Source organism: Puia dinghuensis, from assembly GCF_014642875.1.
In the GTDB taxonomy this organism is placed as follows: domain Bacteria; phylum Bacteroidota; class Bacteroidia; order Chitinophagales; family Chitinophagaceae; genus Puia; species Puia dinghuensis.
This window is the reverse complement of record NZ_BMJC01000010.1, coordinates 1-50009: the sequence shown is the minus strand read 5'-3', so window position 1 is coordinate 50009 and position 50009 is coordinate 1. Positions and strand designations below refer to the sequence as shown.

Annotated in this window: 28 protein-coding genes; 16 read left to right on the top strand and 12 right to left on the bottom strand. The window is 53.1% G+C overall.

From position 1 onward, the window contains the following. Positions 1 to 457: 457 nt before the first annotated feature. The 7 genes from IEY39_RS29480 (at position 458) to IEY39_RS29450 (ending at position 10180) form a co-directional block, all read left to right on the top strand. Entirely contained in the window at positions 458 to 1165 is a 708-nt protein-coding gene (locus IEY39_RS29480; protein WP_188938360.1) for a hypothetical protein, read from the top strand. A 76-nt stretch (positions 1166 to 1241) separates the two neighbouring features. After that, positions 1242 to 2003: an HpcH/HpaI aldolase family protein gene (locus IEY39_RS29475; protein WP_188938358.1), complete on the top strand. Its 762-nt coding sequence runs from the start codon at positions 1242 to 1244 to the stop codon at positions 2001 to 2003. After that, on the top strand, positions 2000 to 3472 hold the full coding sequence (locus tag IEY39_RS29470) for a GntP family permease (protein WP_229689151.1): 1473 nt from the start codon (positions 2000 to 2002) through the stop codon (positions 3470 to 3472). The genes IEY39_RS29475 and IEY39_RS29470 overlap by 4 nt, the downstream gene beginning before the upstream one ends. 32 nt (positions 3473 to 3504) lie before the next feature. Further along, positions 3505 to 4377, top strand: a complete 873-nt coding sequence (locus IEY39_RS29465) for a 2-hydroxy-3-oxopropionate reductase (protein WP_188938356.1) — start codon at positions 3505 to 3507, stop codon at positions 4375 to 4377. A 13-nt stretch (positions 4378 to 4390) separates the two neighbouring features. Beyond that, a complete protein-coding gene (locus IEY39_RS29460; RefSeq protein ID WP_188938354.1) occupies positions 4391 to 5674 on the top strand; it encodes a glucarate dehydratase family protein in 1284 nt (427 codons plus the stop codon). A gap of 104 nt (positions 5675 to 5778) precedes the next feature. Next, the gene (locus IEY39_RS29455; protein WP_188938352.1) at positions 5779 to 6981 is read left to right on the top strand and encodes an efflux RND transporter periplasmic adaptor subunit; all 1203 of its coding nucleotides are present in this window, start codon (positions 5779 to 5781) and stop codon (positions 6979 to 6981) included. 46 nt (positions 6982 to 7027) lie between these two features. Beyond that, positions 7028 to 10180: an efflux RND transporter permease subunit gene (locus tag IEY39_RS29450; protein WP_188938351.1), complete on the top strand. Its 3153-nt coding sequence runs from the start codon at positions 7028 to 7030 to the stop codon at positions 10178 to 10180. Between the two features lie 18 nt (positions 10181 to 10198). Here IEY39_RS29450 and IEY39_RS29445 read toward each other — a convergent pair whose 3' ends face one another. After that, positions 10199 to 10648: a hypothetical protein gene (locus tag IEY39_RS29445; RefSeq protein ID WP_188938350.1), complete on the bottom strand. Its 450-nt coding sequence runs from the start codon at positions 10646 to 10648 to the stop codon at positions 10199 to 10201. Positions 10649 to 10652: 4 nt separating this feature from the next. Continuing rightward, positions 10653 to 13529: a hypothetical protein gene (locus IEY39_RS29440; protein ID WP_188938348.1), complete on the bottom strand. Its 2877-nt coding sequence runs from the start codon at positions 13527 to 13529 to the stop codon at positions 10653 to 10655. Positions 13530 to 13698: 169 nt separating this feature from the next. Here IEY39_RS29440 and IEY39_RS29435 point away from each other — a divergent pair, with 169 nt between their 5' ends. Then, a complete protein-coding gene (locus tag IEY39_RS29435) occupies positions 13699 to 13869 on the top strand; it encodes a hypothetical protein (protein ID WP_188938347.1) in 171 nt (56 codons plus the stop codon). After that, the gene (locus IEY39_RS29430) at positions 13870 to 14415 is read left to right on the top strand and encodes a hypothetical protein (protein ID WP_188938345.1); all 546 of its coding nucleotides are present in this window, start codon (positions 13870 to 13872) and stop codon (positions 14413 to 14415) included. Between the two features lie 228 nt (positions 14416 to 14643). On the opposite strand, the gene IEY39_RS29425 is transcribed toward IEY39_RS29430, so the two are convergent. Beyond that, on the bottom strand, positions 14644 to 14802 hold the full coding sequence (locus tag IEY39_RS29425; protein WP_188938344.1) for a hypothetical protein: 159 nt from the start codon (positions 14800 to 14802) through the stop codon (positions 14644 to 14646). A 534-nt stretch (positions 14803 to 15336) separates the two neighbouring features. On the opposite strand from IEY39_RS29425, the gene IEY39_RS29420 reads away from it, so the two are divergent. The 3 genes from IEY39_RS29420 (at position 15337) to IEY39_RS29410 (ending at position 18223) form a co-directional block, all read left to right on the top strand. Then, positions 15337 to 16146: a restriction endonuclease gene (locus tag IEY39_RS29420; protein WP_188938343.1), complete on the top strand. Its 810-nt coding sequence runs from the start codon at positions 15337 to 15339 to the stop codon at positions 16144 to 16146. A gap of 27 nt (positions 16147 to 16173) precedes the next feature. Further along, positions 16174 to 17643: an NACHT domain-containing protein gene (locus IEY39_RS29415; RefSeq protein ID WP_188938341.1), complete on the top strand. Its 1470-nt coding sequence runs from the start codon at positions 16174 to 16176 to the stop codon at positions 17641 to 17643. An 85-nt stretch (positions 17644 to 17728) separates the two neighbouring features. After that, positions 17729 to 18223, top strand: a complete 495-nt coding sequence (locus IEY39_RS29410) for an SHOCT domain-containing protein (RefSeq protein WP_188938340.1) — start codon at positions 17729 to 17731, stop codon at positions 18221 to 18223. Positions 18224 to 18251: 28 nt separating this feature from the next. Here the strand turns inward: IEY39_RS29410 and IEY39_RS29405 are convergent, their stop codons facing one another. Then, complete coding sequence (locus tag IEY39_RS29405) at positions 18252 to 18755, bottom strand: hypothetical protein (protein WP_188938338.1); 504 nt, start codon at positions 18753 to 18755, stop codon at positions 18252 to 18254. 208 nt (positions 18756 to 18963) lie between these two features. Here IEY39_RS29405 and IEY39_RS29400 point away from each other — a divergent pair, with 208 nt between their 5' ends. From IEY39_RS29400 to IEY39_RS29385, 4 genes are all read left to right on the top strand, one after another. After that, complete coding sequence (locus IEY39_RS29400) at positions 18964 to 19968, top strand: hypothetical protein (RefSeq protein ID WP_188938337.1); 1005 nt, start codon at positions 18964 to 18966, stop codon at positions 19966 to 19968. A 245-nt stretch (positions 19969 to 20213) separates the two neighbouring features. Continuing rightward, the gene (locus tag IEY39_RS29395; protein WP_188938336.1) at positions 20214 to 21227 is read left to right on the top strand and encodes an Abi family protein; all 1014 of its coding nucleotides are present in this window, start codon (positions 20214 to 20216) and stop codon (positions 21225 to 21227) included. Positions 21228 to 21522: 295 nt separating this feature from the next. Beyond that, entirely contained in the window at positions 21523 to 21987 is a 465-nt protein-coding gene (locus tag IEY39_RS29390; protein ID WP_188938334.1) for a MauE/DoxX family redox-associated membrane protein, read from the top strand. Further along, positions 21984 to 22316, top strand: coding sequence for a hypothetical protein (locus IEY39_RS29385; protein WP_188938332.1), 333 nt, complete (start codon positions 21984 to 21986; stop codon positions 22314 to 22316). The genes IEY39_RS29390 and IEY39_RS29385 overlap by 4 nt, the downstream gene beginning before the upstream one ends. A 6-nt stretch (positions 22317 to 22322) precedes the next feature. Here IEY39_RS29385 and IEY39_RS29380 read toward each other — a convergent pair whose 3' ends face one another. The 8 genes from IEY39_RS29380 to IEY39_RS29345 all read right to left on the bottom strand — a co-directional run bounded on the left by IEY39_RS29380 (position 22323) and on the right by IEY39_RS29345 (position 49997). After that, entirely contained in the window at positions 22323 to 23684 is a 1362-nt protein-coding gene (locus IEY39_RS29380) for a RagB/SusD family nutrient uptake outer membrane protein (protein ID WP_188938331.1), read from the bottom strand. An 11-nt stretch (positions 23685 to 23695) separates the two neighbouring features. Next, the gene (locus IEY39_RS29375; protein ID WP_188938329.1) at positions 23696 to 27040 is read right to left on the bottom strand and encodes a SusC/RagA family TonB-linked outer membrane protein; all 3345 of its coding nucleotides are present in this window, start codon (positions 27038 to 27040) and stop codon (positions 23696 to 23698) included. Between the two features lie 100 nt (positions 27041 to 27140). Beyond that, positions 27141 to 28373, bottom strand: coding sequence for a FecR family protein (locus IEY39_RS29370; RefSeq protein WP_188938327.1), 1233 nt, complete (start codon positions 28371 to 28373; stop codon positions 27141 to 27143). A 91-nt stretch (positions 28374 to 28464) separates the two neighbouring features. Then, positions 28465 to 29046: an RNA polymerase sigma factor gene (locus IEY39_RS29365; RefSeq protein WP_188938326.1), complete on the bottom strand. Its 582-nt coding sequence runs from the start codon at positions 29044 to 29046 to the stop codon at positions 28465 to 28467. 500 nt (positions 29047 to 29546) lie between these two features. Continuing rightward, complete coding sequence (locus IEY39_RS29360; protein ID WP_188938325.1) at positions 29547 to 30704, bottom strand: glycoside hydrolase family 172 protein; 1158 nt, start codon at positions 30702 to 30704, stop codon at positions 29547 to 29549. A 76-nt stretch (positions 30705 to 30780) separates the two neighbouring features. Then, positions 30781 to 31071, bottom strand: a complete 291-nt coding sequence (locus IEY39_RS29355; RefSeq protein ID WP_188938323.1) for a hypothetical protein — start codon at positions 31069 to 31071, stop codon at positions 30781 to 30783. A gap of 32 nt (positions 31072 to 31103) precedes the next feature. After that, on the bottom strand, positions 31104 to 37586 hold the full coding sequence (locus tag IEY39_RS30120) for a non-ribosomal peptide synthetase (protein ID WP_188938322.1): 6483 nt from the start codon (positions 37584 to 37586) through the stop codon (positions 31104 to 31106). A gap of 21 nt (positions 37587 to 37607) precedes the next feature. Continuing rightward, a complete protein-coding gene (locus IEY39_RS29345; protein WP_262892891.1) occupies positions 37608 to 49997 on the bottom strand; it encodes a non-ribosomal peptide synthetase in 12390 nt (4129 codons plus the stop codon). Positions 49998 to 50009 lie beyond the last annotated feature (12 nt).

Sequence of the window (50009 nt, the reverse complement as noted above, 5' to 3'; positions counted from 1 at the left end):
AGCGTTCATCCTGAGCCAGGATCAAACTCTCCATTGTAAATGTTGTTTGATACTGACTATCAACTTTCTCTCGAAATTTGACGTCATATTATCGATCTCTTTCGCTAATATAACCTTACCAAAAAAACTACGTTTTCTTGTGCTATTGTTTCCCTTCTTTCAAAGAACTTTTTGGCTTGTTTTGCCACCCTTTCGATCTTCCCACCGGCTTGAAACCGAGTGTTTTATTTCGATTGGGGATGCAAAGGTAGGGGGGAATACATCTCCTGCCAAATGTTTTTCAAAGTTTTTTGGAGGATTTTTGCCCGCGGAATGGAAGAATCCATCGAAAAAAGCGTATATTACTCTACTATTCAACGTTTTACAATTATTTCAACATCGGCCCGCAGGCGAAACCTTCTTCTCCCGAGGCTGGGCTAGCTCGAAAATCACGATATTTCCTATGAAATCTAGTAAAATGAGAATTGCACCTTTATTTATCCTGGTCTTTCTGGCCCAATATCCCCTTGCCCCGGCCGCTCAGAAACCGATGGAGCAATTTGCTATCATCGCGGATAAAGACGGCTACTCCAATATTCGAATTGACACCGGCCTGGGAAGCAAGATCAATGACACCTTACACAACAGCCATTTTATCTACTGCTTCGAACCGAAAGGCCGCTGGATAAGCATCAACTACTCGACAAAAAAGCGCGATCAGCTTTACGGCTATGTCTTTCACGACAGAATAAAGCTCATTTCGGATTATGAAAAGATCCCGCGGATATCCAAAGACAAATACCTGTTTGGAAAGGACTCCCTAAAAGTCGAGGTGACCGCTCAACCCTTTGTCAGAGCGCATTACCGGCTGACGCATTCCAAGGAGAACCCCGGAACCATTGACGCGATCAACGGTAAGCAGTATTGGGGGACTGACGGCGAACTGCCCAAAACCGCCTACAAATCCATCACTATCACCTGGGGCGAGCGAGAGATGGTCTTGCCTCAATCGGCAATAGAAGACCTTTTTGAACCCAGTCTGCACAACACCGCAGTGAATTATGATCGCAAAAACGACATTTTATACATTCATTCGGAGAATAGCGATGGGGCCGGCGCTTATGACGTGATCTGGAAGGTCGAGAAGGGGGTTTATACGGAGCGGTATATCGCTTATGGGTTTTGAAATGCCAATTAAGCACAGCAAAATGCAAATCGCAAAAGCGCCGGGGGTCTAAAAAAAATATACCATTGTACACCATATGAAAGATCTAAAAAAACGCCTCAAACAAGGCGCAACACTACATGGCTGCTGGCTCAGTCTTGGCAGTAGCCTGACTGCAGAGATCGTTGGAATGGCCGGATTCGATTGGGTACTGATCGATCTTGAACATGGGGCGGGATCGGAAAAGGATGTACTGCACCAGTTGCAGGCCCTGGAACATACTCCTGCGGCAGCCATCGTCCGGATCGAAAGCGCTCAGCGGCAACGCATCCATCGCATCCTCGATCTGGGAGCGGAAGGGATCATGGTTCCCCGGATCAGCAACGCGACAGAGGCAGCGGCTGTAGCCAGCGGGCTGCATTACCCGCCGGATGGCACGAGGGGGATCGCAAAAATGGTCCGGGCCTCCGGCTTTGGCCAGAACTTTCCCGACTATTACAAAAATGGAAAGGAGAACATCCTGGGCATCGTACAGATCGAAACGGCGGAAGTGCTCCATCACCTGGATGCCGTGGCCGCGACAGACGGCATCGATGTACTTTTCATCGGTCCATCGGATCTTTCCATGGAATTAGGCATCTTCGGTCAGCTGGATCATCCCCTGTTCAAGGATGCGCTGAAGGCTACGGTAAATGCGGCCCAAAAGGCCGGCAAGGCTGCGGGCATTCTTATACAAAACCCCAATGATTATCCCACTTACCATGAAATGGGGATACGGTTTATCGCCTGTGGCGCAGATGGAACATTCGTATCGGAAGGGGCCCGCAACATGGCAAACAAGTTAACGTCTTTCCGATGATTGCTGACCCTCTTGTCATATTACTGGTTGGCGTCGTCATCGTGGTAGGAGGGATCATTGGACTTAAGTTACACCCTTTCCTTGCGCTGCTGCTGGGGGCCCTGGTGGTTGCGATGATGACCCCCGGTTCTGCGATCGAACACAATGCACTGGCGAAAGGAGCAACACCGGCCGCGGCCCATCAGTTGGCGGTGCGAAGCATCGGGGAAAGGATAGCGCAGGAATTTGGCAATACCTGCGGCAAATTGGGTATCCTCATCGCCATGGCGGCTATTATTGGGAAGTGCATGCTGGAAAGCGGCGCCGCCGAACGGATCGTCCGTTCGTTGTTAAAGCTTACCGGCATCGCCAAAGCACCCATCGCATTTTTAGCCAGCAGTTTTTTTATCGGCATCCCGGTTTTTTTCGATACGGTGATCTTTCTGATGGTGCCCCTGGCCAAAGCAATGACGATGCGCATCGGCAAGAATTACCTGCTATTCATTCTCGCTATCATGGCTGGGGCATCGATGGCCAATTCTTTAGTTCCACCGGCCCCGGGGCCGTTGTTCCTCACCGGCGAAATGCAAATCCCCATCGGGATGATGATGATCGGCGGTTTTTTGCTGGGGCTTCTCACCATTTCGACGGGCTATCTTTTTGCGCTGTATGCCAACCGGAAATGGCCGGCACCACTAAGGGATTCACTGGATGCCCGGCTGGAAGACATCCGGCTGGCCTCGGCAAAGGAAGATGCCCAGCTTCCTTCCCTGGGGTTCTCATTGCTGCCGGTGCTGGTGCCGCTGATCTTGATCTGCACCAATACGGCGCTGACTTCCTTTTTGCCTTCCCCTGTTTCTGTCGCTTTATCTTCCCCTGCTTCCGTCCCCTCTTCGGCATTCGTCCGAGGCCTCATCGGGCTGTTTACGTTTTTAGGCGATAAGTATATTGCCCTGGCGGCGGGTGGGCTCATCGCCCTCCTCCTGCTGGCCCGGCAAAAGAGACCCGGCAGGGAAGGGATGACGGCTTTTGTACAGGCGGCATTGATGAGCGCAGGAGCCATTATCCTCATCACAGCGGCGGGCGGAACCTTCGGCGGCATGCTCCAGCAAAGCGGCATCAGCACCCGCATCGCCGAAATGACGAGGGGCTATCAAATGACCCTGATCCCGCTGGCATTCCTTGTGGCAGCCGTTGTTCGTACTGCGCAAGGCTCGGCTACGGTAGCAGTGATCACGGCATCGGGGATGTTATCGGGCATGGCTGTCCATGGACACTTAGCTTATCATCCCCTGTACCTGGGCCTGGCCATCGGTTGCGGATCGAAGTTAGTTCCCTGGATGAATGATGCCGGGTTCTGGATCGTCTGCAAGATCAGCAACCTGACGGAAGGCGAAGCCTTGAAGACGATCGCGCCCATGCAGACCATCATGGGCATTGCGGGACTCATCGGTGTCCTGCTCGCGGCAAGGCTATTGCCTTTGATCTGACAATACTCACCATCCATCTGAAAATATTCACTATGGAAAAAATAGGATTCATCGGGCTCGGCATCATGGGCAAGCCCATGGCCTTGCAGCTGAAAAAAGCTGGCTACGAAGTGTCGGTACTGGACAAAAATAAGGCGTCGAAAGAGCTGGTTGCCGCCGGCGCCCGGTCCTTCCCCACCCCAGCAGCCATCGCGCAAAACAGTGACGTCGTGATCACCATGCTGCCGGACTCACCGGAAGTTGTCGAGGTCGTTTCCGGCAAAAATGGCGTCCTGGCTGGCATCCGACAAGGGGCGCTTTTTATCGATATGTCTACCATCGCTCCGGCAACGGCGAGAAACGTGTATGCATGGATGCAGGAAAAAGGAGTGGAAGCCCTTGACGCGCCGGTGTCAGGAGGACAGACAGGGGCGGAGGCCGGCACGCTCTCCATCATGGCGGGTGGAGCAGACCCTGCTTTTCAACGCGCGCTTCCATTGCTCCAAACGATGGGAAAAAATATCGTTCACATCGGCGGACCTGGCGCAGGACAGATGACCAAGGCCTGCAATCAAATGATCGTAGGCATGACCATTCAAGCCGTGGCGGAGGCCTTCACCCTAGCCAGGAAAGCGGGTGTCGACCTGGAAAAAATGCGGGAGGCCTTATTGGGCGGATTTGCTCAAAGCCGGATCCTGGACCTGCATGGGCAACGAATCATCGACCGGAATTTTTCGCCGGGTTTCAAAATAAAGCTGCATAGAAAAGATATGAACATTGCGCTCGCCGCGGGCAAGGAATTCGCCGTTCCGTTATATGGCACTGCCCAGGTGGCGGCACATATGGATGCCTTGCTGGCGCAGGGAAAAGGGGAATCCGACCACAGTGCGATCGCCCTGCTGATGGAGCAGTTAGCCGGGCTTTAAAAAATAACGAACCATGACCATCAAAGAAATGATCATCACGCCTATCGCCATCGTCGATCCGCCCTTGCTGAATGCCGCCGGCCTGCACGCACCCTACGCACTGAGAACCATCGTCGAGCTTATCACCACTGACAATATCTCGGGCGTCAGTGAAATTCCGGGGAATATCGAGATCGATGCCGCGTTGGCATCAGCCAGGGAGCTGCTCATCGGGAAAGACCCATTTCAACTGAACGCCATCCGGCATACATTGGAAAACGTCGGCACCGAAACAGCGGCCCAGCGAGGGGATGCGCCCTGGGATCAGCGAAAGCTGGTGCATGTCTTCAGCGCTATCGAAGTAGCCTGTATGGACATCATCGGCAAAGTTCTGGGGCTTCCGGTTGTCGATCTCCTGGGCGGACGAATGCGGGACAGGGTACCTTTTTCCGCCTATCTTTTTTATAAATATGCCGGAGCGGGAGGAAAATTGGGGTTTGGCGTCGACCCTGCTGCCGGTGGATGGGCTGCTGCCCGCCAGGCCGAAGCATTGGACCCGGCGGGGATCGTAGATCAGGCAAGGGCCATGTATACCGAATTCGGATTCCAGTCTATCAAGTTGAAAGGCGGCGTTTTTGAACCAAGGGCAGAGGTGGATGCTATAATCGCCCTACGGGAGGCTTTCGGACCCGGCACCCCATTACGCATCGATCCCAATGCGGTATGGACCGTGGAGACGGCCATTCGATACGGCAAGGAAATGGAGGGACTGCTCGAATACCTGGAAGACCCTGTGAGAGGGCAGGAAAATATGGCAAAGGTGCGGAAAGCCGTGAACATCCCACTGGCTACCAATATGTGCACCACGGCTTTCGAAGACATCCCGGGGAGTATCTCCCTGGGTTCGGAAGATATCATTCTCAGCGATCATCATTTTTGGGGCGGGCTGCGGACATCTATGGAACTGTCCCGGATATGCGCCACTTTCGGCCGCGGGCTTTCCATGCATTCCAATAGTCATCTGGGGATATCGCTGGCGGCGATGGTCCATTTAGGCGCAGCCCTGCCCCGTTTGCCCTATGCCCTGGATACGCATTACCCCTGGCAGTCGGATGAGGTAATAACCCGAGGCCGGTTCAAATTTGAGGAAGGGGCGGTGATGGTACCGCGTGAACCGGGGCTGGGCGTCGAATTGGACCGGGAATCCTTAGCAAGGCTCCACCAGAATTATTTGGATTGCGGTCTTACCAGGCGTGATGATGCCGTGGAAATGCAAAAGGTCGTTCCCGGCTGGACCTTTGAGGCCGTGCGGTGGTAGCATCCTGCCCAGTCGTAAGCGGCCGCCGCGACGTTGAAAAATCATATTTTGCCCGGGCGTTTAACATCGTTAAATTTATAGGGAACATTCAAAACGCCATCCATATGAGACGCACCCCATTACTATCTCCGTCTTTGGGTCTGTTGCGGACTGCTGCCTGCTCACTCGCTACTATTACCCTTTTATACAGCTGTCAGAATGGAAGCGCGACAGCCGGCAGTGGGCAAATGCCTCCACCTGCACTACCCGTCATCACCGCCACGATGCTGCCTGCTACGACTTACCAGGATTTTCCGGCCTCAGTGCAGGGCACCCGCGATGTCGAGATAAAGCCCCAGGTCGATGGCTACATCACGGCTATCGAGGTGGATGAAGGCGCTCACGTCCAAAAAGGACAACCGATGTTCATCATCGATAGAAAGCCTTTTGAAGAACAATTGAACAATGCCCAGGCCGCTCTACAAGCCGCCCAGGCTTCGGAGGTAAATGCGCAGATCAACGTGGACAAGCTGAAGCCGCTGGTGGAGAACAAGGTCGTCTCGGATGTCCAGCTGCGGTCGGCCGAGGCACAGTACAATACCGCCAAGGCAGCGGTGACACAGGCCCAGGCGGCGGTAGAATCTGCCCGCATCAACCTCGGCTTCACCACCATTACCGCGCCCGGCGATGGGTATGTAGGGACCATCCCCTACAAAACGGGCAGCCTCGTCACCAAGCAGGCGAACGTCGCGCTAACCACCGTATCGGAGACCAAGGACATGCGGGTCTATTTTTCGATGAGTGAACCCGACTTCCTCCAGTTCAAAGAAAAATATCCCGGCAATACCGTCGCCGACAAGGTAAAACAGATGCCCCCCGTCCAGCTATTGCTGGCGGACAATAGTATCTATCCCCAGCCCGGTAAGGTGGAGATCGTGGAAGGTCAATTCGACAAGACAGTCGGCGCCATAAAATTTCGCGCCACCTTTCCCAACCCGCAAGGGTTCTTAAGAAGCGGCAGCACCGGCAAGGTGCGCATCCCCACCACCTACAAATCCGTGCTGGCCATCCCCCAGGATGCGACGTTCGAGCTGCAAGGGAAAGTCTTCGTGTATATGGTTGCCGATAGCAACAAGATCGTCACCCGGCCGCTGGACATCGCCGGCCGGACCACGCATTATTATTTCGTATCGGATGGGGTGAAGGCGGGCGATAAGATCGTGCTCGCTTCACAGGCCGCCCTGCTGTTCGGCGGGCTGCGGGATGGAATAGTCATCACTCCGCAGGTGATCCCGACCGATAGTTTGTTGAAGACGACGCCACTTTGATCAATCAGCAAAAGGCGCCTCCGGCGTCTCAGTAAAATTTGGGTATATGCTAAAGAGATTTATAACCCGGCCGGTCTTATCCACGGTCCTTTCCATTATTCTGCTTTTGTTGGGCGGCCTGTCCTTGCTCTCGCTGCCGATCACCTTGTTTCCCGATATCGCGCCGCCAAGCGTCCAGGTAACCGCCGTCTATCCCGGCGCCAATGCCGAAGTAGTTGCCCGAACGGTAGCCGTGCCGATCGAAGAGGCGGTCAACGGCGTGGAGAATATGAGCTATATGACCTCCAATTCCAGCAATGACGGCACCATGACCCTGACGGTTTTTTTCAAACAGGGCACCAACCCGGATATCGATGCTGTCAACGTGCAAAACCGCGTCTCGAAGGCCAGCAGCCAGTTGCCGCCGGAGGTCATCCAGGCCGGGGTTGCTACCCAGAAGGTCCAGGCCAGCTTCCTGATGTTTGTGGGGTTGTACAGCGATGACAGCACGAAGTACGACGAACTTTTCCTGGAGAACTATTTGCGGATCAATGTCATTCCCCAGTTGCAACGCATCCCGGGCATCGCGCAGGCGCAGGTGTTTAGTTCCAAGGATTATTCCATGCGCATCTGGCTGAAGCCCGACCGGCTCATCGCGAATAACCTTTCCCCGCAGGATGTGTTGAACGCCATCAAGGATCAGAACCTGGAAGCTGCGCCGGGGCGGCTGGGGCAGAGCAGTCCCGAATCCTTCGAGTATGTCATCAAGTACAAGGGCAAGCTCAATAAGAACGAGGACTATGAGAATATGATCGTAAAGGCCAACAGCGATGGGTCGTTGCTGCGCCTCAAGGATGTGGCGCGGGTCGAGTTCGGGGCCTATACCTATATCTCGAACAACAAGCTCAACGGCAAGCCCACCTCGGGTTTTGGGGTGTTGCAGACGCCGGGGTCCAATGCCAACGTGATCCTGACCGAGCTTGAGCGGCAGATAAAGGAATTCGACGACGCTTTGCCAGAAGGCATGCATTTCAAGATCATGTACAATGCCAAGGAGTTTCTCGATGCGTCGATCAACCAGGTGGAAGAGACCCTGATCATCGCGTTTGTCCTGGTGGCGTTTGTAGTCTTTATTTTTTTGCAGGATCTCCGATCCACGCTGATCCCCGTCATCGCCGTACCGGTGGCCATCATCGGTACCTTCTTCTTCCTGAACCTGTTCGGCTTCAGCATCAACCTGCTTACGCTGTTTGCGCTGGTGCTGGCCATCGGCATCGTGGTGGATGACGCCATCGTGGTGGTGGAGGCGGTGCACTCGAAGATGGAGCGGGAGCATCTGCCGCCGAGGAAGGCAACCATTCAGGCGATGAGCGAGATCTCGGGGGCGATCGTTTCCATTACCCTGGTGATGGCGGCGGTGTTTGTGCCGGTGAGCTTTGTGCAGGGGCCCGCGGGGGTGTTCTACAAGCAATTTGCGTTCACCCTGGCGACAGCCATCCTCATCTCCGCCGTCAATGCCTTGACCCTGAGCCCGGCCTTGTGTGCTTTATTCCTGCGGAGCCCGCATGAAGAGGGGCGCCGGAAAAAAGGATTGGCGGCGCAGTTCTTCGGGGCCTTCAATGCCGCCTTTTCGGCTATGACCGAGCGGTATATCCGAAGCGTGAAATTCCTCACCCGATATAGATGGATTGCCATCGCCGGGCTGCTGATCGTCGCCGCGGGCGCCTGGATGCTGGTACAACGAACACCCTCGGGTTTTATCCCCGACGAGGACCAAGGCTTCATCATTGCCGTCACCCAGACACCCGCCGGCAGCAGTCTGAGCAGGACTACAAAGGCGACCGATGCGATCAGCAAGATCACGCTGGGGGATGGGGCTTCCAGCGATGTGTGGAACGTGAATGGGTTGAACTTCGTCAGCTTTGCCTTCGCCTCCCCCAATGCGGTGGTCTTCTGCCGGTTGAAGCCGCGTGACGAACGCGGACCGGTAAAAGATCCTCAGCAGATCACCGGCCGGCTCATCGGGGAGACGGGTCAGGTAAGGGATGCCTTGACCTTCTTCGTCAACTTCCCCACGATCCAGGGTTTTGGCAATGTCAGCGGGGTGGAGATGATGCTGCAGGACAGGAGGAACGGGCCGCTGGACAGGCTGGCCGGGACGGCCTGGGGGTTCATTGGCGCCTTGTCGCAGCGGAAGGAGGTGGCTACGGCGTTTACCACCTTTAACACCGGCAACCCGCAATATACCATCGAGGTGGATGATGAGAAGGCAAAGCAATTGGGGGTTTCTATTTCCGACCTGATGAGCACGCTTCAGATCTATTATGGCAGTAGTTTCGTATCGGACTTTAACCGGTTTGGCAAATACTACCGCGTGATGGCGCAGGCCGATGTCCCCTACCGGCTGGATGTCAATTCGCTCGGCGGCATCTATGTCAAAAATAATACAGGCGAAATGGTCCCGGCTACCTCGGTAGCCAAGTTCACCCGGGTGTATGGGCCCGAGACAGTGACCCGCAACAACCTGTACAATGCCGTTACCATCAATGCAACGCCCAAGCCGGGCTATAGTACGGGTGATGTGATCAAGGCCGTTCAGGAGATCGCGAAGAAGACCTTGCCAAAAGGGTATGCGTATGAATTCACCGGGGTGACGAGGGAGGAGATCAGGGCGGGCAATCAGACGGTATTTGTGTTCTTATTGAGCGTGATCTTCGTATTCTTCCTGCTATCGGCTCAATACGAAAGCTATATCCTGCCCCTGGCGGTGATCCTTACTGTGCCGACCGGTATTCTGGGCGTATTTGCCTTTGTGGGCTTTGCAGGGTTACAGAACAATGTATATGTGCAGATCGGGTTGATCATGTTGATCGGTCTACTCGCAAAGAATGCCATTCTGATCGTCGAGTTCGCCGTGCAGCGTCGGCGCGCGGGCATGAGCCTGGTAGAGGCGGCGCTGATGGGCTCGCGTCTTCGGCTTCGACCGATCCTGATGACTTCCTTTGCCTTTATCGTGGGGATGACGCCGCTGATCTTCACACAGGGGGCATCGGCGCAGGGCAACCATTCTATCGGCTGGAGCGCGATCGGCGGAATGTTGACCGGCGTCATCCTGGGGATCTTTATCATTCCGGTGCTGTTCGTGATTTTCCAGTTCTTGCAGGAGAAAGTGGCGAGGAAAAGAGAGGAGGATGAGGATGAGGTGAGAGTGCCGGCGTGATCGCAGTCGACAGGCGGCTCAATGGTCATCGCCCACGCGAAAGTTGCCTTTCATTTTGTCCACCTTTCCCATGGCTACATTCTTCAGGTCGTACTTTTCGCCCTGACCGCTCTTTCCTGTGTCACCTATATGAATATCGCCTTCCATCTCCTGGATCTCAGTGCCAAAAAAGTTCTTGACAGTGGGATCCTTTTGCAACGATTGTAGCCAGGCCGCGAATGCATCCCTGAATTTTTCCTCCTGCAAGAGGTTAGTGAGCTCCCGGGTCAGCACCTCCGTTTTCTCTTCGTTGGTATTTTCCTTGTCGACCTGCGCCTCCAGGGAGGGATGGACCCTAAAGATGTGCTGTTTCACCCACTGCCAGGATTTTCCTATAGCGTCCTCCTTTGCGGCGTCAAGCGTCTTTGAATTGGCGATGAGATTGACGATGTATCTTGCGCCGGTAGCGGCCAATGCTAATATGTCCATACGATTAAAATATTGGTTTGAGTATTTTGAAGACCAGATATAACACGACAATGCAAATCAAAAGGAAGAGGATGGGGTTCTTCGCCAGGGTAAAGGATGTCTTGAGCCAACCTTGCTTATACGATTTTATTTTGGTGAATACGACATTTCTTTCTTCCGTAGTAAGGCCTTCGACGGAAACGAGCAATGGCGCAAACGCCTTCAGCAATTTTTTATTCTGCACGGGAACAGTTGTCGAAGCAAGCGTGACAAACAGAGCCGACTTGAAGGAGGACATTGCAGGATTATCACTGAGTTGAACGTTTCCGTTTCTAAACAGCTTGTAAATGAATACTACTTTCTTCACCATGCTACTGTCCTTATCGTCAAGATGAGTAATAAATTCATCGGCGCCTTCCTCCTTCAGGTTCTTAAAAACGGCCACCGAATACATGCTCCTTAACAAAGGAAGCTTATTTTGATCGACAAAAGGCGCGCACAGCTTGACAAAGGCTTCCGTCTCGATGCCGCCCTTTATTTCGCCTTCGTAAGCCGGTAATCCCTTTTTCTCGTATTCCAGCCGTTTCTTTTCTTTTTCCTTCTCCTCCTTTGTTTTCTCTTTTTCGAACCCATCTATCAGGCGTCGCTCCGTCGCTTCAATTTCCTGGAATTCAACAAACGACTCCAGGGCGATTTGCGTAAGGACAGTATTATTGCCCAGTTTCCATTCGGCCAGCATTTTTTCAACGGGCGTCCTGGGCCGGTTGTCGGGCTTGCTCCAGGTATCGAATTCATAATCGCCAAAGTGAGTGTAATACTCTCCTCCTTCCAGGTCCTGCCGCTGAGTCAGGTATTTTTCCCTGAATCCCCATACCATTTCCTCCCGTTCGCTTGCGTCGATGTTGGGAATAAGTTTGATGGTCAGTTGTTCGGTGGAATAGAACATCACCCCGATCAATTGAACGATAGCGTCAAGGACGAACTGTCTGATGTTGATATTGTGATTGTTTTTTCGCAGCTCTTCCAGGATGCCGAAAGCCTCGGCGATAGTTATCGTTTTATGCCCGGTTTCGTAGTCGAGGTACTTCAGGGTGTAGATGACAGCCGATAGGATGCTTTCCCGGTGATCGAAACGATCCCGCTCTTCGGGGCGATCTTTCATTTCCTTACAATGGGCAAGCCAGTCGTATAACACGGCTCTGACCTCGCTGGACAGGCCATTGTAATAGGCGGTGACGAGTCCTTTGCTTATCGGAGCTATATAGTAAGAGTATCGCAGGAACTCGTCTCTTAAAAGATGATTCATCGCCGTCGGGTGTCTGGCGGTGATGTTCTCGACAGCAAACTGCATTCTGTCCACGATGGCTGCCTCTTCGTTGTGTAGAAATTCCAGCAGCAGACCGGTGATCTTTGGCGACAAAGCATTCTCCTTTTCATAATAAGAAGTAAGGCAGAGCGTCAATGCGATCGTGCCGCGCACATTCGACAGGAGAGTCGCCGCTTCCTTATTCTCATCTTTTTTCCCGTTCCTTCCGTCAGTGCTTTCCAGGAGCCTTTTGGCCGTGTCTTCCTGCCATATCTTCAGCACTTCATATATCTTGTCTTCATCGAAGGGCTTCCATCGGGAAATGGCTTCGGCCGTGACCAGCTGCACCACCATGTCATCGTTGCTGGCAATGATCAGTAATGGCAGATTGATGTCTTCAAATGATTGCAGTCCGATATCGCTGAGGGTATCGCTGAGCACGCTCCTTAACCTCAACCGGTGGTTCATCGAACCGAAAAGATCCAGGTCATATTTCTGCGGGTTCATGGAATCGCGGATCATCTCCACCAACTCGGGTATGACCGAAAGGATATAGCGTTTATGGGTTCGCCAGGCCATCTGAATGACCTTTCTGCGCTGATCGTCATAAGCGCCATGAATCAGCTTTCCTTCGGCCTTAAAATAGGATCCCAGGGGAATAAGGTCTTCATAATCGATGGGGCGCAAATCTTTGTTTCGCTGTTTCCAGCAAGCGTCCAGTAACCGGTCGTAACCGGCGAAGACCTGTCCTTCGTAGGCGTTGTCAAAAAGACTGATGCCGATGACAATGAGTTTGTCAACGTTGCTCAGGGAATAGAACCAGGGTTCTATGCCGGAATGGTCGTCCTTCGCGCTTATTTCCAAAGCCGATTGAATGACCGATCTTTCCGCCTTCTTGTCCGACTTGGCCACGAGGTCTATGAACATGTCCACCTGTTCTGTTCCCGATAGTTGGGTGACGATCTCTTCCGTGGGGACCGGCAAGTCCAACCCCTTTTTTCGCAGGCCAATCCGGAGATAAGACTGTAATTCCTCTTTCGAATAGAGGGATCTCTCGGGGATCTGGAACCAGCTGGGATTATCGACCCCATCATTGAACATCCAGGAATCATACGTTGCTTCCGTGCTGCCGAGGAGAATATGGTCCTTCGTTCGGATGAGTGATTTCAGGTCGGCGAACCGGTAGCTGATGGCCTCTGCGGTGATGTTGTATAAGATGAAAACGCTTCGTTTGGACTCTTCCTGGATGGCAGTCGAAAGGCTATAGAAATCCTCGAATTCCGAGCATTCCTTTACTTCCAGTCCTTCGGTTTTAAGGTTAACCGCTACATATTTCAGCAGCTGACCCTTATTAAAGCCGCTGTTACCGCCGACAAGCAGCAACTGCTCGGTTCTTGCCCTTTTGAAGATCTCATCAAGGAAATGGGGCTTCGGATAGTCTGCAAAAATATCCAGGCCTGTCGTCACCGGCTCGAATTGTATCTTTCTTCTCCGGGAATTGTAGTTATTGACGGTATGGAAGATGTCGCCGACATGGTAATTGCCTTTGATCTTCTTGATAGTAGGTGCGGAGACATTCTTTATGGTTTCGGCCATGAAAGGAGGTTTAATGGTTGCGTATTCCTAAGATACGGAAAATCATTCAGAAACCGCCCGAAATAGGTATCGATGATTCCCTCTAACAATAGCAGCCTCAGCGAAATAGCGTTGGCTCCATTATACAAAGGGAATTGCATCTTTAAAAAAAAATCCTTAAATTTGAAAGATGAAAAAGACAGTTGCCAAGAAGAAGGTGAATGGAAAACATAGGGTCTTAGCGACCAAGAAGGCGTCATTGTCTACTCCTGAAAAGAACATGCCCCTGCAGTTCCGGCAAATAAGCGAAAGCGAATTGAATGCTTCGCGCAATAGTGCCTATTCTTACCTGGTTAAGTAAATGTTCAATTCCAGTTTGCCGTATGTCTTGCTTACGGTTAAATATGAAAGCGATCGCAGCTTTCATATAAAGACCTATGTGTATAGGGTGACTACACCTGCGGGGAATTATATTATCCATTTAGAAGAGTATACGAGGGATACTTATGTAATTAAATTCTTCCCGGCCCGGTTCAAACGGAATGAGAATAGGTTCCACATGATCTCCAATGATAACGTGATGCAGGTCGTGCTTGGCACAGCCCTGCAAATATTTGTCAGTTGTTTGAAAAACAACAATAGGGCATCCCTGGGGTTTGTCGCTACGGCTTCCTTCTTAGGTCAATTCCGGGAGGCCAGGGAAAATAATCAGCGATTTAGACTTTATAAGCAGATCATGCAGAACTTTTTCGGGCTTAAGACCTTTGCTCACTTTGTGGATGTCAGTAACAGCACTTACCTGATGGCAAACCGAAGCAACCAGATACCTGAATTTGTCGCCGAAATGCAGTACGCCTTTAGTTATCTATATCCCGATATGTTTGACCTTTCTTTTACGGAGATATAAGCGGAGGAATTCGGGGTTCAGGATATTTAAGTCTCCGTACCCTATTCATCTTCCCCACTGCCCCAGGCAACCTTCAGGCAACCACCCCTGTAAGATCGCCAATAAGCGTCCGGCGGGACATGGGATCGGTCAGCTTTTTTTTGGAGGGGGTGGGCCGGCAGTCGCACAACAATGGGGCTTTTGTTGTGTCACTCCCTTGTACCGCCGGCTCGCCATGCAGCTATGTTCTCAATTTTTCATCAGCAAAATCGTCATTGCGATCAAAAAAGTCAAAACACAGGCGATGATGACTATGGCTTTGCTGCCCGGGTTGTGGCAGGACAATTTTAGACCAAGGAAGCTAAAGGTAATAATTTCGTCACGCTGTTTATTTGATTTATCAGCCATAAACCTTGCGTTTAAGTTCAAGTAGTATTACAAAACAAACAACAGGAATCTTGATCTTGTAACTGGCAGAATGCAGAAAAGGTTAAAGGGAACTAGCAGGAATAACAGCAGGTTTAAAGACACCAAATCGTTAGTTGGACGCAGCAAGAAACAATCCCATTCTTTCAATAAACTTAGGCGTGTTCGAAAAGAATGATCGGCTGCAAGATGCAAAATATTTCAATTGACACTTGCGGCCTCAAACGTCCGCAAGTGTGATTTTTGAATATCAACCACCCCTTTTGCAGTGCGGAAACCCATACCACATTGACATAAACAATGAGCTAACGCCCCGACCAATCCAAACCCATTTTGCGCAGCAGGTCTCCCCACAACAACCTCGTACCTGGTTATCCTCCCGCAGGCGACCGGGACCAAACGGCATTGGCTGCAGGACAAAATCCCGGCTGCACCTGACCAGCACATACATTCTTTTCTGTTATTAAAATCCTTTACATTCAATGTCTTGCAAAATATATAAAACCAAGCTACTAAGTGAAAAATGCAGGCAAAAGCGGCCGGCGCCGGCGCACTTCCGATGGCACCGCCTTCGAAAAGGAAGTACTGCGTATTCTGAATATCCTGGGCTATAAGATGGAACGAAATGTGCTCATCAACAACTGCCAGATCGACCTCTATGGGGAGTTTTTGACGGGAGTGATACCCTTGCGCTTAATGGTTGAGTGCAAGGATTACGATAACAGCAGGATGGTTGGAATAGAAGAGATCCAAAAATTTTCGGGGGCGCTGGGGGTGGCCCGTAATCAAGGCGCCGTGGATAAAGGGCTGCTCGTTACAACGAATGGATTTACGGCTGAGGCAAAGGGTCTCGCGCGGGCCGCGGGGATCGAACTACGAACCTATACAGAACTATCTACACAGCTGGTGAACTTCGACGACTATATCGACACGATCATCGCGGAATTCGAAAGCTCCACCATCAGTAAATATTACATCGATCTAAGCGGTACGGAAACCGAAGACTATGAATTGGTCGAATATATTTCACTTTTTCGCCCGATCGACCATTATATCAGCCGGCGGCTATTCACAGAAGGAAAGGACAAATTAGCCTTACTTGGCAATTTCGGCACCGGCAAATCCACCTTTTGTAAGAAGTACGCATATGACCTGGCTCAACGGTACAAATGCGACAAGACATCACGAGTGCCGGTGATCATCAGTCTTAAGGATTATGATGCCCGGTTCGATATCCAAACGCTGATCCTGAACACACTGCTAACGCGGTATGGCGTCAATATTACGCCAGTTATTTGCCAGGCGCTACAGCGCATCGGCAAATAACTGTTTCTTTTTGACGGGTTCGACGAGATGGATGCCAAGGCCAGCCCGGATACTATCCGGGACAACCTGCACGAACTGAAAAAAGTGCTGTGTATCACCAATAATAAATTCCTCCTTACCTGCCGGACGCATTTCTTTCGTAACAAGGTTCAGGCGGAGGTATTGGCCGATTTCGATGTGGCGTATATCCCCGAGTGGGGAGAAATCGAACTGCAGGAATACCTGCAAAAGCGTTTTAGCGAAAAATGGCCTCAACTATTGGGGAAGATCAGCGGCACGCACAATCTACCTGAATTAGCCCGGACGCCTTTGTTCCTGGAAATGATCGCTGAAACACTGCCGAAGCTGGGCGACGAGGTGAAAAGGGTGGAGCTATACCGGGTGTATACCGACACCTGGATAAAGAACCAGTCCCGCCGCAAAGGCGCTCTGCTAAGCCCCGTCGAGCGGCGGGGATTTGTACGCGAATTGGCGATGAAGCTACATCTGGAAAACCGGCCGTCCTGTCACTATAAGGAGTTCAGGGAATTGCTGCGGCAATTTCTGGAGCAGTTCCAATCGAAGGACGATAGTCGCTTTGAAACGGATAATGTTGTCCAGATGGATTATTTGCGGAATGATGTACAGACCTGTACCTTTTTGACGCGCGATTCCAGCGGTAATTATGCTTTCCGGCATAAGTCGTTTATGGAATTTTTTGTTGCTGAGACGATTGCGGAAGACTTGCAGGGCGGCTCGGGCAAATTTCTGAATGGCGGACTGTTACCGGTCGAGATCAGGGGTTTTCTGGTGGATATCCTTAGAGAAGCTGCTCCACAAGAATTGTTATTGAACCTGCTTTCTTTATCGGAGGAAGGCGCCTTGTGTGACAATCTCCTTTCCCTGTTATCTCAATTACAAATACCCATTCCATATCCTGACCAATTAACAGTTGAAACAGACAGTAATACCCAGTTGTCAATGCGCTTCATGCGGGGTGAAAAAGAAGCGTTTAATGAAATGTTCGAAACCTTTTCCCGCGAACTTTGGTATTTTCTGGCAAAAAGGTTCAGGTCATTAGTAAGCGATGATGAGATTGAGGATGTGGTCGTCGACTCCCTGATAAATGCGTGGACACGACGGGAACAATTGGAAAGTGTTCGGAATCTTCGGCAATTTATTTATCAAAATGCTCAAAACCGCATCACCGATCTCCTGAAACAAAAAAACGTTGAAAGGGAAACCTGCAAAGACCTTTACGACCTGGATCAAAGTGCCGAGGACTTTTCCAAAACCGCGGAGCTCATTGCCCTTGAATTTGCGTTGTTAAGGAACTTATCCGTAGATGAGGCCATCAAAAAACTGCCTGCGGTGCAGCAAAAAGTTATAGAAAGATCGTTTTTCCTTAACCAGCCTGCGAGCAGCATCGCTAAGGAAATCGGCATAAGTCTCGCAGCAGTGTACAAGCATCGCCAGCGTGCACTTGCGGCATTAAGAAAGTTAATAAAAGTGCTGTAAGAACCCTGTTCGCATCAGTTGTCTTCTGGGAGCAAAAGTATGTTTCCTGAAGACCTTATCAACAAAAACCAATAACTAAAAAATCATGATTGCAGAATTCAAAGGCCAAAACGGAAAAATAATGGTATTCGATGATCACATTGCGATTTCCCGTGCAACATTTGGAGGCTTTATAAGTCAAGGCGGGTTTTCCGGTGATAGAAAGTTTTTTTACAAAGACATAAGCTCATTTGAATACAAAAAGCCTACTTTCTTTGCCAATGGATATTTCAAGATCATAATTCCCGGCACACATGACACAAGTGCGAAAGTAGGCCTATTGGGCTCATCCTCTGAAAGCATGAAAGACCCGAATACAGTGGTATTGAGAGCGTTTACTTCCAAAGTCGGAGAAGAAACGGATAGGATCTATCAACTGATCATGGACAAACTGCGTGAGGCCAAAAATGATAAACAAGTTACTGCACAGCCTGCCGTAAGCAAAATGGACGAGTTAAAAAAGCTTGCTGAGCTTAAAGCATCGGGTATTCTGACAGAGGAGGAATTCCAGAGAGAAAAAGAAAAATTACTAAATACCTAGTCGAATAGTTCCTATACATCCCAACGTCTTATTTCCATTGTACATCCGACCAAATGAAGCGGTTAGCTGCATGATTCGTCAATACCACCGTCATCCGGATCGTCTGCGCCCGACTGCTCCCCTCCGCACTCAGCAACTTGAATTCGATATCCTCCGCCTCCGTCGTCTGCAGCGGTGAAGCCACCCGCGGCGCCGTTTTTACCACCGATTCTGCGCCTTTACCGGCGGAGGTCTCCCGACCCGCCGGGTCAACCTCATCGGTTAGCGGTTTTGCGTCCGTTTTAGGACGGTGTCGGTGGGCTAACGTGCTGGTTGTCAGCCGATGGCTACTCCCAGGCTGACTTGCCGAATCTTCCGCCCCACCTTTGGCGGTGCCGATCGTAACGGTATGGCGCAGGGATGCACACTTTTCCCATATCGTCATTACCCCCGTCCCCACCGTCAGCAGAAACAGGATCACCTTCACCTGGTTATTGAATATCGTCGTGCTGTTATTGGAGCGCCGCGCCCGGTCGTCATCGTTATCGTACATGCAAGGAAATTGGTTTAATGGATAATACAATTTACCAAATTCCGGGCTTTCCTCAACAATCCCTGCACCATACCTGCAGTCGTAAATCGTAAGCCTAATCCCGTTCATCCTCCCTCACCCTCTATCCGTCAGTTGGTAAAGCCATCCCGGCCCGGAAAGTCAGAAGTCCTTACCCGATTGTCTACCTTCAAAGGCCAAACTAATTCTTATGACGGTTGACTTCTATGCCTTCGTTGACGATGCGGTGAGACACGTTCTTCCACCGGATTGCCTCAGGGCTGTACCAGACAACCTCCCGGGCAAGCACCACTGCAAGATCAGCCATGCTTTTCATGTCACTACATCCGTTAGCAGGTACCAACTCGCCTATGTTCTCGTCCTCCCTTATTCTCTTTTTTTAACTAAAGAAATTAAAGATCAAATTATTGCACTTCGGGACGCCGTCTTTGCTCAAAATGACCTGTTGGTTGTCATCAGTGAAGAAAAAGGCGCCTGGGAATTAGGGGACGTTGGAGAGTTCGTTTGGCGGCTTTTGCCTATCGACTCGCCAAATTCCCTTTGGATAGTCTGCAAACGTGATAGACAACGCAAAGCCACCATCGATAGGCGCGGGTTCTGCGATCTATATGACTTTATCCGTCTTCTTTACGAGGGCGCCATGGAATTTAGCGCGCCAACCGTTGGCATCAATAACGTCTGTATGGAAATCATGCTCGATATATGTCCCAAATGTCAACAACTTATGAAAACCTTTACCGGAATTGTATTCCCTGATCGCCAACTCGATCGTTGGGATAATGGCGACTGGCATTATTATAATACAATTATCACGCCTGCCTTCATGAAACCCGCAAATGCATGGGCCATCTGGAAATATATCCATCGCCTGAGGAAGCGTGACCGCTGTATCACTCCGGTTGGATATCGATATAGCAAAAATCTTGAACAGATTGTGTTTACAGCGATTTGTCCACACTGCAAAGCTCACAGAGTAGAGCATAAATGGTACAATATCCGGGAGTCGCATATGGGTACCCACAACAGTAGGATGCTCGGTCTTCTTGAATATCATTCCATCTCTTTAAATGTGAACTTGGAAATCATCAAGTTCTTAACTCACGGTTATGAGCCCGGCCCCCATACATGCCCGAGCGGTTGGCGAAGGCGGTTGGTTACATCGATAAACGGCTATTCCCCTTTTTTGAAGGGCTAATCCCAGAAGGCTGGCTGCTGGATATAGCTTCAAAGAACTGGAAGTTGAATCCCTATGGTACCGCAATAATGAAAGCAAATCACAACTACACTAGCTCTAAATTGATTAATCGAAAAATTACAATAAATGACTTTTTTTAGGAAATCCCTACCAAAACAGAAATTTTTTATTAATTTTGCATTAACAATACCTGCCACGCTTCCCAACGACCAGCGCACCACGGCGGGTTTTCTTTTTACAGCCATATGAGATTTGCCAAAACTTCAAAAACCTACGACGAACAGATCGCGCTTTTGCGGCATCGCGGTCTTCGTCTGGAAAGCGAATCCCGAACACGCCATCAACTCTGCAATGTCAGCTATTACCGACTAAGCGCATATTTCGTTCCCTTTCAGTATCCGAACGATCCGGATCACACTTTTAGGCCAAATTCCACATTTGACACGGCCTATCGGCTCTATCTTTTTGACAGAGAGCTTCGCTTGCTAGCCATGGATGCGATCGAACGAATCGAGGTTGCGATCAGATGTAAGATAATTTATGAATTTTCAACTCGTTACGGTAACAACTGGTATGAGGATAGAACTCTGTACTCAAAAGAATCTGCCTTTACTAAAACAGTCTCTAAAATTGAAGAAGAATTGGATAGGACTAGTGAAAACTTTATTCGGCATTACAAGGAAAAATACGGTGATCCTCCCAATCCTCCAGCGTGGATGGCGTTGGAGATCCTATCTTTCGGTCAGCTTTCCATCATGTATAAGAATCTAAAGGCGAATGAAGCTAAGAAGGCTGTAGCCGATTATTTCGGAATTAGCTATACGGTGTTGGAATCCTGGATGGAACATCTAGGTTATATAAGGAACCTCTGTGCCCACCATAGCCGCCTGTGGAACAGAAAACTCACCGTTAAGGCGACTCTTCCTAAAATCATCCGATACTCCTGGATAAATACCGCTATGATAAGACCGGACAAGGCTTACCTTAGTTTCTCGATCATGGGTTATATGATAAACAAGATCACCCCAGGCAGCTATTTCGTCGGTAAGCTCAAAGCCCTTTTTCACAGGTTTGCGGAAGTGGACGGGCGACGCGCAGGCTTTTATTATGGCTGGGAAGAAGATCCCTTCTGGAAAGGAATTACGATTCCATGGACATATAAAGCAAGAATAGTTTATTTCAGAACAACTCGTATTATCAAACACGTGAGAATGCGTGTATGGGGGAGAGCCATCTGGGGCAAGCGCAAGGTCGCATGATTTTGAAGCCTTCTCAAAAGGAAGATGTCGAACAGAAATTGTTCTAGACCTAAGGTACTGAAATAAACGAAAGCAGATCACAATGCCCGTCGGCGGCGACGCAAAGAACATGGTTCAGCGCTATTGCGGAAAGCTTGGATAGGGCCAGGCGCCACGGCGCCCCCCAATACCCCGTACCGACATATTTCCAGTACCAACCGCGACTGCGCCCTCAGCGCACTAAAACTGCACCATCCGTAAATACTTTTAAGTAGTATTTCCCGACCATAGCCATTAAACACTTATTCTATTTTTTATGACCTCAAACGTCAAAAGGCTTTTTTTTGCCCGTGCCGAACGGCTTGTCATTGCCCTGCTAGTGCTGCTCTTCATGTACACCGGCTTCAACAAGTTGTTCGGCCTCCACCAATTCAAGGCCACCCTTTATAATCAACCGATCCCGCATAACCTGGCTGCGGCTCTGGCCTGGATCTTCCCCTGCCTCGAGATAATAGCAGCATCCTGCCTCCTCTTCGGGCGCACACAGTATGCCGGTATATTGCTTTCCCTAATCCTCCTGGGCATCTTCACCGGCTACATCGGCGCCATCCTGCTGCACCTGTTTCCCAAAATCCCTTGCAGCTGCGGCGGCATCTTTCGCCATCTCAGTTGGCAGCAGCATTTTGTAGTCAATCTCGGGCTTGTGGGGCTCACGCTCTTCGTATTGTTCCGCCTTCGCCGCCCGCCCACTGAAAAGTCACCATTAAACCCATCTATATGACAAAGATCAAAATTCCCTTGCTGCTCGTTGCCCTATTCGGCATCGCAGCCGCTTTCGTAAACCGCCCGCAGGCTTCGCCTAAGACCATGCACACGTATAATTTCCTGCAATACAGCACGGACGGCACTCAGATCTATTATGGGATGGACCTTACCAGTGCCGGCTGGGTCGACGGCATCGACTACGACTGCTACCAGCCCGCTGCCGTTTGCACTTTCATTGCCGATCCGACGCGCTCGCACACCGACCTTACCGGCCACTGGTTCTATGTTTCGCAGATTCCCCAATCCGGCATCGACAATTCCGGCACCTGGACAAGCAACCACTGATACGCCTCAAGGATTCTGGGCAACACCACCCAACCTGACCTCTTCATCGGGGATCAGGTAGGTGTATCGCGGGCTATTGGGTGGCAGCAACCTTACGCTGCCACCCACTGTACGGATAAGGGTATCCGCAAATCTTGCGTCCTTGCTTAGCCGGCGCTGGTCGGCCCACCGCAGCTCCCTGAAGAGGGTCTCCTTCCGCGTTTCCCTGACGACCAGCCGCAGGGCCTCATCACCGGACTGGGCAGTCAGCGGCTGGAAAAAACCCTTCCGCCACCGCTGTGACAGCAAGGCATTAAGGTCTGCCAGCGCAGCCGCGATATCTCCGGCACGGGCGGCACATTCGGCACGCATCAGGTACACCTCGTCCGTGGCGATGCCACTGAAGATATAACGCACACCAGTATAGTATCCTTTAAAGTTGACGCCGCCGCCAGGCGCAGGAGAAAAGAAGAACACCCGTCTCAGGTCATTGGGATCATAGCTGCGATAGAGGTTGCTGTCTACCTTGCTGCTCGTACTGTACTGCAGCTTGTAAGCCAGGGTGGAACACTGGAAAAGCACTTCCGGGTTCTCGCGGGTGGGAAATGGATAGGCAGCGCTGCTATCCAGGGTATTGTAATCCAATAGCACCGGGTACAGGCGCAAGCTGCTATCCGCCCACTTCCTGGCCTGGGGATAGTTTTGCTGGGTCAGGCATGACCTGGCCAGCAGGGCAAGGGCAGCAGACTGACAAGGCCGGTTCGGGTTGTTCACCTGGAGCGCCGCCGGCAAGAGGGAAACCGCTTGCATCAGGTCGGCATCTATCTGCTTGAAAACGGCTTGCACGGTAGCCCTGGGCGCGGGTTGGGTAGGATCGCTGCTGGTTCGCAAAGGGATCCCCGCGTCGACTGCAGCCGTCGCGGGGCGAAAAGGCTGGCCAAAGGTCTCTTCCAGATAATAGAACAATAGGGATCGGATAAAAAGGGCGCCTCCCAGCACCGCATTGGCGGCGATGCGGGTGTCTTTGTCCGGCGCGGGCACCCGCTGGATGCCGGCGATGATGACATTACAGGTATAGATCGCCTGATACGCGGTGCTCCACGAGCTGCCGTTGGCCGGCTGGTAGATGGAAGGGTCCCAGCCGTAAGCACCTTTCGACATGGTCTCCGCTGACGCCCAGCTGGCGCTGTCGGTATACCAATCGGTTATCCCCAACGGTCCCAGTCCGGGCGTGACTTTTTCCGTTAATTGGTGATTATCCAACAAGGACTGATAGTCGTCCACTGTCGCCGGAACGGTGAGGCTGCCGTCAGCTATCGTATTCAGGTATTTCTTACACCCGGATAGAACTATAACCAGCAAAAAAAGAACCCATATCGTATTACGCATAAATCATCATTTTAAAAATTAGCCCGGACTCCCAGGGAATAACTGCGCATGACCGGCAGATCGCCGAGGTTAGCCGCGTCCGGATCGATACCATAATGATTCGCCCGCCAAAGGATACCCAAGTTGGCGGCATACGCATAGATCTCCAGCTGACGAAAAGCAAGCGTGCGGCTCGAACCAACCGTATAGCTTATCCGCAGGTCTTGCAGCCTCACCTGGTCGCCCCGGGTGATAAGGACAGCCGAATTTTGATAGAACGCATCCCTGTTAGCATCCACCACGATGGGAAACGAAGGCACCGATGTGTGTTTCTCATCACCGGGCGCCTGCCAATGCCACTCATAGTCTTTCACACCGGGCGAAAACCCTTCTATCACCTGGGAATAGTTGATCGAAGGGCGCCGAAAGCAATAGGCCGCTTTAAAAATAATGTTTGCGGAGAGGTTCCACTGCCGCCAACTAACCATATTAAGAAGACTGCCATAAACTTCCGGCAGGTAGCTCCCGCTATAATGGAAGGCGCCTTGCTGATCATTCATCAGGGCAGCATAGGAAGTGCTCACTTTATGCCCCAGGGATCCCTGCGGATCGCCCGTCTGACTATTCAGTCCGCCCCAGTCATAGCTATACAGGGCCGAGGGTGGTTTACCCGTCATGGGAAACCGGCCGGTAACATAGGATGCAGGGGATGAGGGCTGGAGGGGATAGCGGCTTATCCAGTCGACCGCCACGCTTAAGAGGAATCTTGACTCCCACCGCCATTTGCCGGGGATGTTCACGGAATTCATCACCAGGTCGAGTCCTCTGCCCCTGAGGATAGCATTATTCACCAGAAAAGCCGCCACGCCCGCAGAGGGCGGCAGCGTATCGTTGCCCAGCACGTTGACACTCCGCTTCCAGAAGAGATCGAGGCTCCCGCTGAACCGGCCCGCCTCATTCCGCTTGTTACGCAACAAGGCAAAATCCAGGCCCATGTTGAGCATATAGGTCTTCTCCCACTGCAGGCCCGGTTCGGGCGGGTTGGCGATGCCGCTTTGCAGGGCGCCATAATTGTTATTGCCCAACGATTGAATAGCCAGGTATCCTGTCCGGTCGGGTACATTCCCGTCGCATCCATACGTTATCCGCACCTTTAACAACGGCGGGAAGGCCGCCTTTTGACGCGTACTGCGTATCAATTCCCCGCTGAGACCGAGGGACCAGAAAGACGCCCAATCGCGGTTGCCGCTGACGCCAACGATGTTGGAGGCATCCCTGCGAAAAGCCCCGTATACGGAATACAGGTTGCGCCAGGTGAGAGCGGCATTGGAATACAGCGAAAGATAACTGTAGTAGTTTGCGAACGAGGACAGGTCGCCATTAGTATAACCATAGGTACGGCTGGTCTGTCCCGTGGTGCTTTGTTCCGTCCATTCCGCGCCGGCATATGCCTTTAGCTGATAGCCGCGACGTGAGGAGAGGGAATATAGCAGCTGTGCCCGGCCGTTCTGTTCGGTGGCCACCGAATCCGATCGATCGAGAATATCCTCCAGGGCTATCGGGGAATAAACCACCGGACCATTCACCTGGGCGTTGGTATTATACAGATCATGTACAAAAAAGCCATCCTTGCTATGGTCGTCGCGCAGGGAGGCATGGCTCTTCAAATAGCGATAAAGAAGAGTCAACGAGAGCCGGGAGCTTAGCTTATAGTCCAATGTCGATTGACCATAAAAGAGCAGGTGGCTCAACCGGTTATTGGCCAGGTGCAGTTCGGTCAGCGGGTAATAATGCCAGTCGGGGAGTGCACCATGTCCCACGGTATCGAGATAGCCGGGGTTGTACTTATACGCGACAGGCAACGCATCACCTGCGGCGTCGGCCAGCACCGCATACGGGTAGGCAACCGGGAGAGCACCAGGGTTGTTCAGCCGTTGGTTTATCGTGGTCAGCTGCACGATGGTGGAGAGTTCCAGCTTCTTTGGGATGAGCTGTTCGGTATAGGCCAGATGGGCTGTCAGACGCTGGTACCGGTTTCGAATGAGATCGGTAGGGTCCTGATCATAGCCAAGGGAGAACCAGTATTTTCGGGTAGCGCATCCGCCGGTGAGACTGAGGTGCAGCTGTTGAGCCACCCTGCTGCGGTAATAGTATTTCCGCAGCGTTGCCGCGGGGTCCACGGCAGCCAATTGTTGCAACCGGGTGTTGGCCTGGGCATCCGTCAGGGTGTGATGGCCCCACTCACTGAGTATCTGGACTACGGGGGTGATCGCAACATTGGCGGCGTTAAGAGTGGTGTTATAATAGCCCCGGTTGAACAGCAGGGTTTCCGCCGAGATGTAGCTGGTGGAGCTCATGCGGGGAATATAATGCAGGTCGGGGGCGCCGGTTACCGTAGTGTTCTCGATCAGCTGTACCTGGAACGGGGTATTGTATTCACCCCGGGGAGTAGTCAACACCAGCACACCCCCGGACGCAACATAGCCCCAGCCGCTGGCGGCTACTTCGTCCTTTAGCAGGGTGACCGAAGACAGGTCATAGGGGTTGAGATCTCCGCGCGAGGCAAAGTAAGGGAAGTTATCCAGCACCATCGTCGGGGCGACATGGGTGACGAGGCTGTTCAACCCCCGGATGATCATGTTGGAAGCATTACCCGTGCCCACTCCGCTGTACAATCCGCTCATGCCAACGGCGATGTGATCTTCCCAGTTGGTGGCCACTACCCGGGATAGGGAGATCGAGTCCATGAAGGAGTACGCGCCCGGGGAGGAAGCAGCCGTCACGCCGGTGTCGACAAATCCATTTGGATAGTGGCGGGTCACCGTTGCGGCATCCATGTTGCGGATACGCCGGTGAAGGACGATGGTTATTCGTCGCTTGCCGTCAATAGACACTAACTTCCCCTCCACGCTGACCCCGCTGATGTCGAGGGTGTCCGAGTCGACCACCGGTTTTAGCTCGAAGCCACCCAGGCTATCCGTTGTAGTCATCTCTTTAGTTCGGAGATTCCGGACAGTAATTTTTATTTGCGGCTCGCCTTGATCGTCATAGATGCGGCCGCTGAGCGGGAGGGTATCGATGTGGTGCAGAACCACGGTGTAGAAGCCCGCTTTATAGACAGGTGTGTCGCGGAAAGGCAGATCGGCCATCAGTTTCTTATACACCGACGGAAAATCTTCGCCATCGATATCCAGATCAGCGCGGACAAACTGGACATCCCGGTTGCAGTAGTAAAAATCGAAAGGGTATAGTTTCTGCAGGCTGTCCAGGACTTTTATCAATGGGGTGTTTCGAAAGTGAATGTTGGTGGGTTGGGCAACGGCCATCGGTGGGACCAGCAGGCAAAGGGCCACGGCTACCAATACAAAGCGACTCATAGCTAACAGTTGTTTTGGATGGGTGAAGAATAAAAAGGAAGTTCCGGCCTGGTGCCCGCTGGGACAGGCCGGAACAAGGTTTAACGGTAATGGCGGTTGATCAGCGGGATACGATGATGGAATCTTTACCGATGGAAAAATGAATTCGACCGGTCTTTTCAATATTCCGAAGGAGACTGTCTAAGGATATGGTCTTTGACGCCTGGAAAGTGAAGGATTCGGTCATTGCGTCGTGGGAAACAAAGCGGATATGGTAGTAGTGGGAAAGGTCTTGCAGGATGTGGTTCATCGGCTCATCGCGATAGAAAAAGACCGGTCCTGCCATTTCTACAGCCCTGCTGCTTTCTATCAGCGACAGGACCGTGTCTTTTCCATCTTTGTTCAGTAGATAGGCTTGGCCGGGCCGTCGCAGCCACCGGGGGGTATTCGCTCCTCGTTGAACCTCGATGGTGCCGGATAATAAGGTAGCCCTAACCTCACCGCTATCGCGGTCATCGGCCTCCACCTGGAAGCGGGTGCCGAAAGCTGTTATGGTTACCGAGTCAATATGAACAATGAAGGGTTTTTCATCGGCGCTGAAAAGCCAGTTCACGGGTTTCACTTCAAAAAAACCATCCCCAGCCAGCTTCAACTCCCGGGCATACCTTCCATAGGAAGTAGTAAAATGCAGTGTCGAGGCCGGTCCCATGTCGATCGTGCTTTCGTCTGGCAATACTATGGTATAGGTGCCGTTGGCAGGCGTGACGATCTTGTACTGCCGTTCGTCGCCCAGCTCGGGGTACGCCTGCGACGGGTGATAGCTACAAAGCAAGACCCCGTCTATAGGCTTATAAAAGTCCAACTGTTCGTCCCCAAAGAGCCAGCCCACGGGCTCCTTTCCAAGTGTCGCGTGAAAATCGGCATTGTTGGCGATCGTCGCCGACGCGTGCAAAGAATAAGTATCTTCCTCCAGGGGCGCCGCCGTTTTGGTACCCAGCCAGAGGATCCCGAATGCCACACCAAGCACCAGTATTAAGGCGACAACCCATTTCCCAATGCGGTGCACCTCGACCTTACTACTCTCTTCTGGCAGATATAGGTCCGGCAAGGGCGGAACGCCTGGCTGGTTCGCCGTTCGGGCGCGGATGAGTTCCCAGGTTGTCCGCGGGTCGATAGATCTATGCTTTTGCCATACGCGCGCAAACCACCGAACGCTATTAAATTGCTCCATTTTACGCCGGTTCGCCTCCGAAGCATTTATCCATGCATCCAGTTTCGCTTTTTGCGTCTTGGTCTCAGTGCCGAACAGCCGGCCGACGATGAGCCTCGAAAGAGGAGAGTATTCTGGTTGCATTATGAAAAAGCGACAGTTTCTATTAGCAATACGGCGGAAATGTCCTTTTTTATTAGTCGTTAACGATATTTATTTTTATTGACCAGGTTCTTTAAAATAAGGCCGTTATCCATGCCAGACAGCGCAAGCCTTTGCTTTTAAGATATGCTTTAAGATGATCCCGCAGGTCGTTAAGCATTCTTTTCTTGCGCGAGGCCAGGGTTTGCAGCTTGATGCTGAGTTCATCCGATACCTGTTCCAAAGTTTTTTCCTCAACAATGTGCTTCCAAAGAAATTGACGGTCTTCGGGTGGGTACCCGGATATCTTGAAAAGCATCTGATCCACGACATCCGCATCCAAATAGGTTTCTTCGAAGGGAACGGAAAGGGCTGTGTTGCCGGAAAACGCCAGCATGATCGTGGAATCAAGCGACAGCTTCTTTGGTTCTGTTCTGAGGAAGTCGATCGCCTGGTTGCGGACAGCTATATACAAATAAGGAAAGGTCACGCTTCGATATCCCCATTCCGCGCCATCGATTTTTTTCAAAAGTCTCTCAAATACGTTGGCAACGGCATCCTTCGCCAGATCCTCGTCTTCCAGGATATTATAGGCGATCGTTTCCAGTCTGGGTTGGAACTTTATGTATGCTTTAATAATTGCCTTCTCTCGTTTAAGGCCCAAATTTTCTTTCATTAGCAGTCGTAATTTAGTAGACACAAAATCCCTTTCCCATCACTGGTCGCCTTAAGATACACACGCTGCCCGATCAAAGGGAAGGTTTAAAACGTTGGGAAGGTTTAATGGTCGCCGGAATGCAGGAGAGCTTGACCGCTATATCCAGCCAGACAATGGTAATACGGGCATAACCCGTCTTTTTATTATGGAACTGTGAAATATTTTTAGCAGCACACTTTTGCAAACTGCGCTTACTCACCCAATCGGGGAAAAGGAAGGAAACAATAAGGGTGGAGGAAATAGATACAACGAAGCCCGGGTCCTCGTCGCCGGTGGTTTGAGGTAAACACACACCTTATGAATTCGGCGAATCAAGGACCCGGGCTTCGCTGCAATGGCAGTCAGGTCTGGGGGCGATGCCCAGTGAATAAAGATAGCAAGAAAATTAATTAGTCCGCAGCAAATAGTACAAATACTCCGCCGATGGGGACCTAAAAGCATTTAGCACGTCTTTAAGCCTAGTCCACTTCCAGCTGATCTTTCGCCGGCAGCTTTGGGAACAGCGCATGCGGCTCCGTCTGGTACCAGAACACGGTCGATGCCATATCGTCCTGTAGGGGCAGATAACGCCCATCCTGGCGCCAGCCGAGGTCCTGGATGGTCACTTTTAGTCCCTTCTCAAAGCGGATGGGGTCGGTGATATGCCAGCGGTAGAGGCCAAATCGCTGCGAGACGTTGTAATGCCCGTCGCCGCGGATCACCTGTGCCAGGCCGGAATAGGGTGAACAGAATTCGGTGTAGCGGGATTCGGTGGCGCCGTTGGGGCGGGTCTGGTGGGTGTCGAAGTCATAGCTGCCGCAGAAATAGTCTTCGGTTCCCGTTCCGCAGATGGTGGGAAAGTCGGTGTCGCCGTCCATATAGAACTTAATTTCGCCTTCGCCCCACCAGCCGTTGTTGTGGACGCCGATGGCCAGGTAGGTGCCGACATACTGGCCCTTGCCCTGGATGCTGTCTACGAGGACATAATTCTGTTTATATGGCAGGGGGTTGGTGCGCCGGAATTGCGCATGGAAGTAGGCTGCGTCTTTGGGGATCTCTGTCTCCAGGTAGTCCACCTGGTAGTAGAGGGTCATGTCGTGGCTGTCGATGTTGGTCATCGTGATGCGGCAATGCTTGCGGAAGGGCATGGGCCAGTAGCAGTTGAAGGCGCTGCCGGGGTTGACGCAGACAGCGAGGGATTGCAGCGGCGCATACTGCCCCCACCCCATGCCAAAGAAGTCACCCACCGGCGCTTCGACGGATGGTGTAGCCTCATCATCCCAATAGAACCGGAGAATAGAATATCGCCAATTGCCTGTCGGGGTCATCCAGATATGTTGGATGGAGCCCGGGCCTTCTATCTCGGCGATGGTGAAGGACTGGCCGGCCTTGATTACAACGCTCGGGCTCACCTTCCAGCCCTGGCCCAGGTCGCGTGCCGGCCCACCCCCCGTGCCGACGGTCGCCTTCCCGCCGCTGCCTTTGGCGCCATTGAAGTTCTCGGGGCTGATGCTCCGGCTTTTGGCGGGGGATAATCGGAATAAGTTAGAAAGGTTGGATTCGACGCCGTTGAAGGGGGATTGGGAGAGAAGTGGGCCGGCGAAGGCCAGGAGCAGTGGCAGGAGGAATCGTTGCATTGGGAAGAGATTTAGTTATCTAAGATAGCTAAATCTACTGGATGAAGCGATTCTGCGTGCAAACGCTTTTCTAAACTCAGTTGCTTGAATTCTTCTTCAGCTCTTCTTCGGAAAACGTCAGGCGATACGTCAAATTCGATAGCTTCTTCTCGGTATTTATTCTGTAGCTGAAATTCGGGAACTTCCCAAGCGATTCCGATAACTGGGGAATATTTCCCGGATCCTCCGACGAGGTTGAAAAAAAGAAGATGGCCGCACTGAGACGCGTAAGCAGATTTTCGTAAGGCAGCTCCCATTTTTCAATGATACCCTGATTGGTTAACAGGTCCAGGTTCTCCTTGACTTCGTTAATTTCTTTTACATACATAGCTGTAAATTTTAATTTATTTAAGTTGGTTATTAGGTTTCGTTTTTGACTTCGGCTTCCTGGATCATCTCAATATACTGTGTGAAGCCTCGTATCGTAGGATATTCAAATATCAGACGGGGCTGGATATCCCTATTCAATTCCGTGCTCAACCTCTGCGCCAGCTTCAGAAGTAATAGAGAGCTGCCGCCCTGGTAAAAGAAATCTTCCCCGATATCGATGTTTTTTGTTCCCAGCATCTCCTGCCATATAGCCAGTATCTTTGCCTCCATAGCATTGACCGCAACCGTCGACCCGCTTACAGCAGGTTCATCGATTCCCAGGCTTGCCAATGCTTTCTTATCCACTTTGCCATTTGTGGTTAACGGAATAGAGGGCAGGTTAACCCAAAGGGACGGGATCATATACTTCGGCAATCTTGACCTCAGGTAATCTATCAGCACCTTCTTATCCCACCTGCCGCGGGGCACAATATAGGCCGCTAACCGCTTGTTGCCGGGATCATCTTCGTTGACCGTCACTGCGCATGCACTGACCTCCGGACTCTGGCTCAGCACATTTTCGATCTCGCCCAATTCTATGCGGTAACCGCTGATCTTTACCTGCTCGTCCTGGCGCCCGAGGAACTCGATGTTCCCATCAGGCAGCCACCGGCCTAGATCCCCTGTCCGGTATAGTCGTTCCCCCGACCGACCGCTCATTACATCCGGGACGAACCGCTCTTCCGTCCATTCCGGATGCCCCAGGTAGCCGCGGCTCAGTTGCACGCCGCCGATAAAAATTTCTCCTATTGCACCGATCGGACAGAGCTGCTGCTGCGGCCCTGCAATGTATAGTTGGGTATTGGCCACCGGCCGGCCGATCGGGATCACCTCCGGTACCTCCGCCGGACAGTTCCAGCAGCTGACCTCTATCGAAGCCTCCGTCGGTCCATACAGGTTATACACCTCCACCTGCGGCAGCCGCTCCTGGCATAACCGCACCTGCCCGCTCTTTAACGCCTCTCCGCTACAAAGCACCCGCCGCAAACCCGCACACTCTCCCGCCTTCACTTCTCGTAAAAACACCTCCAGCATCCCCGGCACAAAATGGATCGTCGTGATCCCCTGCTCCTCGATCACAGCCTTCAAGTAGCCTGGGTCCTTATGCCCCTGCGGCTCGGCAAACACCAGCCGCGCCCCAGACAGCAAGGGCCATAGCAACTCCCACACCGACACATCGAAACAATACGTGGTCTTCTGCAAGACCGCATCCTGCGGCCCTAGCTTAAAATAATCCTGCCCCCACTGCAGCCGGTTGAACAGACCACGGTGCTCGATCATCACCCCCTTGGCCAGGCCCGTCGAGCCCGACGTATAGATCACGTACGCCAGATGCTCCGGTCCGAGCGACCGTTCCACCCGTTCTACCGGACAACGATCGATCTCCGCCCGCTCCTCATCCAGCAGCACCACCCGAACGGGTTCTCCCACCGGCAGCTTCGTCGCCACCTCCCGGCTGCTCACCACCACCTTCGCCTCCGTCTCTTCCAGCATGTATGCCAACCGCGAGGCCGGATACTCCGGGTCCAGCGGCACATACGCCCCCCCCGCTTTTAAAATGCCTAATATCCCCACGATCATTTCCACCGACCGTTCCAGGCACACCGGTACCAGTGCCTCTTCCCGCACCCCCAGCTCCCGCAGGTAATGCCCCAATTGATTGCTCCGCTCCTCCAACTCCCGATAGTTCACCCGTTCCAGCCCATACACCACCGCAATCGCCGCCGGACTCCTCTCCGCCTGCTCTTCGATCAAGTCCACCACCGTCCTATCCATCAGGTAATCCACCTCCATCGCATTGAACTCCTCCAGCAACTGCTGCTGTTCCGTCCGGCTCAGCATCTCCAACCTGCTGACCTTTTGGTCTGGCTGTTCCGCCACCGACCTCAACAACTGCACGTAGTGTGTACCGAACCTGCAGATAGTCTCTTTTTCAAATAGATCACTACAGTATTCTATCACTACGCCCAATCCCTCCTTATTTTCCATTATCGTGACGCTTAGATCGAATTTCGATGTGGTATGTTCCACCACTTCCCTCCTGAATACTACATCGCCTAGTCGAATTTTGCTTGCCTGCGGCATATTCTGCAAAACAAACATCACCGTAAACAAAGGACTTCGGCTCAGGTCACGCTCGGTCACCACCGCCTCCACCACCTTCTCGAACGGCACCTCCTGGTGTTCATAGGCTTCCAGGGTCGTCCGCTTCACCCGCTGCAGCAGCTCTACAAAACCTGGGTCGTCCCCCAGTTGGCTACGCAGCACCAGCGTATTGATAAAAAACCCGATCAGCCCCTCCACCTCCTGCCGTGTCCGGTTCGCTACCGGAACGCCGATGGAAATATCCCCCTGCCCGCTGTAGCGGTATAGTAAAGCCTTGAACACGGCTAACATCGTCATGAACAGGGTCGCTCCCTGATCTTGGGAAAGCTCCATCAATTTATCCGTCAGCTCCCGGTCGATCTGGAATCCATGGATATCCCCCCGATTACTCTGGATCGTCGGCCTCACATGGTTCGTCGGAAGATCCAGCACCTGCAACCCCAACAACTTCTGCTTCCAATACCCGAGCTTTTGTTCCAACGCCTCTTCCTTGAGGTACTCCCGCTGCCAAATGGCATAATCGGCGTACTGGATCGGCAGCGGCTTTAACCGTTGAACACGTTGTTCGATAAAAGAATTGTATAGTTCTGCGATCTCCCCGATCAGGATCGGGGTCGACCATCCGTCCGAAGCAATATGATGTAACACCACCGCCAGGATATATTCACCCCGGCAAAGCCTGACCAAGGCTGCCCTCAGTTTGTAGTCCCTCGATAGATCAAATGGTGTCTCGACCAGCTCCCTGATAAATAACGCCAGGGGCTCTCTGTCAGCTTCATTCGAAAAATTATCTACGACACGCCATCTCCACGTGTCCCCGGCTAAAACTCGCTGTACAGGCTCTCCCTCATGCATTTCGATAACGGTTCTTAACACTTCGTGGCGTTCTATCACCTGCGTGAACGCATATGACAACGCCGGCTCGTTAAGCGAGCCCGAGACTCTTAATACGATAGGGATATGATACTGAACGCTGCCTTCCAATTGATCGATGAACCACAGCCGCTTCTGGCTATAGGATAGCGGGATCCGTTCCGGTCGATCATGGCGTATGATCCCCGGCATCATTTTCTGCGCAGATAGCCCCTTGATCTTTTCCCCAAGCGATTCTGCCGTGGGATAATCGAATATATCGCCGATCGACACCTCTACACTTAATTCGCTGCGGATAGCCGATACGAATCGGATCGCCAGCAAAGAATGTCCGCCGAGCTCGAAAAAATTGTCCTGAATGCCTATGGGACCGGCGTCCAGCAATTGCTGCATTATTTTTACCAAGGTCTCCTCCATCCCATTCCTCGGAGCCGTATAGCGATCCCTTTGCAGATCGGCGCCGTCCAGCTCGGACAATCGCTTTCTGTCGACTTTCCCATTGCTGGTCAATGGGAGCCGCTCCGGAACTAATACGATGGAAGGGACCATATACGCCGGCAATCTGGTCTTTAATTTTTCCAGAATAGCTTCTGAATCACCTCCGTTAAGGACTACATACGCCACCAATCGGATGATCCCCTCCTTGCCTGCTTTTGCCACAACAGCACATTGCTTTACAAGCGGATGTTCGTCGATCACCTGTTCGATCTCCTCCGGCTCTATGCGGTAACCGTTTATTTTTACCTGATTGTCTATCCTTCCACAGTATTCGATATTTCCATCCGGCCGCCATCTTACGAGGTCTCCCGTCCTATATAAGCGAGTGTGATCGCCGGCGCCAAATGGGTCTATGACAAATTTTTCGGCAGTCAGACCTTCTTGTCTCCAGTATCCACGGGCCAACCCGCATCCTCCGATATAGAGCTCACCTGGAACACCTATCGGACATACCGTCTTGTCCGCCGAAAGAATGTAAACAGCCGAATTCGAGAATGGCTTGCCAATGGGAATAAGTCCCGGATATTGCTCTTCTCCATTCATCACATATAGCAATTTTCCGATCGTAGTCTCAGTAGGCCCATAATGATTAACGATCGTACAGCCTGCATTGGAAGATTTGATGAGCTCAATAATATCAGTGTGCAGCGGCTCCCCGCCGAATACCAGCATTTTTCCGGGCAACAGCAGCCGCCCGTCGGCACATAAAGACTTCCAATGGGAGGGAACTATTTTAAGGCAATCGATCCTGTGCTTTTGGAAATAATCGTAAATCGCTGCCGGATCGCTGACTGTCGATTTGGAAAGTATGTGTAATTCTCCTCCAGAAAGCAATGAGCCGAATATCACCGTATTGCCCAGATCGGCGGAAATCGTCGACACCAGGGCGAAAGATTTATTATTACCAATCCTCACTTTCTGATCGAGGCCATATATATAATCGACGACATTTTTGTGTTCTATCATAACTCCTTTCGGTTTCCCGCTTGATCCCGAAGTATAGATCATATATAGTAAATGGTTGGGGCTTAGCCGTCGCTCGAACTCAACATAACCCTCCCCTATCCGGTTGAATGTTTCCATATTAAGGACAACCTTGGCTCCTACGTCGTCCAGCAGTTGACCGATCCTTGCAGCAGGGAGATCGGGGTCTATGGGCACATATGCGCCGCCCGCCAGCAATACCCCAATGATGCCGATGATCATTTCAATCGACCTGTCCATGCAGACCGGCACCAGCATATCTTCCGTTATACCTCTTTTTCTTAGATAAGATCCGACCTGACGTGCCCGTGTATAGAGTTGCGAATAGCTTATGGAATTATTTTCAAACACTAAGGCGGTTGCATCTGGCGTTCTGCTCACCTGCTCAAGGAATAGATCGACCACTGTCTTTTCGGCCGGATAATTGACTGTAGAAGTGCCGTACCGGCCCGTGATCAGCCGTAGCTCGGACTGCTCGAGCATCACCAGTTCATTGATGGGTCTATCGGCATCCAAAACAATTTCCGCCAACAGATTTTCATAATGCTGCATCATCCGCGCGACGGTGTCCGCCTTGTATAGGTCCTTCCGGTAAATGAGGCTCAATTGAAGTCCTTTTCCGGATTGCGAGGCATGCAACGTGAGATCGAACTTGCATAGCACGATACCGGTTTCTTTAGGCTGTAGCCTTATCCCGTTTAACGACGGAGCCTTCACGTCAGGCACATTCTCCAGCACAAACATCACCTGGGATATCGGGTGCTCATGGGCTTCCCGCTTCATCCCGGATAGTTCTATTGCTTTTTCGAATGGCACTTCCTGGTTTTCATATGCATCCAGGGTCGTTCTCCTTATTTGCCCGAATAATTCCCGTACACGCACGCTCCCATTTATCTCATCGCGAAGGATCAGCGTATTGGCAAAAAATCCGATCAGTCTCTCTATCTCCTGCTGCTGGCGGCCCGCGATGGAACTCAACACACAAATATCCTTCTCGTTGGAATAGCGGTAGAGTAAAACTTTAAGGGTGCTTAGCAATACCATGTACAACGTCATGTCATGTTCCCTGGACAATCGCATCAGTTTCTCTATGAGGTCTTTTGGGATGGACAGGCTTACTATGCCCCCGGCAGGGCTTTGCTCTGCGGAACGCGGACGATCGGTCGGAAGGTCAATGGGCGTCAGATCTGTCAGCTTTTGTCGCCAATAATCCAGTTTCTTGTCGAAAACGGCTCCATCAAAGTGGCGCCGCTGCCAGATGGCATAATCGGCGTATTGAATAGGCAATGGGCTTAACCTAGGAACCCGCCCTTCACAATAGGAGTTATAAAGTTCGACAACCTCTTCGACAAGGATGGCACTAGACCATGCGTCCGAAGCAATATGATGAAGCACCACCACCAAGACATACCTTTCTTCTCCCGATTTGTACAGGGTAGCCCTCATCATATGGTGCTTTGAAAGATCGAACGGGCTGGTAATCACTCTACCGATGTCCATTTCCGGGTGGGCCGCACACTCGATGATATCGAGTTTCCAGGCATCCCGATCCAGCACCCATTGGCAAGCTTCTCCTTGTCGCCACCCGTATACCGTTCTTAGTACCTCATGCCTGTTGACCACTTCATTCATCGCATATTGAATGGCCTGTTCATTCAATTTTCCTGTTAAGCTTAGAACCATAGGGAGATGGTAGGATAAGCTTCCCTCCATCCGGTCTACCAACCATAATCGTCCCTGCGCAAAGGATAATGGTATTTCAAAATCCGCTGTTCTTTCCGCCGGCTCTATCGGAGCCAGGGAAAAGGTGCCTCCCGGACTCTCAGAATAAGCTTTGAAATACTGCTTTAGTCCTTCCTTGTTTTTTCTTATCTCATCAAGGATAGCAGGGTCCACCTCTCGTTTATTCTGCACCCCAACGACCAGGTTTTCGCCGTTGCAGGAAATTTTAATACCATTATCCTTCGATCTCGCCAGCAGATCGATTATACTGCTCAAAGGGTAATCAGGCATAGGATAAAATTTAAAGGGAAATCATAATGAAATCACCGTATAATCCTCTGATATCCCCGTACAATCGCTTTCATTAACGCTTATATATTTACGGATCGACTCTATAGTTGGGAGCTGGAAGAGCACCTTTACGGGCATCTTTATTCCGACCCTTTTGTAGATCGCCGAGACTACCCGCGTGGCTAGTAGTGAATGTCCCCCCAGCTCAAAGAAATTATCGTGGATGCCTATCCGCTCTACCCCCAATAGCTCCTCCCAGATCGCCACCAGCGTCCGTTCCATCTCATCCCGAGGCGCTTCATACACCTCCCTTGATTGATCCAACTCCGGCTCCGGCAATCCCTTGCGGTCCAGCTTTCCACTACTGGTCAACTGCAATGCCTCCACCTCCACCCACACCTGCGGTACCATATACTCCGGCAGCCGCGCCCTCAGCTCCGCCAGTACCCCCTCCTTGTCCCATCCGACCTCCACTACCACATACCCCACCAACCGCTTGTTCCCTTCTTGATCTTCCCGGGCCACTACCACACCTTGCCGTATTCCCGAACATTGCCCCAGCACACTCTCAACTTCCCCCAGCTCGATCCGGTAACCCCGGATCTTTACCTGCTCATCCCGCCTGCCCAGGTATTCGATGTTCCCATCTGGCAACCACCGGCCCAGGTCTCCCGTCCGATACATCCGCTCTCCAGCATTGAACGGATCCTCCACAAATCGCTGCCGCGTCAGCTCCGGCAAGCGCCAATATCCCCGCGCCACCTGCACTCCCCCAATACAGATCTCTCCAGGGACTCCCACTGGCGACAGCTTACCATATCCATCAAGAATATATACCCGAACATTGGACAACGATCTGCCTATCGGCAGACCACTTTCCATCGATGATAATCTATTTCGCAGACAATCATATTTAATGGCCGTCACCGTTGTTTCCGTAGGTCCATATACATTAAAAAAATCAACCACCGCACTCCACCGCAATGGCAATTCCTTACTGCACGTCTCCCCTCCGGCTATCACCCGCCTCAATCCCTCATATCCATGCACAGGTACATGCTCCAGAAAGCTAGGTGTCGCATCCAAATGCGTGATCCGTTCTTCACTCAGGAATTGTTCAAATCGCCCAATATCCAATCGCATCTCACCGGACATCATCATCACGATCGACCCATTGAACAAGGCTAGGAAGATCTGTTCCACCGAAGCATCAAAACAATAATCAGAAAATTGAAGTATCCGCTCATCACCTCCAATCCCAAAGGCCTGCGTCTGGCTCAAAATAAGATTAACTACAGACCGGTGCTCGATCATCACTCCCTTGGGCCGGCCTGTCGACCCTGAAGTATAGATCACATACGCCAGATGCTCTGGCCTGAGCGACCGCTCCACCCGCTCTGGCGGACAACGATCGATCTCCGCCCACTCCTCATCCAGTAGTACCACCCGGACATCTCCACTTACCGGCAGCTTCGCCGCCACCGCCCGGCTGCTCACCACCACCTTCGCCTCCGTCTCTTCCAATATATACCCCAGCCGACCAGTCGGATACTCCGGGTCCAGCGGCACATACGCCCCTCCTGCTTTTAAAATGCCCAAGATCCCTATAATCATTTCCACCGATCGCTCCAAACACACCGGCACCAATACTTCCTCACGCACCCCCAGCCTCCGCAGGTAATGCGCCAGTTGATTACTCCGTTCCTCCAGCTCCCCATAGCTCACCCGCTCCTGCCCATACACCACCGCGATCGCCTCGGGACTCCGCTCCGCCTGCTCCTCGACCAGGTCCACCACCGTTCTGTCCAGCGGATAGTCCGCTTGCGTCGCATTGAACCCCTCTACCAGCTGCCGACGCTCCGACGCACTTATCATGCCCAATGCACTGATCCTTTGCTCCGGCTGCGCCACCACCGACCGCAACAGCTCCAGGTAATGACCGATCAGCCGTTCGATCGTCTCCGGCTCAGACAAATCCCGACAATACTCCACATCCCCCACCAGCCCTCCTTCCCCTTCCGCCAGCGTCAGCGTCAGATCGTATTTGGAGGTCGTTTGTGACATCGGTTCTCCCGTTACTTCCAGTCCCACCACAGTCAGCTCCTCCACCGTTCCCCGCTCCATGTTCTGCAGCACGAACAGCACGCCGAACAACGGGCTGCGGCTCAGGTCCCGCTCCCGTACCACCGCCTCCACCACACGCTCGAACGGTACCTCCTGGTGCTCATAGGCCTCCAGTGTCGTCTGCTTCACCCGCTGCAGCAGCTCTGTAAATCCCGGGTCGCCCCCCAGCTGGCTGCGCAGCACCAGCGTATTGACAAAAAATCCGATCAGTCTCTCTACCTCCTGCCGTGTTCGATTCGCCACCGGCACCCCCACCACGATATCCCCCTGACCGCTGTAGCGATACAGCAACACCTTGAATACCGCTAGCAACGTCATAAATAACGTCACCCCCTCTCTCCGGCTCAGCTCCTGCAACGCCTCGCTTAATGCCCGCTCTACGCGGAATCCTACCACGCCACCCCGAACACTCTGCACCGCCGGCCGCACATGATCCGTCGGCAGCTCCAGCACCTGCCACCCCGATAGCTGCTGCTTCCAATAGGCCAGCTGCCTTTCCAGCACCTCCCCTTCCAGATACCACCGCTGCCACAAGGCATAGTCTGCATACTGTACCGGCAGCTCCGCGAGCACCGGCTCACGGCCTACCACATATGCCGCGTACAGCTCCCGGAACTCCCGCACCAGGATCGCTGCCGACCACCCGTCGGAAGCAATATGATGCAGCGTCACCACCAGCACGTGCTCCTCCGCACCTAGCCCGATCAGCTCCGCCCGTAATTTATAGTCCGCTGATAGATCGAACGGCCGGCTCACCACTTCTCCAATATGTTCCTGCAACCCCACCGCCGGAGACGGCCATTCTATGCTCTCCAGGACCCAGCCCTCCGCTGGCATGATCCGCTGATAAGCCTTCCCTTCCTGCTCTTCGATCATCGTCCGTAACACCTCATGCCGCTCCACGATCCCCTGCAGCGACCGCTCCAGCGCCACCCGATCCAGCCTCCCCCGGATACGCAGCGCCACTGGAATATGATACTGCACGCTCCCCTCCAGCCGGTCGATGAACCACAACCGCTCCTGGGCGAACGATAGCGGTATCCGCTCCGGACGCTCCTGCCTTTCCAGCACCGGCAGCCCTTCACCCCTTCCCCCTCTCTCCAGCTGCCACGATAAGGTCCCGATCTCCGGGTACTCGAATAGCTCCCGGATCGACACCTCCATCCCCAGTCGGCGACGGATTGCAGACACCACCCGTGTGGCCAGCAGCGAATGGCCACCCAGTTCGAAGAAATTATCCCGGATGCCTACCCGCTCTACTCCCAAGAGCTCCTCCCAGATCGATGCCAGCACCCGCTCTACCTCAGTCTCCGGTTCCTCGTAGAAGATCCTGCTCTTTAGCTTCACCTGTTCCTGTTCCATCAGGAACTTCCGATCCACCTTCCCGTGGGGCGTTACCGGCAAATGCGAGACCGCTATAAACTCCGTCGGCACCATATATTCCGGCAGACTCCCCGACAGCTCCTTACGGAACTGCTTTTGCAATACCGGACAGTATTCCGTGAACATCGGCACGTTCGACACCGTCTCCTCTTCGCCCCTGCCTTTGACACCCTCTGCCCGCTCCACAAAACCCTCCGCAGGCAACCGTTCCAGTAACAAGTCCATTTTCAACGGATCATCACTCACCAAAAAACGCCAGCAATAGCCTGCATTCCCTGCCACTCTCAACAGCTCTCTGACTCGCTCCTCCTCCCCGTCGGCCTGCAGGATATATTCTGCCAATTCTCCCACCTCCTCTATTGTGGACTGCTTTATCCTCTCCTCCAATAACCGCTCCCGGCTCAACCTGGGATTGGGCAACTCCCGGATCGCCAGCGTACCACGCCCCGCCGACACCTGATCCAGCATCCCCTGTTGCGTTAAGGCTTCCCATAACTCCCACTCCACACGCCTCCTCTGCTTCTGCTTTCTCACATAGACCACCACGTTATACCGGTATCGGCTTAATTCATTGTCGTATTTCCCCTGTTTCCATTCTATCTCTACATGGGTGATCTGCGGATGCAACCGGGCCAGCCCATAAAAATACCCGGGCGATACGCACAGTTCCTCTTCTTTCAATACTTCCTGTTCCACCTGCCAGAAAAACTGCCGCTTACTCACCGAGCGGGCCAGCTTTTCCAGGTTTAACATCCGCTTAAAGGAGCGCAACAGCCTATGATCCCGAACATCTCCAATGACGATACAGCCGCCTTGTTGCAACAGCTCCACACAGTTCGACAACACTTCCGTCAGGTAATGCTCGCCGGGAAAATATTGGATCACCGAATTCAAAATGATCGTATCCACCTCGCCGCTCACGTCCACCACCTCGTGGGCCGCGCCCACCTTCAGCACTGTGGGCGGATACTTCCCCTGCCCCGCATCGATCTGCTCCCTTAAGCGTCCGATCGACGTCGCCGAAATATCCACCCCCATATAGGCCTTTACCTGGCCCGCGATCCGGTAATAGATCATCCCCGTCCCGCACCCGATCTCCAGCACCCGCGCCGGCTTCTCCCGCAGGATCACTGCCGTAATATCGTCCAGCCATTCACGCATCTGCTCCTTGGGGATCGCCTCCCCCGAAAAACTGTCGATCCATCCCACCGTATTGAACTCCTCCTCATATCCCTCCCCCTCCTGCTCACTCTTGTATTTACTATCATACAGCTCCCCCCAGCTATCCACTACCCGCTCATACAGATCCCCTTCCTTCGATCGGATATAACCTCGGTCCGCTACATAATAGCTGATCAGCTTATAGCTCCCCGACGACTCCCGGATCGGCACCACACAGCTGTAGCTCATCCCTTCCAGTTGGCTTTGGCTGTTCTCGATCTCTGCCGGCTCGATCCGGTGACCCCGGATCTTCATCTGGTCATCCCTCCTTCCCAGATATTCGATGTTCCCATCCGGCAGCCAACGGCCCAGGTCCCCCGTCCGGTACAGCCGATCCCCCGCCCGGCCACTGAAGTCATTCGAGGCAAATCGCTCATCCGTTAGGTCGGGATTGTTCAAATACCCACGCGCCATTCCCGCTCCACCGATACACAGCTCGCCACTCACCCCTACTGGCAACAGCCCGCCATTCGCCCCCACCACATAGATCGCCGTGTTGGCGATCGGCCTGCCGATGACCACCTTCTCTCCCTGCCGCAACAGCTTCATCGTCGAATAGATCGTTGTCTCCGTGGGAGCATACATGTTCCATACCTGGCCGATACCCGTCAAGTACTCCTTGATGTCATCCCTTACCGCTTCACCACCCATGAGCATTTTTACCTGCTCCGCGTTCTTCCAGCCGCTATCGATCAATAGCTGCCAGCCCGACGGAGTCGCTTGCATATGCGTCGCCCCGCAATTGGCAAGCAGCGATCTCAATAATAGCGCATCCAGCGCTGCCGTCCTGCTGGCTAGTACCATCCTACCACCAGCCACCAAAGGCAGGTATAGCTCCAGGTAAAAGATATCAAAACTGTAACCGGTGACTGATAAAAAAGTAGAATCAGCGGTGAAAGCGACATCCGTCAACATGCTCCACAGTAAATTAACGAGGTTCCGGTGCTCGATCATCACCCCCTTGGGCCGGCCCGTCGAACCCGACGTATAGATAACATGCACCAGATGCTCTGGCTTAAGCATCCGCTCTACCCGCCCTACCGGACGCCTGCCAATAAACGCCGCTTCCTCATCCAGCAGTACCACCCGCACATCTCCACTTACCGGCAGCTTCGCCGCCACCTCCCGGCTGCTCACCACCACCTTCGCCTTCATCTCTTCCAACATATACCCCAGCCGCCCGGCCGGATATTCCGGGTCCAGCGGCACATATGCTCCTCCTGCTTTTAAAATGCCCAATATCCCTACGATCATCTCCACCGATCGCTCCAGGCACACCGGCACCAGCACCTCTTCCTGTACGCCCAGCCCCCGCAGGTAATGCCCCAGTTGATTGCTTCGCTCTTCTAGCTCCCCATAGCTCACCCGCTGTTGCCCATACACCACCGCGATCGCCGCCGGATTTTGTATTACCTGCTCTTCGATCAGGTCTACCACCGTCCTGTCCCGCGGATACTCCACCTGCGTGGCATTGAACTCCGCCAACAGCTGCCGCCGCTCCACCACGCTCAACATCCCCAGCCCGCTGAGCTTTTGCTCCGGCTGTTCCACCACCGCACGCAACAACTGCACGTAGTGCCTGCCCAACCTGGATATCGTCTCCTTTTCGAATAAGTCACTGCAATATTCCATCGCTACCTCCAGACCGTCCCTGTTCTCTAATATCGTGACGGTTAGATCGAATTTCGTTGTGGTGTGTTCCACCACTTCGCTACTGAATACTACATCGTCTAGTCGAATCTTGCCTGCCTGTGGCATATTCTGCAGCGCAATCATCACCGTAAACAATGGACTTCGGCTCATGTCCCGCTCAGTCACCACCGCCTCCACCACCTGCTCGAACGGCACCTCCTGGTGCTCATAGGCTTCCAGCGTCGTATGCTTCACCCGATGCAGCAGCTCCACAAAACCCGGGTCGTCCCCCAGCTGGCTGCGCAGCACCAGCGTATTGACAAAAAATCCGATCAGCCCCTCTATCTCCTGCCGTGTTCGATTCGCCACCGGCACCCCCACCAGGATATCCTCTTGCCCGCTGTAGCGGTAGAGCAACACCTTGAATACCGCCAACAACGTCATAAATAACGTCACCCCTTCCCTCCGGCTCAGCTCCTGTAACGCCTCGCTTAACGCCTGGTCCACGCGGAATGCTACCACCCCTCCCCGCATACTCTGCACCGCCGGGCGTATATGATCCGTCGGCAGCTCCAGCACCTGCCAGCCCGATAGCTGCTGCTTCCAATATTCCATTTGCTTATCCAACACTTCTCCTTCCAAGTAATTTCGCTGCCACAGCGCATAGTCCGCATACTGCACCGGCAGTTCCGGCAACACCGGCGCCCGGCCTGTCAGGTAACTCTCGTATAGTTCCGTGAACTCCTCTACCAGTATCCTGCTCGACCACCCATCCGAGGCTATATGATGCACCGTCACCACCAGCACCTGCTCCTCCACCTCCAGCACGATCAGCTCCGCCCGTAACTTATAGTCCGCCGACAGATCGAACGACCGACTCACCACTTCTCCAATATGTTCCGGCAACCCCGCCGCCGATGACGGCCATTCTATGCTCTCCAAGGCCCAGCCCTCCGCCGGCATGATCCGCTGATAAGCCTGCCCCTCCATCTCTTCGATCATCGTCCGCAGCACCTCATGCCGCTCCACGATCGTCCGCAGCGACCGCTCCAGCGCTACCCTGTCCAGCCTCCCCCGGATGCGCAACACCACCGGAATATGATACTGCACGCTCCCCTCCAGCCGGTCGATGAACCATAACCGTTCCTGGGCGAACGATAGCGGTATCCGCTCCGGTCGCTCCTGCCTTTCCAGCACTGGCAATCCTTCGCTCCGATCTTCGCTCTCCAACCGCCGCGATAAGGTCCCGATCTCCGGGTACCCGAACAGTTCCCGGATCGACACCTCCATCCCCAGTCGGCGACGGATCGCAGACACCACCCGCGTGGCCAGCAGCGAATGACCTCCCAGCTCGAAGAAATTATCGCTGATGCCTACCCGCTCTACTCCCAAGAGCTCCTCCCAGATCGACGCCAATACCTGCTCTACCTCCGTCTCCGGCTCGTCGTAGAATATCCGGCTCTTCAGCTTCACCTGCTCCTGCTCCAGCAGGAACTTCCGGTCCACCTTCCCGTTCGGCGTCAAAGGAAAATGCGAGACCGCTATAAACTCTGCCGGCACCATATACTCCGGCAAACTCCCTTCGAGTATCTCGCGGAACTTTTTATGCAATACAGAACAATATTCCGAGAACAATGGGATATTCGCCGTACCCCCCCCATCACCCTCGCCTTTGCCGCCCACAGCACGCTGCACAAAACCATCCGCAGGCAACCGTTCCAGTAACAGGTCCATTTTCAATGGATCATCACTCACCAAAAAACACCAGCAATAGCCTGCATTCCCTGCCACCCTTAACAGCTCCCTGACCCGGTCCACCTCCAGATCAGCTTGTCGGATATGCTCAGCCAATTCTCCCACCTTCTCTATCGTGGACTGCTTTATCCCCTCCTCCAGTAACCGCTCCCGGCTTAACCTAGGATTGGGTACCTCCCGGATCGCCAGTGTCTCAATCCCCGCCGACAGCCGATCCAGCATCCCCTGTTGCGTTAAGGCTTCCCATAACTCCCACTCCAAACGCCTCCTCTCCTTCTGTTTCCCCACATAGACCACCACGTTATACCGGTACCGGCTTAATTCATTATCGTACTTCCCCTGTTTCCATTTCACCTCCACATGGCTGATCTGCGGATATAGATCAGCCAGCCCATAAAAATAACCCGGCGAGATACACAGTTCCTCTTCTTTCAATACCTCCTGCGCCACTCGCCAGCAAAACTGCCGCTTGCTCACCGGGTGCGCCAGCTTCTCGAGGTAGACCATCCCCTTAAATGAACCCAGCAGCCGGTTATCCCGCACATCCCCGATGACGATGCAGCCACCTTGTTTCACCAACCTTATGCAGTTGGACAGCACCTCGGTGAGATAGTGCTCGCCGGGAAAATATTGGATCACCGAATTCAAAATGATCGTATCCACCCCCCCGTTCACCTCCACCACCTCGTGGGCCGCGCTCACCTTCAGCACTGTGGGCGGATACTTCCCAGGCACTGCATCGATCTGCTCCCTTAAGTGCCCGATCGACGTCGGCGAAATATCCACCCCCGTATAGGCCTTTATCTGACCCGCAAGCCGATAATAGATCATTCCCGTCCCGCACCCGATCTCCAACACCCGCTCCGGCTCCTCCCTCAGGATCACCTGCGTAATATCGTCCAGCCATTCCCGCATCTGTTCCCGCGGGATCGGCTCACCCGAAAAACTGTCGATCCATCCCACCGTATTGAACTCCTGCTCATAACCATCTTCCTCCTGCACACTCTTATATTTACTATCATATAGCTCCCCCCAGCTCTCCACTACCCGCTCATACAGCTCCCTTTCCTTCGACCGGATATGTGCCCAATCGGGTACATAATAGCTGATGATCCTATAACTCCCCGAGGACTCCCGGTTCGGCACCACGCAGCCGTAACTCATCCCTTCCAACTGGCGTTGGCTGTTCTCGATCTCCGCCGGCTCGATCCGGTGACCTCGAATCTTCATCTGATCATCTGTTCTTCCCAGATATTCCATGTTACCATCCGGCAACCACCGGCACAGGTCCCCAGTCCGATATAGCCGCTCCCCCGTGCGTCCACTAAACTCATCTGGGATGAACCGCTCATCCGTTAGCTCAGGCTTGTTCAAATATCCCCGTGCCACTCCCGCTCCGCCGATACAGAGCTCTCCGGTCACCCCCAACGGCAATAGCTCCTCCTTTGTCCCCACCACATAGATCGCCGTGTTGGCGATCGGCCTGCCGATGACCACCTTCTCTCCGTGCCGCAACAGCTTCATCGTCGACCAAATGGTAGTCTCCGTCGGACCATACATATTCCATACCTGGCCGATACCCGTCAGGTACTCCTTGATGTTCTCCCTTACCGCTTCTCCCCCTATGAGCATTTTTATCTGTTCCTCGTTCTTCCAGCCGCTATCGATCAATAGCTGCCATCCCGAGGGCGTTGCTTGCATATGCGTCGCCTCACTGACCGCAAGCAGCTCTCTCAATAATAGCGCATCCCGCACAGCCGCCCTGCTGGCCAGTACCATCTTACCTCCAGCCACCAAAGGCAGGTATAACTCGAGGTAAAAGATATCGAAACTGTAACCGGTGACCGATAAAAAGGTGCAATCGGCTTTAAAGCCAACATCGGCCAGCATGCTCCAAAGAAAATTAACGAGAGTCCGGTGCTCGATCATCACCCCCTTGGGCCGGCCCGTCGAACCCGAGGTATAGATCACATATGCCAGGCTTCCCGGCCCAAGCGTCCGCTCCACCCGCTCTGGCGGACAACGATCGATCTCCGCTCGCTCCTCGTCCAGCAGCACCACCCGCACGTCTTCACTTGCAGGCAGCTTCGCCGCCGTCTCCTCAATACTCACCACCACCCAGCTCTGCGTGTCTTCTAATATATATGCCAACCGGGCGGCCGGATACGCCGGGTCCAGCGGCACATACGCCCCTCCTGCCTTTAAAATGCCCAATATCCCCACGATCATCTCCACCGACCGCTCCAGGCACACCGGCACCAGTACCTCTTCCCGTACCCCCAATCCCCGCAGGTAATGCGCCAGCTGGTTACTCCGCTCTTCCAGCTCCCCATAGCTCACCCGCTGCTGTCCATATACCACCGCGATCGCCTCCGGACTCCGTAGCGCCTGCTCTTCGATAAGCTCCACCACCGTCTTCTCCCGCGGATAATTCACGGCCGTAGCATTGAACTCCTCTACCAGCTGCCGACGCTCCGCCGCACTTAACATGCCCAATGCACTGATCCTTTGCTCCGGCTGCGCCACCACCGACTGCAACAGCTCCAGGTAATGACCGATCAGCCGCTCGATCGTCTCCGGCTCATACAGCTCCCGGCAATATTCTACGGCCCCCACCAGCCCCTCTTCACCTTCCGCCAATGTCAACGTCAGATCGTATTTGGAGGTCACGTGATCTGTCATAGCTTCTCCTACTACTTCCAGTCCCCCCACGGCCAGTTCCTCCACCCTGCCCTGCTCCATGTTCTGCAACACGAAATACACGTCGAACAACGGGCTGTGGCTCACGTCCCGCTCCTTCACTACCGCCTCCACCACCCATTCGAACGGCGCCTCCTGGTGGTCATAGGCTTCCAGCGTCGTCTGCTTCACCCGCTGCAGCAGCTCTGTAAATCCCGGGTCGCCACCCAGCTGACTGCGCAGCGCCACCATATTTACAAAAAAGCCGATCAGCCCCTCTACCTCCTGTCGCGTCCGGTTGGCCACCGGTACCCCCACCAAGACATCCCCCTGTCCACTGTAGCGGTACAATAATACCTTGAACACCGACAGCAGCGTCATAAATAAGGTCACCCCTTCCCGGCGGCTCAGCTCCTGCAATGCCTCGCTTAATGCTTCCGCCACCCGCAGCGATACCGCCCTTCCCCGCACACTCTTCACCGCCGGCCGCACATGATCCGTCGGCAGCTCCAGCACCTGCCACCCCGACAGCTGCTGCTTCCAATAGGCCAGCTGCCTTTCCAGCACCTCCCCCTCCAGATACCGCCGCTGCCACAACGCATAGTCTGCATACTGTACCGGCAGGTCCGGCAGGACTGGCTCACGGCCTTCCACATACGCCACATACAGCTCCCGGAACTCCCGCACCAGGATCACTTTCGACCATCCGTCGGAAGCAATATGATGCAGCGTCACCACTAGCACCTGCTCCTCCTCGCCCAGCCCGATCAGTTGTGCCCTTAATTTATAGTCCGCCGACAGATCGAACCGCCGGCTCACCACTTCTCCAATATGTTCCTGTAATCCCACCGCCGATGATGGCCACTCTATAATCTCCAAGACCCATCCATCCGCCGGCACGATCCGCTGCCACGCCCGCCCTTCCTGCTCTTCGATCATCGTGCGCAGCACCTCATGCCGCTCCACGATCGCCCGCAGTGACCGCTCCAGCGCTCTCCGATCCAGCCTCCCCCGGATGTGCAACACTACCGGAATATGATACTGTACGCTCCCCTCCAGCCGGTCGATAAACCATAACCGTTCCTGGGCGAACGATAGCGGTATCCGCTCCGGTCGCTCCTCGCGGACGATCCGCACTACCGATCCTCCTCTGGACAGCTCCCCGATCCTGGCCGCCAACGACTCGATCCTAGGATGATCAAAAATATCACCGATCGCTACCTCGACTCCCAATCCGTTGCGGATCGCAGACACCACCCGGATCGCTAACAACGAATGGCCCCCCAGCTCGAAAAAGTCATCGGTAATGCCTATCCGCTCCATTCCCAAGAGATACTCCCAGATCGAAACCAGCGATTGCTCCACCTCTGTCTGCGGCCCTCGATACCCTTCTCCACCCGACGCCACCACTTCCGGGTCCGGCAACCCCTTGCGATCCACCTTCCCGTTGGCCGTCAACGGCATCGCCTCCAGCTCCACCCACACCATCGGCACCATATACTCCGGCAACCGCTCCTTCAGCTGGGTCATCAACTGCTCCCTGTCCCATCCGGCCTCTCCCACTACATATCCCACCAGCCGTTTATTACCTTCTTTATCTTCCCGGGCGACGACCACGCCTTGCTGCAC

Coding starts and splice junctions, on each gene's coding strand:
- IEY39_RS29480 (WP_188938360.1), top strand. CDS start 458: ATGAGAATTGCACCTTTATTTATCCTGGTCTTTCTGGCCCAATATCCC.
- IEY39_RS29475 (WP_188938358.1), top strand. CDS start 1,242: ATGAAAGATCTAAAAAAACGCCTCAAACAAGGCGCAACACTACATGGC.
- IEY39_RS29470 (WP_229689151.1), top strand. CDS start 2,000: ATGATTGCTGACCCTCTTGTCATATTACTGGTTGGCGTCGTCATCGTG.
- IEY39_RS29465 (WP_188938356.1), top strand. CDS start 3,505: ATGGAAAAAATAGGATTCATCGGGCTCGGCATCATGGGCAAGCCCATG.
- IEY39_RS29460 (WP_188938354.1), top strand. CDS start 4,391: ATGACCATCAAAGAAATGATCATCACGCCTATCGCCATCGTCGATCCG.
- IEY39_RS29455 (WP_188938352.1), top strand. CDS start 5,779: ATGAGACGCACCCCATTACTATCTCCGTCTTTGGGTCTGTTGCGGACT.
- IEY39_RS29450 (WP_188938351.1), top strand. CDS start 7,028: ATGCTAAAGAGATTTATAACCCGGCCGGTCTTATCCACGGTCCTTTCC.
- IEY39_RS29445 (WP_188938350.1), bottom strand. CDS start 10,648: ATGGACATATTAGCATTGGCCGCTACCGGCGCAAGATACATCGTCAAT.
- IEY39_RS29440 (WP_188938348.1), bottom strand. CDS start 13,529: ATGGCCGAAACCATAAAGAATGTCTCCGCACCTACTATCAAGAAGATC.
- IEY39_RS29435 (WP_188938347.1), top strand. CDS start 13,699: ATGAAAAAGACAGTTGCCAAGAAGAAGGTGAATGGAAAACATAGGGTC.
- IEY39_RS29430 (WP_188938345.1), top strand. CDS start 13,870: ATGTTCAATTCCAGTTTGCCGTATGTCTTGCTTACGGTTAAATATGAA.
- IEY39_RS29425 (WP_188938344.1), bottom strand. CDS start 14,802: ATGGCTGATAAATCAAATAAACAGCGTGACGAAATTATTACCTTTAGC.
- IEY39_RS29415 (WP_188938341.1), top strand. CDS start 16,174: ATGGATGCCAAGGCCAGCCCGGATACTATCCGGGACAACCTGCACGAA.
- IEY39_RS29410 (WP_188938340.1), top strand. CDS start 17,729: ATGATTGCAGAATTCAAAGGCCAAAACGGAAAAATAATGGTATTCGAT.
- IEY39_RS29405 (WP_188938338.1), bottom strand. CDS start 18,755: ATGTACGATAACGATGACGACCGGGCGCGGCGCTCCAATAACAGCACG.
- IEY39_RS29400 (WP_188938337.1), top strand. CDS start 18,964: ATGACGGTTGACTTCTATGCCTTCGTTGACGATGCGGTGAGACACGTT.
- IEY39_RS29395 (WP_188938336.1), top strand. CDS start 20,214: ATGAGATTTGCCAAAACTTCAAAAACCTACGACGAACAGATCGCGCTT.
- IEY39_RS29390 (WP_188938334.1), top strand. CDS start 21,523: ATGACCTCAAACGTCAAAAGGCTTTTTTTTGCCCGTGCCGAACGGCTT.
- IEY39_RS29385 (WP_188938332.1), top strand. CDS start 21,984: ATGACAAAGATCAAAATTCCCTTGCTGCTCGTTGCCCTATTCGGCATC.
- IEY39_RS29380 (WP_188938331.1), bottom strand. CDS start 23,684: ATGCGTAATACGATATGGGTTCTTTTTTTGCTGGTTATAGTTCTATCC.
- IEY39_RS29375 (WP_188938329.1), bottom strand. CDS start 27,040: ATGAGTCGCTTTGTATTGGTAGCCGTGGCCCTTTGCCTGCTGGTCCCA.
- IEY39_RS29370 (WP_188938327.1), bottom strand. CDS start 28,373: ATGCAACCAGAATACTCTCCTCTTTCGAGGCTCATCGTCGGCCGGCTG.
- IEY39_RS29365 (WP_188938326.1), bottom strand. CDS start 29,046: ATGAAAGAAAATTTGGGCCTTAAACGAGAGAAGGCAATTATTAAAGCA.
- IEY39_RS29360 (WP_188938325.1), bottom strand. CDS start 30,704: ATGCAACGATTCCTCCTGCCACTGCTCCTGGCCTTCGCCGGCCCACTT.
- IEY39_RS29355 (WP_188938323.1), bottom strand. CDS start 31,071: ATGTATGTAAAAGAAATTAACGAAGTCAAGGAGAACCTGGACCTGTTA.
- IEY39_RS30120 (WP_188938322.1), bottom strand. CDS start 37,586: ATGCCTGATTACCCTTTGAGCAGTATAATCGATCTGCTGGCGAGATCG.